The sequence below is a fragment of the Curtobacterium sp. PhB78 genome (assembly GCF_003751685.1).
In the GTDB taxonomy this organism is placed as follows: Bacteria; Actinomycetota; Actinomycetes; order Actinomycetales; family Microbacteriaceae; genus Curtobacterium.
In genome coordinates, this window is record NZ_RKIA01000002.1 from 571,266 (window position 1) to 628,201 (window position 56,936).

The 56,936-nt window shown below is 71.1% G+C and carries 50 protein-coding genes, 5 tRNA genes and 2 pseudogenes (2 of these 57 cut by a window edge); 33 read left to right on the plus strand and 24 right to left on the minus strand.

The window, feature by feature from the left end; genetic code table 11:
• The 4 genes in view from EDF53_RS06430 to csrA are tightly spaced (at most 4 nt apart) and all read left to right on the plus strand, a layout consistent with a single transcriptional unit that may run on beyond the window.
• Positions 1-771 carry the 3' portion of a flagellar biosynthesis protein FlhB gene (locus EDF53_RS06430; RefSeq protein ID WP_123292761.1) on the plus strand. It extends 423 nt beyond the left edge of the window, so 771 of the gene's 1,194 nt are visible here — the last part of the coding sequence; the start codon falls outside the window, past its left edge; the stop codon is at positions 769-771.
• On the plus strand, positions 768-2,822 hold the full coding sequence (locus EDF53_RS06435) for a flagellar biosynthesis protein FlhA (protein ID WP_123292762.1): 2,055 nt from the start codon (positions 768-770) through the stop codon (positions 2,820-2,822). Before EDF53_RS06430 ends, EDF53_RS06435 begins: the two co-directional genes overlap by 4 nt.
• Positions 2,797-3,729 carry a hypothetical protein gene (locus tag EDF53_RS06440; protein WP_123292763.1) on the plus strand — a complete coding sequence of 311 codons (933 nt, stop codon included), beginning with the start codon at positions 2,797-2,799 and terminating at the stop codon, positions 3,727-3,729. Before EDF53_RS06435 ends, EDF53_RS06440 begins: the two co-directional genes overlap by 26 nt.
• Before the next feature lie 4 nt (positions 3,730-3,733).
• Positions 3,734-4,009, plus strand: a complete 276-nt coding sequence (gene csrA / locus EDF53_RS06445; RefSeq protein WP_123292764.1) for a carbon storage regulator CsrA — start codon at positions 3,734-3,736, stop codon at positions 4,007-4,009.
• Between the two features lie 22 nt (positions 4,010-4,031).
• Here the strand turns inward: csrA and EDF53_RS06450 are convergent, their stop codons facing one another.
• Positions 4,032-6,167, minus strand: a complete 2,136-nt coding sequence (locus EDF53_RS06450) for an acyl-CoA dehydrogenase (RefSeq protein ID WP_123292765.1) — start codon at positions 6,165-6,167, stop codon at positions 4,032-4,034.
• Between the two features lie 215 nt (positions 6,168-6,382).
• Between EDF53_RS06450 and EDF53_RS06455 the strand changes: the two genes are divergently transcribed.
• A complete protein-coding gene (locus EDF53_RS06455; protein WP_123292872.1) occupies positions 6,383-7,846 on the plus strand; it encodes a peptide MFS transporter in 1,464 nt (487 codons plus the stop codon).
• A 181-nt stretch (positions 7,847-8,027) separates the two neighbouring features.
• On the opposite strand, the gene EDF53_RS06460 is transcribed toward EDF53_RS06455, so the two are convergent.
• The 5 genes from EDF53_RS06460 to EDF53_RS06480 form a co-directional block, all read right to left on the minus strand.
• The gene (locus EDF53_RS06460; protein WP_123292766.1) at positions 8,028-8,327 is read right to left on the minus strand and encodes a hypothetical protein; all 300 of its coding nucleotides are present in this window, start codon (positions 8,325-8,327) and stop codon (positions 8,028-8,030) included.
• Between the two features lie 392 nt (positions 8,328-8,719).
• Positions 8,720-12,085, minus strand: a complete 3,366-nt coding sequence (locus EDF53_RS06465; RefSeq protein ID WP_123292767.1) for an ATP-binding protein — start codon at positions 12,083-12,085, stop codon at positions 8,720-8,722.
• On the minus strand, positions 12,082-12,870 hold the full coding sequence (locus tag EDF53_RS06470) for a DUF4194 domain-containing protein (protein WP_123292768.1): 789 nt from the start codon (positions 12,868-12,870) through the stop codon (positions 12,082-12,084). Before EDF53_RS06470 ends, EDF53_RS06465 begins: the two co-directional genes overlap by 4 nt.
• Complete coding sequence (locus EDF53_RS06475; protein WP_123292769.1) at positions 12,867-14,396, minus strand: DUF3375 family protein; 1,530 nt, start codon at positions 14,394-14,396, stop codon at positions 12,867-12,869. The genes EDF53_RS06470 and EDF53_RS06475 overlap by 4 nt, the downstream gene beginning before the upstream one ends.
• Positions 14,397-14,497: 101 nt before the next feature.
• Positions 14,498-14,570, minus strand: a tRNA-Val gene (locus EDF53_RS06480).
• A gap of 215 nt (positions 14,571-14,785) precedes the next feature.
• Here EDF53_RS06480 and EDF53_RS06485 point away from each other — a divergent pair.
• The 3 genes from EDF53_RS06485 (at position 14,786) to EDF53_RS06495 (ending at position 15,133) form a co-directional block, all read left to right on the plus strand.
• Positions 14,786-14,857, plus strand: a tRNA-Gly gene (locus EDF53_RS06485).
• A gap of 82 nt (positions 14,858-14,939) precedes the next feature.
• Positions 14,940-15,013, plus strand: a tRNA-Cys gene (locus EDF53_RS06490).
• 48 nt (positions 15,014-15,061) lie between these two features.
• A tRNA-Val gene (locus tag EDF53_RS06495) sits at positions 15,062-15,133 on the plus strand.
• 861 nt (positions 15,134-15,994) lie between these two features.
• Here EDF53_RS06495 and EDF53_RS06505 read toward each other — a convergent pair.
• Entirely contained in the window at positions 15,995-16,657 is a 663-nt protein-coding gene (locus EDF53_RS06505) for a hypothetical protein (RefSeq protein WP_123292771.1), read from the minus strand.
• A gap of 101 nt (positions 16,658-16,758) precedes the next feature.
• Here EDF53_RS06505 and EDF53_RS06510 point away from each other — a divergent pair, with 101 nt between their 5' ends.
• On the plus strand, positions 16,759-16,974 hold the full coding sequence (locus EDF53_RS06510) for a hypothetical protein (protein WP_123292772.1): 216 nt from the start codon (positions 16,759-16,761) through the stop codon (positions 16,972-16,974).
• Positions 16,975-17,065: 91 nt separating this feature from the next.
• Positions 17,066-17,881 (plus strand): hypothetical protein, encoded by an 816-nt coding sequence (locus tag EDF53_RS06515; protein ID WP_148058289.1) that lies wholly within the window; start codon positions 17,066-17,068, stop codon positions 17,879-17,881.
• Between the two features lie 111 nt (positions 17,882-17,992).
• On the opposite strand, the gene EDF53_RS06520 is transcribed toward EDF53_RS06515, so the two are convergent.
• Positions 17,993-18,592, minus strand: coding sequence for a nucleotidyltransferase domain-containing protein (locus EDF53_RS06520; RefSeq protein WP_148058290.1), 600 nt, complete (start codon positions 18,590-18,592; stop codon positions 17,993-17,995).
• Between the two features lie 139 nt (positions 18,593-18,731).
• Here EDF53_RS06520 and EDF53_RS06525 point away from each other — a divergent pair, with 139 nt between their 5' ends.
• A complete protein-coding gene (locus EDF53_RS06525; RefSeq protein ID WP_260215227.1) occupies positions 18,732-19,517 on the plus strand; it encodes an esterase family protein in 786 nt (261 codons plus the stop codon).
• Between the two features lie 149 nt (positions 19,518-19,666).
• The gene (locus EDF53_RS06530) at positions 19,667-20,125 is read left to right on the plus strand and encodes a hypothetical protein (RefSeq protein ID WP_148058291.1); all 459 of its coding nucleotides are present in this window, start codon (positions 19,667-19,669) and stop codon (positions 20,123-20,125) included.
• Positions 20,126-20,263: 138 nt separating this feature from the next.
• Here EDF53_RS06530 and EDF53_RS06535 read toward each other — a convergent pair whose 3' ends face one another.
• On the minus strand, positions 20,264-21,319 hold the full coding sequence (locus EDF53_RS06535) for an HD domain-containing protein (RefSeq protein WP_185020966.1): 1,056 nt from the start codon (positions 21,317-21,319) through the stop codon (positions 20,264-20,266).
• A gap of 124 nt (positions 21,320-21,443) precedes the next feature.
• Between EDF53_RS06535 and EDF53_RS06540 the strand changes: the two genes are divergently transcribed.
• Positions 21,444-22,253, plus strand: coding sequence for a hypothetical protein (locus tag EDF53_RS06540; protein WP_185020967.1), 810 nt, complete (start codon positions 21,444-21,446; stop codon positions 22,251-22,253).
• Positions 22,254-22,305: 52 nt separating this feature from the next.
• Here the strand turns inward: EDF53_RS06540 and EDF53_RS06545 are convergent, their stop codons facing one another.
• The 3 genes from EDF53_RS06545 to EDF53_RS19630 form a co-directional block, all read right to left on the minus strand.
• The gene (locus EDF53_RS06545; RefSeq protein ID WP_123292779.1) at positions 22,306-22,488 is read right to left on the minus strand and encodes a hypothetical protein; all 183 of its coding nucleotides are present in this window, start codon (positions 22,486-22,488) and stop codon (positions 22,306-22,308) included.
• Positions 22,489-22,618: 130 nt separating this feature from the next.
• Positions 22,619-24,400 (minus strand): choice-of-anchor D domain-containing protein, encoded by a 1,782-nt coding sequence (locus EDF53_RS06550; RefSeq protein ID WP_123292780.1) that lies wholly within the window; start codon positions 24,398-24,400, stop codon positions 22,619-22,621.
• Positions 24,401-25,272: 872 nt separating this feature from the next.
• Positions 25,273-25,536, minus strand: coding sequence for a recombinase family protein (locus tag EDF53_RS19630; RefSeq protein ID WP_260215228.1), 264 nt, complete (start codon positions 25,534-25,536; stop codon positions 25,273-25,275).
• A 29-nt stretch (positions 25,537-25,565) separates the two neighbouring features.
• Between EDF53_RS19630 and EDF53_RS19275 the strand changes: the two genes are divergently transcribed.
• The gene (locus EDF53_RS19275; RefSeq protein ID WP_185020969.1) at positions 25,566-26,036 is read left to right on the plus strand and encodes a hypothetical protein; all 471 of its coding nucleotides are present in this window, start codon (positions 25,566-25,568) and stop codon (positions 26,034-26,036) included.
• A 147-nt stretch (positions 26,037-26,183) separates the two neighbouring features.
• Positions 26,184-26,945, plus strand: a complete 762-nt coding sequence (locus tag EDF53_RS06570; RefSeq protein ID WP_123292873.1) for an SDR family NAD(P)-dependent oxidoreductase — start codon at positions 26,184-26,186, stop codon at positions 26,943-26,945.
• On the opposite strand, the gene EDF53_RS06575 is transcribed toward EDF53_RS06570, so the two are convergent.
• Positions 26,930-28,381: an MFS transporter gene (locus EDF53_RS06575; protein ID WP_260215229.1), complete on the minus strand. Its 1,452-nt coding sequence runs from the start codon at positions 28,379-28,381 to the stop codon at positions 26,930-26,932. The two genes, EDF53_RS06570 and EDF53_RS06575, sit on opposite strands and share 16 nt — an antisense overlap.
• Positions 28,382-28,645: 264 nt before the next feature.
• Between EDF53_RS06575 and EDF53_RS06580 the strand changes: the two genes are divergently transcribed.
• The 3 genes from EDF53_RS06580 to EDF53_RS06590 all read left to right on the plus strand — a co-directional run bounded on the left by EDF53_RS06580 (position 28,646) and on the right by EDF53_RS06590 (position 33,077).
• The gene (locus EDF53_RS06580; protein ID WP_123292782.1) at positions 28,646-29,518 is read left to right on the plus strand and encodes an oxidoreductase; all 873 of its coding nucleotides are present in this window, start codon (positions 28,646-28,648) and stop codon (positions 29,516-29,518) included.
• Between the two features lie 71 nt (positions 29,519-29,589).
• Positions 29,590-31,701, plus strand: a complete 2,112-nt coding sequence (locus EDF53_RS06585; protein ID WP_123292783.1) for a GMC oxidoreductase — start codon at positions 29,590-29,592, stop codon at positions 31,699-31,701.
• Positions 31,698-33,077 (plus strand): hypothetical protein, encoded by a 1,380-nt coding sequence (locus EDF53_RS06590; RefSeq protein ID WP_148058294.1) that lies wholly within the window; start codon positions 31,698-31,700, stop codon positions 33,075-33,077. Before EDF53_RS06585 ends, EDF53_RS06590 begins: the two co-directional genes overlap by 4 nt.
• Before the next feature lie 36 nt (positions 33,078-33,113).
• Here the strand turns inward: EDF53_RS06590 and EDF53_RS06595 are convergent, their stop codons facing one another.
• Positions 33,114-33,320 carry a hypothetical protein gene (locus EDF53_RS06595; protein ID WP_111084081.1) on the minus strand — a complete coding sequence of 69 codons (207 nt, stop codon included), beginning with the start codon at positions 33,318-33,320 and terminating at the stop codon, positions 33,114-33,116.
• 179 nt (positions 33,321-33,499) lie between these two features.
• On the opposite strand from EDF53_RS06595, the gene EDF53_RS06600 reads away from it, so the two are divergent.
• A tRNA-Gly gene (locus EDF53_RS06600) sits at positions 33,500-33,571 on the plus strand.
• A gap of 274 nt (positions 33,572-33,845) precedes the next feature.
• Here EDF53_RS06600 and EDF53_RS06605 read toward each other — a convergent pair.
• The 3 genes from EDF53_RS06605 to EDF53_RS06615 are packed head-to-tail and all read right to left on the minus strand — an operon-like array spanning position 33,846 to position 35,508.
• Positions 33,846-34,115 carry a DUF6510 family protein gene (locus tag EDF53_RS06605; RefSeq protein ID WP_123292785.1) on the minus strand — a complete coding sequence of 90 codons (270 nt, stop codon included), beginning with the start codon at positions 34,113-34,115 and terminating at the stop codon, positions 33,846-33,848.
• Complete coding sequence (locus EDF53_RS06610; protein ID WP_123292786.1) at positions 34,115-34,918, minus strand: ferredoxin reductase; 804 nt, start codon at positions 34,916-34,918, stop codon at positions 34,115-34,117. Before EDF53_RS06610 ends, EDF53_RS06605 begins: the two co-directional genes overlap by 1 nt.
• Positions 34,915-35,508, minus strand: a complete 594-nt coding sequence (locus EDF53_RS06615; RefSeq protein ID WP_123292787.1) for a molybdopterin-dependent oxidoreductase — start codon at positions 35,506-35,508, stop codon at positions 34,915-34,917. The genes EDF53_RS06610 and EDF53_RS06615 overlap by 4 nt, the downstream gene beginning before the upstream one ends.
• Before the next feature lie 155 nt (positions 35,509-35,663).
• Between EDF53_RS06615 and EDF53_RS06620 the strand changes: the two genes are divergently transcribed.
• The 8 genes from EDF53_RS06620 (at position 35,664) to EDF53_RS06655 (ending at position 44,902) form a co-directional block, all read left to right on the plus strand.
• Complete coding sequence (locus tag EDF53_RS06620) at positions 35,664-37,265, plus strand: ABC transporter substrate-binding protein (RefSeq protein ID WP_123292788.1); 1,602 nt, start codon at positions 35,664-35,666, stop codon at positions 37,263-37,265.
• Entirely contained in the window at positions 37,262-38,290 is a 1,029-nt protein-coding gene (locus tag EDF53_RS06625; RefSeq protein WP_123292789.1) for an ABC transporter permease, read from the plus strand. The genes EDF53_RS06620 and EDF53_RS06625 overlap by 4 nt, the downstream gene beginning before the upstream one ends.
• Positions 38,287-39,171 (plus strand): ABC transporter permease, encoded by an 885-nt coding sequence (locus EDF53_RS06630; protein ID WP_123292790.1) that lies wholly within the window; start codon positions 38,287-38,289, stop codon positions 39,169-39,171. The genes EDF53_RS06625 and EDF53_RS06630 overlap by 4 nt, the downstream gene beginning before the upstream one ends.
• Positions 39,168-41,009 carry an ABC transporter ATP-binding protein gene (locus tag EDF53_RS06635; protein WP_123292791.1) on the plus strand — a complete coding sequence of 614 codons (1,842 nt, stop codon included), beginning with the start codon at positions 39,168-39,170 and terminating at the stop codon, positions 41,007-41,009. Before EDF53_RS06630 ends, EDF53_RS06635 begins: the two co-directional genes overlap by 4 nt.
• Positions 41,006-43,075, plus strand: a complete 2,070-nt coding sequence (locus tag EDF53_RS06640; RefSeq protein WP_123292792.1) for a CocE/NonD family hydrolase — start codon at positions 41,006-41,008, stop codon at positions 43,073-43,075. The genes EDF53_RS06635 and EDF53_RS06640 overlap by 4 nt, the downstream gene beginning before the upstream one ends.
• Positions 43,072-43,788: a TetR/AcrR family transcriptional regulator gene (locus EDF53_RS06645; RefSeq protein ID WP_260215230.1), complete on the plus strand. Its 717-nt coding sequence runs from the start codon at positions 43,072-43,074 to the stop codon at positions 43,786-43,788. The genes EDF53_RS06640 and EDF53_RS06645 overlap by 4 nt, the downstream gene beginning before the upstream one ends.
• A 29-nt stretch (positions 43,789-43,817) precedes the next feature.
• Positions 43,818-44,231, plus strand: a complete 414-nt coding sequence (locus EDF53_RS06650; RefSeq protein ID WP_123292793.1) for an SIP domain-containing protein — start codon at positions 43,818-43,820, stop codon at positions 44,229-44,231.
• 170 nt (positions 44,232-44,401) lie between these two features.
• A complete protein-coding gene (locus EDF53_RS06655; RefSeq protein WP_111084072.1) occupies positions 44,402-44,902 on the plus strand; it encodes a Dps family protein in 501 nt (166 codons plus the stop codon).
• A gap of 424 nt (positions 44,903-45,326) precedes the next feature.
• Here EDF53_RS06655 and EDF53_RS06660 read toward each other — a convergent pair whose 3' ends face one another.
• The 4 genes and pseudogenes from EDF53_RS06660 to EDF53_RS06675 all read right to left on the minus strand — a co-directional run.
• Positions 45,327-45,989, minus strand: a complete 663-nt coding sequence (locus EDF53_RS06660; RefSeq protein WP_123292794.1) for a response regulator transcription factor — start codon at positions 45,987-45,989, stop codon at positions 45,327-45,329.
• Complete coding sequence (locus EDF53_RS06665) at positions 45,986-47,203, minus strand: sensor histidine kinase (protein WP_123292795.1); 1,218 nt, start codon at positions 47,201-47,203, stop codon at positions 45,986-45,988. The genes EDF53_RS06660 and EDF53_RS06665 overlap by 4 nt, the downstream gene beginning before the upstream one ends.
• Complete coding sequence (locus tag EDF53_RS06670; RefSeq protein ID WP_123292796.1) at positions 47,200-47,973, minus strand: DedA family protein; 774 nt, start codon at positions 47,971-47,973, stop codon at positions 47,200-47,202. Before EDF53_RS06670 ends, EDF53_RS06665 begins: the two co-directional genes overlap by 4 nt.
• Before the next feature lie 189 nt (positions 47,974-48,162).
• A pseudogene (locus tag EDF53_RS06675) lies at positions 48,163-48,450 on the minus strand (D-glycero-beta-D-manno-heptose 1-phosphate adenylyltransferase); the annotation flags it as partial.
• Between EDF53_RS06675 and EDF53_RS06680 the strand changes: the two are divergent.
• The 3 genes and pseudogenes from EDF53_RS06680 to EDF53_RS06690 form a co-directional block, all read left to right on the plus strand.
• A pseudogene (locus tag EDF53_RS06680) lies at positions 48,450-48,647 on the plus strand (glycosyltransferase family 9 protein); the annotation flags it as partial. The pseudogenes EDF53_RS06675 and EDF53_RS06680 sit on opposite strands and share 1 nt — an antisense overlap.
• A 50-nt stretch (positions 48,648-48,697) precedes the next feature.
• On the plus strand, positions 48,698-49,054 hold the full coding sequence (locus tag EDF53_RS06685; RefSeq protein ID WP_111084060.1) for a PRC-barrel domain-containing protein: 357 nt from the start codon (positions 48,698-48,700) through the stop codon (positions 49,052-49,054).
• Between the two features lie 152 nt (positions 49,055-49,206).
• Positions 49,207-50,133: an SGNH/GDSL hydrolase family protein gene (locus EDF53_RS06690; RefSeq protein ID WP_185020970.1), complete on the plus strand. Its 927-nt coding sequence runs from the start codon at positions 49,207-49,209 to the stop codon at positions 50,131-50,133.
• On the opposite strand, the gene EDF53_RS06695 is transcribed toward EDF53_RS06690, so the two are convergent.
• The gene (locus tag EDF53_RS06695; protein WP_123292798.1) at positions 50,081-50,977 is read right to left on the minus strand and encodes a universal stress protein; all 897 of its coding nucleotides are present in this window, start codon (positions 50,975-50,977) and stop codon (positions 50,081-50,083) included. The genes EDF53_RS06690 and EDF53_RS06695 overlap by 53 nt on opposite strands.
• Positions 50,978-51,162: 185 nt before the next feature.
• Here EDF53_RS06695 and EDF53_RS06700 point away from each other — a divergent pair, with 185 nt between their 5' ends.
• Both EDF53_RS06700 and EDF53_RS06705 read left to right on the plus strand, forming a co-directional pair.
• Positions 51,163-51,645, plus strand: coding sequence for an NUDIX domain-containing protein (locus EDF53_RS06700; RefSeq protein ID WP_123292799.1), 483 nt, complete (start codon positions 51,163-51,165; stop codon positions 51,643-51,645).
• Positions 51,646-51,762: 117 nt separating this feature from the next.
• A complete protein-coding gene (locus EDF53_RS06705) occupies positions 51,763-53,892 on the plus strand; it encodes a collagen binding domain-containing protein (protein ID WP_123292800.1) in 2,130 nt (709 codons plus the stop codon).
• A 439-nt stretch (positions 53,893-54,331) separates the two neighbouring features.
• On the opposite strand, the gene EDF53_RS06710 is transcribed toward EDF53_RS06705, so the two are convergent.
• Both EDF53_RS06710 and EDF53_RS06715 read right to left on the minus strand, forming a co-directional pair.
• Positions 54,332-55,693, minus strand: a complete 1,362-nt coding sequence (locus tag EDF53_RS06710) for an MFS transporter (protein WP_111084056.1) — start codon at positions 55,691-55,693, stop codon at positions 54,332-54,334.
• 212 nt (positions 55,694-55,905) lie between these two features.
• Entirely contained in the window at positions 55,906-56,838 is a 933-nt protein-coding gene (locus EDF53_RS06715) for a hypothetical protein (protein WP_148058296.1), read from the minus strand.
• A 95-nt stretch (positions 56,839-56,933) separates the two neighbouring features.
• Between EDF53_RS06715 and EDF53_RS06720 the strand changes: the two genes are divergently transcribed.
• On the plus strand, positions 56,934-56,936 hold the beginning of the coding sequence (locus EDF53_RS06720) for a hypothetical protein (RefSeq protein ID WP_123292802.1). The gene runs 213 nt beyond the window's last position; the window shows 3 of its 216 coding nt (coding positions 1-3); it begins with the start codon at positions 56,934-56,936; the stop codon falls past the right edge of the window.

Sequence of the window (56,936 nt, forward strand, 5' to 3'; positions counted from 1 at the left end):
AAGGCGCTGCTGAAGACCACCGTCGTCGGCCTCGTGCTCTGGTTCGCCGTGCAGGGCCTGATGCCCGTGCTCATGACCAGCGGCTCGCTGCCGTTGTCCGCCGTGCTCGAGGCCGCAGCGGACGGCGCGGGCACCCTGCTCCGCGCCGCGATCGCCGCCGGGCTCGTCCTCGCCGCGATCGACGTGCTCGTGGTCATCCGCCGCAACCGCAAGCGCACCATGATGACCAAGCGCGAGGTCAAGGACGAGCAGAAGAAGAGCGACGGCGACCCGCTCGTCAAGGGTCAGCGCCGCTCCCGCCAGCTCGCGATGAGCCGCAACCGGATGATCCAGGCGGTCGGCACCGCTGACGTCGTCATGACGAACCCGACCCACTACGCCGTCGCGCTCAAGTACGAGCCGGGCAAGGCCGCACCGCGGGTGGTCGCGAAGGGCGCCGGGCCCGTCGCCGACGTCATCCGTGCCCGGGCGGAGGAGGACCGTGTGCCGATCGTGCGCGACGTCCCGCTCACCCGAGCGCTGCACGCCGCGTGCGAGCTCGGGCACGAGATCCCCGTCGACCTGTACACGCCGGTCGCCCGGGTGCTGTCGTTCGTGATGGCCCTGAAGGCCCGCGGTGCAGCGGCCGGCACCCACGCACCACCGAGGCCGACCACGCCCGACGAGGTGGCGAGCGTCATCGACCCGGCCACGTTGACCGGTGACCTCCGCCCCCGCAAGCTCCGCGCACCGCGCATCGCCGAGACCCCGACCGAAGGACTCCCCGCATGAACCGCAAGGACCTGCCGAAGCTCGTCGTCCCGGTGTTCATCGTCGGCATCATCCTGCTGCTGATCCTGCCGGTGCCGTCGTTCCTGCTCGACTTCCTGATCATCATCAACATCCTGCTGGCGTTGGTGATCCTGCTCACGACGCTGTTCGTGAAGAAGCCGCTCGACTTCTCGGTGTTCCCGTCGCTGCTGCTCGTCGCGACGCTGTTCCGCCTCGGCCTGAACGTGGCGTCGACCCGGCTCGTGCTCGGCGAGGGCTTCGCCGGCGACGTCATCCAGGCGTTCGGCCACGTCGCCGTGTCCGGATCGATCATCATCGGCGCGGTGATCTTCCTGATCCTCATCGTCATCCAGTTCGTCGTCGTGACGAAGGGTGCCGAGCGCGTCGCCGAGGTCGGAGCACGGTTCACCCTCGACGCCATGCCCGGCAAGCAGATGGCGATCGACGCCGACCTGAACGCGGGGCTCATCACCGACCAGCAGGCGAAGGACCGCCGCGCCGCGGTCTCCGCCGAGGCCGACTTCTACGGCGCGATGGACGGCGCCTCGAAGTTCGTCAAGGGCGACGCGATCGCCGGCATCCTGATCATCATCATCAACCTGATCGGCGGTATCGCGATCGGCATGCTGCAGAACGGGCTCTCCGCCACCGACGCCCTGTCGAAGTACGGCATCCTGACGATCGGCGACGGCCTCGTCACGCAGATCCCGGCCCTGCTCATGGCGGTCTCCACCGGCATGATCGTCACGCGCTCGGGCGCGGAGTCCGAGATGGGTGCGTCGGCCGCCACCCAGCTCTCGCAGTCGCGCAACGCCCTGATGATCGCCGGCGTCGCCGCGATCGCGATGGGGTTCATCCCCGGCATGCCGATCCTGCCCTTCCTGCTCGTCGGTGCGACCCTGCTGTTCACCGCGTGGCGCATCGGCCGGAACGCCGCGAACGCCGAGTCGGCCGCCGCCGAGCAGCAGGCCCTCGAAGCCGCCGCTCCCTCCGGCGACACCCCCGAGGACCTCATCGAGCAGATGCGCGTGCACGCCCTCGAGATCCTGCTGGCGCCCGACCTGGTCGACATGGTGTCCGGCGCCTCCGACGACCTGCTCGGCCGGGTCCGTGCCCTCCGTCGCAAGATCGCGGTCGACATGGGCATCGTCGTGCCGCCGGTCCGCACCCGCGACAGCATCGACCTGCCGCCGTCGACCTACGCCATCCGGATCGCCGGCGTCGAGGCCGGCCGCGGCACCGCCCCGGCGCGCAGCGTCCTGGCGCTCGGCGACCACCTCGACGGGCTGCCGGGCACCTCGACGGTCGAGCCGGTGTTCGGCCTGACCGGCAAGTGGGTGCCCGCCGAACTCCGGCACGCCGCCGAGATGACCGGCGCCACCGTGATCGACCGGGTGTCCGTGCTCGTCACGCACCTGCAGGCCGTCATCGGTGACAACGCCGCTCGCCTGCTCACCCGCGAGGACGTCAAGGTCCTGACCGAGGGCGTCAAGCAGGTCAACCCCGCCGCGGTCGAGGAACTCGTGCCGGGCATGCTCTCGATGGCCGAACTCCAGCGCGTGCTGCAGGGCCTGCTCGCCGAACGCGTGCCGATCAACGACCTCGGGCGGATCTGCGAGGCGCTGACCCTGCGCGCCAAGGCCTCCACCGACCCCGAGGGGCTGGTCGAGGCCGCCCGCGCCGCACTCGGCCCCGCCCTCGCCGCCCGGTACACCGACCAGGGCACCCTGCGGGTCATCATGATCGACCCGCTGCTCGAGCAGTCGATGCTCGAGGGGCTGCGGCCATCCGAACAGGGCAGCCAGATCGTCCTCGACGCCCACCGCATCGAGCAGGTCCTGGGCTCCGTCCGCGATGCCGTGCGCAGCATCGAGGACCAGGGCCTGTCCGCCGTCCTGGTCTGCGCCCCGCAGCTCCGCCCGGCCGTGCACCGCATGGTCGCCGCCCAGTCGAACGGGCTCCCGGTGCTGTCGTACCAGGAGGCCACCGCCGCGGGCTCCACCATCGAGACCGTGGGAGTGGTCCGTGCCGCCGACCCGATTGCAGCGTAACGGCGCAACGCTCGACGAGGTCCGCGACGCCGTCCGGACCGAGTTCGGCGCGGGCGCGAGGATCGTCGCCGCCGAGCGGGTCACCACGCCGGGCATCGGCGGGCTGTTCCGCAAGGCCCACGTCGAGGCCACCGTCGAGGTGCCGGAACCGGGGGAGACCCCGACGGCACGCGTCGTGATCGCCGACTCACCCGTCCAGCGGATCGGCATCGCGGCGCTGCTCGCCGACGCCGACGCGGCCGAGGCCCGCATCGCACGCGGTGACGGCACCCAGGCCACGCGTGCCGACGCGTTCGCGTCGGTGCTCGACGGCTTCGTGGCGGACGGGATCACGGGGAGCGCCCCGCGCCCGACGCGCGCCCTGCCCGGAGCGGACGGACCTGCGGACGTCGACCCGCGCCTCCAGGCCGTCACCGACACCCTGCCAGGAGGCCCGGCCACCGCCCCCGACGTCGCGCCCGGCCGGCGCGCGGCCCGGCCCACCGCGCCTGCCGCGCGGTCTGCTGTCCCGGCAGTGCGGTCGGCTGACGGTGACCTGGTCCTGTTGGTCGGCCGGGCGAACGACGTCGACGCCGCGGCCGGGCTGTTCGCCGTCCGGCACGCGCTGCGGCCGACGGACGCCGCCGACCGGCGGTCGGCGATCCTCGCCCGCGCCGACGGCGTGCGCGACGGCCACGCGGTGCTCGCCGTCGCCGCGTGGGACGACCGCGCGACCGGCGAAGGGATCGAGGCCGACCAGGTCTGGGTGGTCGTCGACGTCGGACGGAAGCCCGAGGACACTGCGGCCATGGTGTCCGCGGTGGCCGCACGGCTGCCGGTGGCCGGTGTCGTCGCGATCGGCGCGGGGGAGACCGCCACGCCGGAGTCCGTCGACCTGCTGGGGGTCCCCGTCCTGTCGCTAGGCTGAGCGGGTGCTGGTACTCACGCGGAAGGTCGGCGAGCGGATCCTCGTCGGTGACGACATCGTCATCACGGTCCTCGACGCCCGGGGTGACGGCGTCCGGATCGGCATCGACGCACCACGCGGGGTGAAGATCCAGCGTGAAGAGGTCGTGCGGGCGGTCGCCGAGGCGAACGCCGAGGCCGCTGCGGCTGCCGGCGCGACCGGTGCCTCCGGCGACGACGCCGAGGCGCGGCTGCGCGCCGCGCTCGGCGGGTCCGCCCAGCCGACGGACCCGACCGAGTAGTCGCTGGCGCCGGAGCTCGTCGCTAGCGCCTGGGCTTCTTCTCCTGTTCAGGGAGTCGTCCGGCTGCCGCCTCGGCGGCGAACCACGCACGGGCCTCGTCCTGGCGCGCCTGCTCCTCGCCGAGAGCGATCGGCGCCCGCACGTGGCCGGGCTCGTAGCCGAAGGTCTCGATGAGCTGCGGGACCACCGGACGGAGCCGCGCCACGAGCCGGTCGATCGACGCCGACACCGCACGGGCACGCTGCGCGCTCAGACGCCCGTGCACCAGGTACCAGTCGAGGTGCTGCTCGAGCAGCCCGAGCGCGAACAGGTCGCGCAGCCACACGAGCACCCGGCGGGTGTCGCCCTCGGGGACCGCGTCGAGCCCCTCGGTGAAGGCGTCCCACTGCATGAGTTCCGCGTGGGCGCGCGCGGCCTCGATCAGCTCGTGCTGCGACCGGTTCAGGAGCACGGCCTGGCGGGCGCGGTCCTTGCCGGCGGTGTTCAGCCGGAGCCCGATCTCGGTGACCATGGTGTCCACGCGGCCGGCGAGCAGCGCGCGCTGCGTGGCGGGGTCGTGCAGGTCCGTGACGCTCGCGGCGAGCGACCCGCGGTCGGCGACGGTCTGGCCCAGGCGGCGGAGGCCCGAGGCGTCCGCGAGCTTCGCGCCCACCTGCGACGCGACGAACTTGGCGGTCGACGCGGCGTCGCGCGGCGCGCGCTTCCGGAAGTCGGTGAGCAGCCGCTTGCCGACGAGCTGCAGCAGGACGGTGTTGTCGCCCTCGAACGTCACGTAGACGTCGAGGTCGGCGCGCAGGCTCGTCAGGCGGTTCTCGGCGAGGAAGCCCGCGCCGCCGCAGGCCTCACGGCACTCCTGCAGGGTGTCGAGGGCGGACCACGTCGACAGCGACTTGAACGCGGCGGCCTGGGTCTCCAGGTCCTCGCGGCGCTCCGGGGTGTCGGCTCGCCCGCTGAACACGTCGTCGAAGGTGCGGAGCAGCTGCTCGTGCGCGAACGACTGCGCGAACACCGTCGCCAGACGGGGGATGAGTCGGCGCTGGTGCCGGCCGTAGTCGAGCAGGACGCCCTCGACACCGCCCGCCGTCGGGAACTGCCGGCGCTGCATCGCGTACGTCAGGGCGATCTGCAGCCCGATCTTCTGGGCGACGACCGCGGCACCGTCGAGCGACACGCGGCCCTGTACCAGGGTGCCGAGCATCGTGAAGAAGCGGCGTCCGGGCGAGTCGATCGGCGAGCTGTAGGTGCCGTCCTCGGCGACGTCGCCGTAGCGGTTCAGCAGGTTCGTGCGGGGGACGCGGACGTGGTCGAAGTGCAGCCGGCCGTTGTCGATGCCGTTCAGGCCACCCTTGACACCGTCGTCCTCGCCGCCGACGCCCGGCAGGAACGCGCCGTCGTCGTCACGGAGCGGCACGTAGAACGCGTGCACGCCGTGGTCGACGCCCTGGGTGACGAGCTTCGCGAAGACGACGGCCGCCTTGCCGTGCAGGGCCGCGTTGCCGATGTAGTCCTTCCACGCCCCGCGAAACGGCGTGTGCACGACGAACTCCTGCGTGGCGGGGTCGTAGGTCGCCGACGTGGCGATGTTCTGCACGTCCGAACCGTGGCCGGTCTCGGTCATGGCGAAGCAGCCGGGAACGTCGAACCCTATGATGCCGGGCAGGAACTCCTCGTGGTTCCGTGCGGTCCCGAGGTGGTGCACCGCGGAGCCGAACAGGCCCCACTGCACGCCGGCCTTGATCTGCAACGACGGGTCGGCGGTGGTGATCTCCTCGAACGCCGCCAGGTTGCCGCCGTGGTTGTCCTGACCGCCGAGCTCGGGCGGGTACGGGCGCTGGATGGCTCCGGCGTCGACCAGGATCTGCAGCTGCTCGAACGCGCGGGCACGGTGCTCGATGGTGCCGAGTCCCTCGGTCTTGTGCAGTGCGGGGTCGAGCACGAGGCGGCGGGAGATCCGGCGGTCCTCGGCCCAGCGGCCGAGCAGGAGGGTCTCGACCATGTCGACGTCGATGCGGATGTCGGTGGGCTTGCCCGCGTTGTCGCTCGTGTGCTTGCTCGTGTTCTTGCCCGAGTTCTCGCTGGCGTTCGTGCCCGGGTTCACGCCGGCGTCGTGCTTCGCCGTGGGCGTGCCGGTGTGCTGCGCGGATGCGGTGTCGACCATGGTCGGAGTCCTCCTGAACTGCGGTGTCCGGTGTTGCGCTCCCCACGCTAGACACCGCCGCCGGGAGCCGGCGGAACGCCGTGCAGGCCGCACAACGCTGCCCGGCACGGACCGACCACGATGGTGGGAACCCTCCAACTGCACGCGTCGATCGATTTGATGAGCACCCATCAACGATTGTGCGCGCCACCGGCGCGCGGGGCAGACTGGCCGACATGTCAGGCTCCACCACGGGACACGATCCCAAGCCCAAACGCACCTTCTTCGGACAGCCGTTCGAGCTGTCGACGCCCTTCGCGGTGGAGCTCTGGGAGCGCTTCTCGTTCTACGGCATGCAGGGCATCGTCCTGATCTACATGTACTACACGGTCACGCAGGGCGGCCTGGGGATCGACAAGGGCATCGCGACCGGGATCATGGGCGCGTACGGCGGCGCCGTGTACCTGTTCACGATCATCGGCGCGTGGATCGCCGACCGGCTGCTCGGTGCCGACCGCACACTGTTCGGCAGCGCGATCGTCGTCATGCTCGGCCACATCGCCCTGGCGCTCATCCCCGGGGTGGCCGGCGTGGGCGTCGGGCTCGTGCTCATCGCGCTCGGGTCCGGCGGACTCAAGGCAACCGCCACGACGATCGTCGGTGGGCTCTACAGCCGCGACGACCCCCGCCGTGACGCCGGGTTCTCGCTGTACTACCTCGGCGTCAACCTCGGTGCGTTCTTCGGGCCGCTCCTGACCGGCCTGCTGCAGAGCTCGCTCGGCTTCCACTACGGCTTCGGGCTCGCCGCCGTCGGCATGGCAGCCGGCCTGGTCCAGTACGCCATCCGTCGGAAGAACCTGCCCGATACGGTCCGCCACGTCACGAACCCCGTCGACCGCCGACGCCTGCCGCTGATCGGCGTCGGGGTCGTCGTCGCCCTGGTCGTGATCGCGGTCGCCGTCCTGACCGGGCTGCTGAACGTCGGCAACCTGCCCACCGTGGTCGTCGCGATCGTGATCCTCGCCACGATCGGGTACTTCGTCGTCATCCTGACGAGCGGCATCACGGCGCAGGAGCGCTCGCGGGTGTTCGCGTTCATCCCGCTCTTCATCGGCAGCGCCGTGTTCTGGTCGCTCTACCAGCAGCAGTTCACCGTCGTCACGGTCTACTCCGACGAGCGACTGAACCGCTCGCTGTTCGGGTGGGAGATGCCGGTCTCGTGGGTGCAGTCGATCAACCCGGTCTTCATCATCGTGCTGTCCGGGGTCTTCGCGGCGCTCTGGACCAAGCTCGGCGACCGACAGCCGTCCACCCCGACGAAGTTCGGCCTGGGCACCGGCATCATGGGCGTCGCGTTCCTGCTGTTCCTGCCCTTCGTCGGCTCGGGCCAGAACGGCACGCCGCTGCTCGCCCTGGTCGGCATCCTGCTCGTCTTCACGCTCGCCGAGCTGCTGCTGTCACCCGTCGGGCAGTCCGTCGCCACGAAGCTCGCGCCGCCGAAGTTCCAGACGCAGATGGTCGCGCTGTTCTTCCTGTCCGTGTCGCTCGGCACCGCCGTCACCGGGGTGCTGTCGCAGTACTACGACCCGGCGAACGAGGCGCCGTACTTCGCCGTGCTCGGTCTCGTCGCCGTCGCGGTCGGCGTGGTCCTGCTCGTCCTGGCCAAGCCGGTCCTGAAGCTCATGCGCGGTATCCGCTGATCCGTCGCGGCATCCGCTAACCTGAGGGAAGCCACACGGCCGAAGCAACCAAGGAGTCACCCCATGCTCGAACTCATCGCCGGCATCATCATCGGCATCGGCGTCCTCGGTGGTGTGGGCTGCTGCATGGCGGTCGCCGCCATGATGAAGAGCGGCTCCGAAGAGTACTGAGCCCGCTGGGCTACTCGCCGCTGCCGGTCGTGATCGGCACCAACTGACGACTCAGGACGGTCGCGCGCTCGAAGGGGCCGCGGCCGTCCTTCGTGTACACGGGCTCCTCGAACGCGACGGTCCACGACAGCGGTTCGCCGACGCCGGGGTAGCCGACGATCTGGTTGCCGCCAGGAGCCACGATCACACCGATCGGCTCGTCGGCCCACCGCTCACCGCCCTCCGCGGAGTCGATGACCTGCACGAGCGCACCGATGCCGAGGCCGGGGGCGTCGTCGGGGCGGGGCTTGGGGGAGCGGCGTCCGAACACGCCATCACCGTAGCGTGCTCGCCGATCAACCCGCTCCGTCCCGCGCGCTGGTCAGCTCGCTCCGTCCCGCGCGCTGGTCAGCTCGCTCCGTCCCGCGCGCTGGTCAGCCCGTTCCACCCAGCACGCCGAGGTTCCACGACCTGCCGCGTGCGTGCCGCCGAGGTTCCACGGATGCCCGAGTGAGCGCCCGAGGTTCCGAGATCTCGGAACCTGACGAGCTCGGACGCGTCGGGACATGACGGGGACGGCGGGGACGGCGGGGCGACGCCGAGGTTCCACGACATGCCGCGTGCGTGCCGCAGAGGTTCCACAGATGCCCGCGGGGGCGCCCGAAGTTCCGAGATTTTGGAACCTCGGGGCGCCACGCCCGCCCAGGCCCGCCCCCGCCTGGGTCAGGCGTCGGCGGGGACCCGGGCGATCTCGGTGATGGACGAGTGACCGGTCTCGGGGTGCTTGCGCATCGAGAGCAGCCGCTCCATCGAGGGCTCGAGCGCCGTGACCTTGTCGAGCGGCGCACTCACCACCAGCTGGAACCCGAGCCGCAGCCACGCGGTGACCGCACGACCGGCGAACTCCGAGTCCGCCTTGATGAACGCCTCGTCGAGGAACACCGGGGCGAACCGGGGGCGTGGACGGGTCTCGTCGCCGAGCTGGTAGCGGAGCGCCGCACCGACGATGAACGCCACGAGCTCCTGCGTCTCACCACCGGACTTGTCACCGAGCGACGAGTACACACCGAGGTCGTTGCCCGACGTGTCGTAGCGGACCGCCGTGATCTCCATGTGCCGCCGGACGTCGAGCACGGCGTCGCGCTGCGTGGTGCGGCCACGCGCGGCGTCGGGGTCGGGGCGGATGACGGCCATGAAGCGCCGGAGCCGGCGGAACCGGGTCTCGAGCACGTCGTCGGTCAGCTCGGCGTCGACCGAGGCGGACAGGGCGCGGAGCTCGCGGCGGAACGCGGTGACGTCCTCGCGGGTGACCCGCCGGATCTGGATCTTCAGGCGGTCGCGGTTGGCGCCGAACGGCAGGTCCCGCAGGATCTCGTTGACGGGTTCGAGGCGCTCCTCGATCTCGACGACGGCCCGGTCGAAGGCGCCGGCGAGCGGCACGAGGTCCTCGCCGCTCCACTGCGACAGCCGCCGACGCCACTCGGTGCGACGTGCGTGCAGGCCGGTCGCGACGATCTGGTCGAGGATGGCGTGGTAGTCCGGGTACGACGCGACGCCGGTGCCGAGGTTCGGGTCCGGCCAGGCGTCCTGGTAGCGCTGGAACGTGAGGGTCAACGACGTCGAGGCCGCTGCGGCACCGTCGAGTGCCTGCGACAGCCGCTCCTCGAGGCGTCGTCGGAGCCGTCGGGTGGCGTCGTCGAAACTGTCCACACCGTCCGGCGCCCCGACCTCGGCGAACGTCTCGGCGAGGAGTCGCGACTGCTCGTCGTCGGGCAACGACTCGGGGGTGTCGTCGAAACGCGACAGGATCTCGGCGGCGGCGTCCTGGCCGTCGACGAGCACGGCGTGCCGCTCCTCGAGGCGCTGCACGGAGAGCCGCGCGGCGGAGCGGCGGTCGGCCGTCTCGTCGAGCGACTTCCGCAGGCGGGCGACCGAGGCGCGCAGGGTCCTGAGGCCGTCGTCGGCGGCGAGCAGCGCCTGCCGTTCCTCGTCGAGGCGTGCCAGCGAGGTCTCGACGCCCTGGACGTCGATGGCGTCCCAGGTCACGTCGACGACGTGCTGGTGCGCGGCGCGGAGGACGTCGAGCGCGGTGAGGTCCTGCGCGACGTCGGTGCGACGGGCCTCGAGCGTGGCGAGGTCCTGCGCGATCGAGGCGAGTTCCTGCTCGACGGCGGCGACACGGGCCTCGTTCGTGAAGCCGATGACGTTCGCCTGGCGGCGGTCACCGTGCGCACCACGCCGGCCGTCGCGGAGCTGGCCGGACTCGGTCACGCGCCGGCCACCGCCACCGAGCTCCGAGGCGTCGGTGACGCAACGGGCGTCGGTGCGGTCCGACTCGATCCGCTCGCGCACCCAGGTGCTGAACGGCGAGTGCTTGATCGCGAGCTTGCCGGAGACCATCGCGGGATCGCCGTCGAGGTCCAGGTGCGGTCCGGTCGGCACGCCCTCGAACTGCACGCGGACGGGCAGGCGGAGTGCGTCGATCGCCTCACTGAACGCACCGAGGCGGTCCTGGTCGACCAGCAGGGTGCGGGCGACGGGGGCCAGTACGGACTCGATGGCCGTGCGCCAGCGCTCTTCGCCGGGCTGCACGTCGAGCAGTTCGGCGACGAACGGCAGGTCGGCGGGGTCGATGCCGGCGGCCCGGGCCATCGCGAGCCGGGCCTCGTGCATCGGCAGGGGCATCGCGCCCTGACGGTGCTCGAGCGACTGCCGCTCCTGCCGCAGCGAGCGCTCCCGGTCGAGCAGCGGGTACTCCTCGCGCGTCAAGGCGTCGCGGCGGTCGTCCAACGACGAGCGCGAAGCAGCGTAGGAACCGAGGAACTCGTGCGAGCTGCGCTGCGCGGCAGTGAAGTCGGCCTCGGTCGCGACGGACGTGCCGAGCACCGCTGTGCGCTCGTCGAACGTCGCCCGGGTCCGCACCACCGCGTCGCGCTCACGGGTGAGTCGCTCGATGCGGTCCTCGAGCTGGGCGAGCGCGTTGCCGCCCTGGTCGCGCAGCCGCGCTTCGGCGTCGCGCAGCTCGATCTCCACGGCGGCGTGCCGGGCCTCGGCGGCGGCGACCTCGGCGCGGGACGCCGTGCGCTCCCGGCCGTTGCGGTCCACCTCGGCGTCGAGCAGTTCCCGCTTCCGCGAAGCCGTCCAGTGCGCGAACGGGGAGACCTCGGCGCCGGTGGCGATGCCGTCCAGGGCCTCGGCCGCGGCCTTCGACCGTTCGATCTCGTCGTGCAGGTCGGTGATGGGGGAGAGGATGCGGACCTTGCGCTCCTCGGTGTCCATCGCCTCGTACGCCTCGTCGAGCGCGGAGAAGTGCGCGAGGGCGCGGTCGGCGGCCTCGTAGGTGCCCGGGGTCTCGAGCACGAGCGACTTGTACAGCGCGTCGACCGTCGGCAGGTGCTGCCCGGCCTGGATGCGCGCGAGCAGGCGCATCGCCCGGTTCCCGCCGCCGGAGTCGCCGATGCCGAGCCGGGTCTGCAGCGTGTACGCAAGCTCCTGGTAGGTGTCGCGGATCACCAGCCCCGGTACACGACCGGTCAGCTCGAGGTGGTGGAAGCGGGTCGGCACGAACTCCTCGAGCCGACGCAGGTCGAAGGTGTCGTCGACCGTCGCCATGGTCATCTGGATGTCGCCGACGCCGCGCGCACGCTTCGGCACGATGTACGCCCGCAGCACCGTGAAGCGCCGCTCGTCGTCGTTCCGGAACGTGACCGCGGCCGCGCCCCAGGTGGTCTGGTCGTCGCCGCGCAGGTTGACGTCGCGCAGGGCACCGGACTCGGGATCGCGGCGGGTGTCGACCTTGCCCCGCAGGTACGTGAGCAGGTTGCGCTGGTCGGCGCTCCGCGCGCGCCCGGTGGTGGCATCGTTCGAGGCGCCGTTGAACGGCACGTCGGACGGCATCATCACGGCCAGGTACGCGTCCATCAGCGTGGACTTGCCGGTGCCGGACGCGCCGGAGATGAGCGTCGCGGTGCCGGACAGCTCGACCTGCCGGTGGCCGTGGAACCCGCCCCAGTTGACGACCTGCATCGACTCGGCGCGCCACTGCGCGACCGTGTCGAACAGCGCGGGGATCTGGAAGGTGTCGGTCATGCTTCCGTCTCGCCGTCGTCGTCGGTGTCGGTCTCGGTTTCGCCGTCTGCCGGGAGGCCCGTGGCAGCTCCGTCGGTCGGCTCGCCGCCCTGGTCGGCCGGGTCCTCCTGCGCGGTGGTGGTCCGCAGCCACGTGTCCAGTTCCAGCAAGCGCTCCAGGGGGAGCAACACCTCGACGACGCTCGCCACCCGGAAGCGGTCCGGGTCCGAGGTGCGGATGAGGATGCGCGCCGTGACGAGGCGTTCGACGGCCTTCGCCACCCGGCCCTCGTCGCGCGTGCGGTCGGTCGCGGTCGCCGGTCGGAAGCCGGCGACGTGCCCGAGGATCTCCGCGCGGTCGACGACCACCTGGTCCGGACCCGGTCGGGCATCGGCGCGCAGGCGCATCCGCAGGTAGACGAGGACGATCGTCTCCTCCCGGGTGTACGGCAGGTCGCGCAGCAACGTGGGGAACGTGCGGCGCTGGCTCTCCGAACGGGCCTGGCGCTTCCATGCGACCTCGCGGTCACGGTCGACGTGGAGTTCGAGGAACAGGTCGTTCAGACGCGACCGCAGCTGGTACTCGGCGTCGAGGACGGCACGCCACTCGTCGGGGTGCGTGCGGGAGCTGACGTACGAGTGCCGGAGCAGCGCCACCAGCGCGCGTCGCTGGTGCTCGTCGAGCCGGCCCTCGTCGCCCTCGAAGAGGGCGAAGCTGGACTCGTCGCGTTCGTCGTCCTGCGCGACCGTTGCGGGGTCGTCGTACGGGACGGTCTCGTCGACCGGTGCCGGCGTCGTGTCGCTCACCGTGCCTCCTGTGCGTTGTCGTCGTGGGGATCGCCGACCGGCGCGTGCTCGGCAGCGAGCGCAGCGGTGGGCATGTGGAAGGTGACCGGGCTGCCGTCCGGACGCACTGTCCGGTGCTCCGCGACGTGCGCGGCGGACTCGAAGTCGTCGCGTCCGGTGAGCAGGTGGGCGAGCCCGAACAGCTCGACCGGTCGACGCTGTTCGGGCGGCAGCCCGTGGAAGGCGTCGACGCTCGAGTCGGCCTCGGCGAACCGGAGCGCGGCACGCAGCTCGGTCAGGAGCGGGCCGCCGTGCTTGCGGAGCATCTCGACGTCGAGGTCCTCGAAGACGTCGTCGTCGGGTTCCTCGATGGGTGGCGGCACCGACTCGGCGTCGGGGTCGTAGAAGCGCTCGCGCAGGGTGCCGACCTCGGCCGACGCCGGCAACAGCGGGAGCGGGATGCGGTCGCGCGCACCGCCCTGGTCCATCAGCGTCGCCAGGCCGCGGTTGATCGACCGGATGACGGCGTCGAGCTCACGGTCGCGGACCACGTCGTGGGCGACGATCTGGTCTCGCAGTGTCGCGGTGAGCTGACGCCGCTGGGCGAGGACGTCCTCGATGCCCTGGCGCAGGATCGTCACGGTGTTGCGGAACGCCCGACGCTCACCGGCTCCGAGGCCGTCGGCGAAGGAGTGGGACAGGATCGTCGCGATGTCGTCACGCAGGCGGAGCAGCAGGGCGTCGTCGCGCAGGAGCTCGAAGGCGCCCTCGAACGCGCGGCCCTCGGGCGTCGCCTGCATCAGGTTGTCGGTGCGCGCGAGGTAGTCGTCGAGGATCTCACCGATCGGGCGGACCTCTTGTCGGAAGTCCTCGACGATCGAGCGGTGCATCGTCGCGACGGCCTCTTCGACGCGCTTGAAGTCGCTCGGGAGCTGCCGGATCAGGTCGGAGATGTTCGTGTACCCGTCGCGCATCCGGTCGTCCTCGACGGTGACGACGTCGTCGCCGTGCTCCAGGCGCTCACGCTCGGCCCGCAGTTCGGCGATCTGGGCGTCGATGCGGCGGATCTGCACGTCGGGGTCCGGCTCTGCGCGGGCAGCCCAGCGGTGCACGGCGTCGACGATCATCGCGAGGCGGCTCTCGCTGATCAGTGCGCGGTCGGCCGACAGGGCGTCGACGAGGCTCAGGGCCTCGAGCGCGTGACTCGTCAGGGAGTACTGCTCGTCGCCGTCGGGGGAGTTGGAGCGGACCAGCCACTGTGCCGCCACCCATTCACGGCAGAGGGCACGGCCGTTCGGTCGGGGGTCCTGCTCGCTCTGCTCGTGCTGTTCGCTCGCGGGCACACGTGCACCCGATGCCTGCAGGCGGGCGACGTGCTCCTCGACCTGCAGGTGCATGCGGTCGGCGGGGACGTACTGGACGTCGCGGTCGAACACCGTGCGGAACACGGCGAGGACCGTCGCGCTCGTCGGGCGGGACATGAGGCGCAGGGTCGGACGGTCGAGGACCGCTCGGACCCGGGCGAACTCGAGGTCGACGTCGGTCATGCGCCCCTTCGTCCGATCGTGCTGGTGGCTGTTCTGGCTGCTGACTGTCTCAACAGATGCGAAGAGCCCGACGCTTGTGCGCCGGGCTCTTGCAGGGTGGGTGGGCGATACCAGACTCGAACTGATGACCTCTTCGGTGTGAACGAAGCGCGCTACCAACTGCGCCAATCGCCCCCTGCACTGTTCGTGCGAGTCGATAGTAGCCGAAGTCCGGCGGTGCATCGAACACGGCGCGCGCCCCGGGTGTGGCGTGCCGCTGACGAGGGGGCTCAGACCGGCCGGATCCGCATGAACTCGGGGGACACGCCCGGTGAACGGGATGGATTTTGGTGGATGACCCTGGGTTCGTATAGAGTTTACGTCGTCGCCGCGACAGCGGAAAGACAAATGCGGATGTGGCGCAGTGGTAGCGCATCACCTTGCCAAGGTGAGGGTCGCGAGTTCGAATCTCGTCATCCGCTCGAGTGTGGGGCTTCTCGAAGTCCCACGACTCACCAGAGGGTATCCCACCGTTCGGGTACTCACGGAGACGTGAACCTCGATGGTGGGGTGGCCGAGAGGCTAGGCAGCGGCCTGCAAAGCCGTCCACGCGGGTTCGAATCCCGTCCCCACCTCCAGCAACACCCTCCAGATCCTGTACGGACCCCGGTTCAGACAGGGAATCTGGGCGATTGGCGCAGCGGTAGCGCGCTTCCCTGACACGGAAGAGGTCACTGGTTCGATCCCAGTATCGCCCACCCGAGAAAGCCCCCGGCAGGACCATCAGGTCCGGCCGGGGGTTTTCGTGTTCCTGCGGCCACGTCCTCTGGTTCACACAGGACACTCGGCACGGATCTGGCACGTTCTGCTGTCCCACCGCATCGGAACCGCGCTGTCCCTCCGCGCGTCGCTCTCGCCCGATAGCCTCCTCCGCGTAAGCATCTCCGACTTCGACGTCGAGCCCAGAACCGGGTCGCGCTCCGGGGCGGTCTTGCTCGGAATCGCGAGCGCAATCGCCGGAGTTCTCGCGATCATCGGGTGGCCGTTGCCTGTCATCTCGTCGACACATGGCCGAGGTCAGCATGCTTGGGCACGGACCATCCGTGGAGTCCAAGACTGGTTCGCACACGACGGCTGGCGGATGTCCGGAGCGTCGTGGATCTACGGCGCTTTCGCGGTCGTCGCCGCGGCCTCCGTGGTCGTTCTGCTTCATCCTGCTTGGAGCGGCCGCCGCGCCTTGCTCATCGTCGTCGTACCGGCCGGAGCGCTACTCGTAGCGGGCCCTGCACTGCAATGGGCTCTCGGACTGCCCTGGTCAAACTACGGAAGCGAGTCGACCGGCGACACGACCATTGGCATCATCGCGACGGTTGTGTGCGGCGCCGTGCTCATGGGCTTCCGTCGGGCAACGAGGCGTAGGGCCCGCCGTGACAGAGATCAGGGGACGCGAGCTCACTGACCTGGTGCGCCAGCGGACGGCCTCCCGAGGGGCCGCGGTACCGCCTGGCCACCATGCGCCGTCGGCGCGAAGACCACAACGGTCGCAAGAAGGGACCCAGGGCTGACGTCGCTGTACTCGTCGCAGGACCTGCAGTATGCATGTCCCGATGACCGATCGGCTACCGGACGGTGTGAAGGACTTCGACGCTCATCGAGTGCTCTGTTGCCCGATATCGCGCGAGCGCGACCGTGGCTTCCGTGATGTCGCCGAACCCAGTGCGCCTGTGCCGCTGCACGTATTCGGCCGCCCAGGGTTCGGGGACTGCTTCCCGGTGGACGCTGATGGAGATGTGTGCGGTGTCTCGCACGAACGCCATCGGCGGCGCGACGCCGTCGTGTAGGTCCGCCGCTGCCTGACGCATCTGTCGCCGGATCGGAAGCAGCGTCTCGTCGTCGAAGCCCTGAACGAAGACGCCGGAAGGCGAGCCACCGAGCCCAACCAGCCGAACGTTGACGTCCAGCAGATCGCGGGCACGCTCGACCGCATCGACGTAGTGCTCGATTGTCGTCCGCGCGACCTTGTCGCGGTATGGCTCCAAGCTCGTGACCGTCAGGTGCAGGTCGGCGGCGTTGTAGATGTGGTGCGTGCCGGCGTAGAGGCTGCCAATTCCAGCGGCGGCCGCGCTCACGGCGTCTGCGACGTGCACCGGGGGAAGCAGTACGAGGCTGAGACCCCAGCGTGCGTCGCCGTCGACAGGCGCGTGGTCCACGCGGAGGGTGCCCCTGTTGAAGGACCGGTGCGCTTCCTTCCAGAGCGAGTCGTACTTCACGCCGGTTGCCATCTCGTCACGCTATCGGCCCGTCGCCTCGAGAAGGAGCAGCGCGGACAGCCGATCGCTCAACGGGACGCCTGAGGGGTGGTCTCACGGGTAGCTTCGGCATCATGACGAAGCGCGAGCGGCTTGGCCGACGGCTGCCGCTGTGGACGCTGGTCCTCGTGGGTGTCGTTCTTCTCGGTGTCGCTGCGCTGCTGTTGTTCCTCGTCGACTCGATGTTGGTCTTCCTGGCGATCTCGCCACTCACCATCGCCGGGCTCTACACGCTCGCCTACGCCGGCGGAGAGTGGCGACGACGAAGCGACAAGCAGCGCGGCCGATAGCCGATCGGCCATCGGACGGATGGCGCAGACGGGGAAACCTTCGAGCACACGCTTCGTCGGGTGCCCTGGAGCAACGTCGTATGGTCGGGTGATGCCTGGCTTCGAAGACGACGTGGTTGCAACTCGGGCCGCCGGGACGTTCGATGATCACGCGGCTCCGGAGTCGGTATGCCTCGTTGCGACCTGTCACGACCCGCTCGGAGGATTCGCCGCAGGTATCGAGGCCGCCGGACCCGCCCTCGCGGAGGTGTTCGGTGCTGTGGCAGTGAACGCCACCGCTGAAACTCATCCGGCGACGATCGCGGCACTGCGTGCGCTGGCTGTGCCGTTGCTCCTCGACGAACACGCCGCCGGCACGATCGGCATCGGAACGGCGAGGAAGAACGCGCTGGACCTCGGGTTGCAAAGCGACTGCGGATCGCTGTTCCACTCGGACCTGGACCACATCCTGCGATGGGTGAGCGGTGCTCGACGGGAAGTGGAGCGCACGCTCGCTCGACGCGACGTCGACTTCCTCGTCGTCGGACGCTCCACGGTGGCGATGGAGGCTGCCCCGGATAGGCTTCGTCGAACTGAAGAGATCGTGAACCACGTGTACGGGCTTGCAAACGGCCTCGCGAATCGGTGGGACTTGATGATCGCCCTGCGCTTGATGACCCGCGCCACCGCACAGTTGATCGTCGACCAGAGTCACGACACCTCGATCACGAACGATGTGACCTGGCCGATGCTGGTCCGTACACGTGGGTCGAGCGTCGGCTACGTCGAAGGCGACGGAATCCGGTTCCTGGCTCGAGATGACTTCGGCGCCATCGACCGTCGCGACGAGGATCCTCGGGAATGGCGAGCTCGCATGGTCACGGCGACCGCCCACGTCGCAGCGATCGTCGACTTCGATCTCGGTTGAAGCATCGAGAGCACGGCTGCTCCCGCCTGTTCTCCCCGCCATCTGGAGTTCAGCCAGCCGACAGATCAGACTTTGCGGGTTCTTTCGGATCGACGGTCGGCTATCGAGACGTCAACGGAACGCGTTCGCCCATGCTGATCCAGGGTGCGCCCGTGTGATCGCCTCGTGGAGCCACTGACGTGCCTCGTCGCCCAGCAACGGTGTCACTGCTGCTCGGTCCGATTCGTCTTTCGCGGACGGGTCGGCGGATTTCCAGAGCAGTTGCACCTCGGGCGCGACGACCCGTAATCCCTCGACGTCGAGGACGGCCGCGGACCACTGGCGCTGGACCGTCGGCACGCGGCGGTAGAGCCACCTGTCGCTGTCGCCGGCCTCTCGGTTGATCTGCAAGCACCAGAGTCCCGATCGTTTGTCGAGACACCAGATGTTGTCCAGCGGTTCCGTGTCGACGGCTTCGTCGATCGGCGCGAGCTGCCCTGACTGCGCGGCGAAGAGCTGCATCCAACCGGGCAGTGCCGCGGCGAGGGCGGGGAAGTCCTCATCGACGATGCTCACGTCGATGTCGCCATGCGCGCGTGATGTGTACCCGAGGAGGGCATCGAGGCCGAACCCACCGGAGAGCCACGCTGGGCTACCAGCGATGACGTCTCGCACGCGCGCCACAGACAATGGTGCCCATCGGTCCACGGACGGGTCGTAGCGGCGGCGCATGCCGCCACCATAGGTGCCCGGGCGATCGCTCTGCGGGATGAAGCGATCCCGGTCGCATCCGAGCGTGTCGACGCCGCAACCATTCGCTGCTCTTCCTCTGTCTCAGGACAACGTCTCGTACGAGTACGGACCTGACTCTGTGACACGCGTCGGCGTTGAGCCAGGCTCGACCGAACAGTTCGAGCTCGAAGAGAGCCAGCGTTTCCCGGGCACCACGCGAAGTGTGTGGGTGCACCGCCCAGCAGGGCATCGGGCCGACGAGCCGAGCGCGGTCATGTTCTTCAACGACGGCTGGTGGTACCTCGATCCCGACGGCGACGTCCGCGGTGGGATCGTCCTCGACAACCTCGCTGCCAAGCGTGACTTGCCACAGATGATCGGCGTCTTTGTGGACCCAGGCGTGCTCGATGTCAACGGAACGCCGACGAAGCACCGCAACGCCGAGTACGACGCGTTCAACGACGCCTACGCCAGCTTCCTCCTCGACGAGGTGCTCCCCATCGTGCGAGAGCGCTTCGTTGTCTCGGACGATCCGATGATGCGTGGTATCTGCGGTGGCAGTAGCGGCGGGAACGCTGCCGTCACCGCGGCGTGGAGTCGACCCGAGGGCCTGGGTCGAGCGATCGCCTTCAATCCGAGCTTCGCGCAGATGCCCGGTGGCAACCCGTACCCGGCCGTTTTTGCTACCGAACCGCGCAGGCAGACACGTCTGTTCCTCCACGCCGCTCACCGCGATTTGCACTGGAACGAGCCTGAGTGGAATTGGTTCGCCGAGAGCCTGGACACCGCGGCTGCGCTCGGGCGCGCGGGCTACGACTTTCGCCTCGTTGTCGGCGACGGCGGCCATTTACCCAACCACGGCGGAGTACTCCTCCCCGACGCTCTCCGCTGGCTCTGGCAAGCTCACCCCGCGTCCGTCCGATAGCCGATCAGCTATCGAGCCTGGGGACAGAATGGCCGATACGCTCCGACCATGAGCTTCAGAACGCCTTGGTCTGTGCGACGGTGAGAATCGAGTCATTCGACGTTGAACCGGTCGACCATCGCAGGTTGTTTAGTTGGTTGGTCGGTCTGGTGGCTGCTGCCACTGGCGTTCTTGCGATCATCGGGTGGCCACTGCCGGCGGCGCCGGGAAGATACGTGTCGTCCGATGCATGGGCACGCACGACCGCCCTGATCGAAGCGTGGTGGACACACGACGGTTGGCGAATGTCAGGGGCGTCATGGCTTTGGGGCGGGGTCGCGATAGGCGCGACAACTGGCGCGATTGCGATTTGGGACGGGAAGGAACGGACTTGGCGCAAGACGTGGTTGCTGACCGTGCTACCGGGCGGAGTCATCGCAGCGCTGGGCCCGTTGGTCCAGGTGGTGCTGGGGATTCGGTGGTCGAATTACTCACAGAACCACGACGCCCGCTCCACGATTTTCGTGTACGTGATCGGACTGGCGGTGGCGGTGGGCCTTCCATTCCTCCAGGGGTGGGTGATGCGAGGCCGCGAGCAGACCGACGGCGGCGACGCGTTTCGACGTTGACTCACCCTAATCGCCGGTCCAAGACGAGTCGCCAACCCGAGTCGTGGTTGTCGGATGACCGCCGTGATTCGACTCGTCGTCCTCCAACTTTCGCCGGTGTGAGTCCGGTAGCCGATCCGTTGCCGGTCGCGGTCGGGCCTACGCGACGGGGGCCTGACCCTTGGTTCTCTGAACGCTCACCCGCATCGGAAGGTCCTGCTGCAAGGCGTCGACGCGGGGATCGAAAGTAGGTTGACCGTCACTCATGGGGAGATCGAGGTAGCTCCGCCGAATCACGTGCGAGAAGGGCGCGCCGTGACTGTTGTCCCGGTGACGACGGAGGTACCAATGCTGAGGATGACGTCGCAACGACGCTGCGTCGACACGGGTCTCATCGGCGGAGAGCAGAAGTGACCACAGTTCGTCGTCAGTCATGCTGGCCAGGACCGTCGGTTCGAGGGCTCCCGTGCCGAGGAGACGACTTACCAAGCCACGCACGACGGCGACGGGGACGAGGTTTGCTGCGCTTCTCTGCGCGTGGGCTTCGCCGATCGCGAGGTCCGTGAGTTCCACCGCATCGACCGGATCAGCATCAACGGCCCCGTCGCGCAAACGCAGCCGTCGCAGCAGCTCATGTGGTGCGGACCGCGTGCGCCCGTGCGCCTGCCCGCTGCGCAAGAAGGAGTCGAGGTGGTCCAGCTTCAGTCCACCGTGCACTGCCGTGAGCGCCGAGGGGAGGCTCCCGTCATCGAGTGCGATGATCGTTTCAGCATCGCTATCGAGTGTCACTTCTGCGGCGAAGATCGCAGTGATCCGCTGTCGGGTGAGGCGGTGGTGGTCGAGACCCGCGAGGCCCTCGAGTGTGTGACTGAACGGCAGATGGCCGACATCGTGCAACAACGCTGCGATCCGCGAAGGGTGATCCTCGGACGCGAAGTGGGCCACGAGGGCAAGCACGCCGAGCGAGTGCTCGAGGCGAGAGTAGGTCTGAACCGTTGTGATCGAGGCGGCTCCCGCATGCGCGATGAAGGCCAGACGCCGCACCGGCCAGGTGCGGAGGAGACGCTGCTCCGTTTCTGTCAGGCTCACTTCGATCCGCCACAGCGGGTCAAAGAACACCCCGTCGTTCCCCAACGTGTCGATCGCGTCCCCGTGCACAATGGCCTCTCTGCCGTCCCCCTCGACGGTATCGGAACGAACAGCGATTTCCAGCAAGCTCACCCAGTCTGGGCCCGATCCGCTCCGGCTACGCACACGTGACGGGTTGCGTCCGATAGACGAACGTCGGCTGGGACTGCTTCGCGCGAGATACCGGCGTCTGCGGTGCCATGCTGACGGGGTGATTCCGCTGACCGAAGCCGCGCGTGGTGAGTGGATTGTCGAGCGCGCTGGCCGATGGGCGACTGTCGGCGGTGTCGCTGGCGAGGGCTTCGAGGCGTACGCGAGGCTGCTGCACCCGGTAGATGCGCGCCGTTCCGATCCGAGCACGGTCGACGAGTGGGGTAACCCCGTCGATGTTGAGCACACGCGTTGGCGGTGGGCTGAAGTCGCGCGTCGCAACGGCCGGGTGATGCATCCCCTGGTGCAGTGGTGGCGCATCACTGACGAAGAGCAGACCAGGGACTGGTCGGATGGGTGGAGGGTCGGTCAGTCCGACGATGGGTGGTTCGACCCGGAGGACCTCGCGGTGCTGACCACGCACCTGCGGGCCGCGACACGGACCCCGGACGACCTGGTCATCGGAGCGTGGGAAGGCACCGGCAATCCGCCCTGGGCAGAGGAGGGTCGGAACGCGCTCACGCGCGCTCGCATGCAGATGCACTGGCCAGGTCGGGACATGTGGTTGTTCAGCTCGAGCCTGGGCGAGCTTGCGGACCCGACGTGGGCGCAGCGCTCCGTGCCTGGATGGGAATGCAGCCGCTGGGGCCAGGAGGGCCCCTACACGTCGCTGATCTGGCCCGAGGATCACGCCTGGGCGGTCGCGTCGGAGGAAGACTGGGACTCGACGATCGTCGCCGGCTCACGCGCACTCGTCGACAGCATCCTCGCGGACGACCGCTTCGAGGCCTTCGAGGTGCACGAAGATGACGACTTGAGCTGGGACGGCGATCTCCTCAATCCCCGCCGACAGCCGAAACCAGGGCCCTGAGACGACCAGACACCGGTGAAGGATCTGTCCGCGGGCGCACTGACACCAAGGGTCAGCCGATATCGTTCGCGATCGTCGCGAGGTGGTCCCGGATCTTCCGCAGACTCTCGTCGATCGTCTTCATCCGACCCTTGACCGACGTGGAGCTCACGCCGTACGTCGTCAGGGTCACCGTCTCGATGGTGAGGTCGAAGGAGTCACGGATTCGTGACCAGCCGAGCCCCTTGTGTGACACGTCGACCCGGACCTCGTCCGGAGTCGGTTCCCCGTTCGTCAGTTCGGCGCCCGAACCGGCCCGACCGGCCCACCAGGTGTTCGACAGAAACTGCCCCGGATTGAGGACCGGGATCGCCCGCGCGCCGCAGTTATCCCACGGTGACGGGGACGGAGTACGACGCTGTCCCCTTCCCGGCGGCGTTCACCGGGGTGACGTAGACCATGTCGTTCCCCGCGGGCAGTCCGGTCAGTGTCAGCGGGCTGGACGTTCCGGTGACGGTGTGGCGGTAGTCGGAGAGAATGTAGCTAGTGATGGGCAGCCCGCCGTTGCTGGTTGGGGGTGTGAACGTGACGGTCACGGAACCGCTCCCAGCTGTCACGTTGGTGATGGTCGGCCGGCCGGGGGCTGTGACGGTCACCGGCGGAGTGCCGAACCGGGCGAAGGCAGGCTTGCTGACGTTTCCGGTGGTGTCCACCGCAAACAGCGCCACCGTGTACTGCTGACCGGACGGAACGGCCGGCACTGTCGCTGAGGTGCCGGACACGGTGAGCGGTGTTCCGCTCTGCAAGGTCGCGCCGGCACCGCTGCCTTGCACGAGCCGTGCCACGACGGACTTCGCGTCCTTCGAAGTGGACGCCTTCCAGGTGACCTTCCGCGGCGAGGTCGCCGTCACCGTAACTGCGGTCGGCGCTGCCGGTGCGGTCACGTCGGCGCGTGCCTGCCACTGCAGCGCACCGGTCTGCGCGTTCTTGTCGACGCAGTACTGGGTGAACGACAGGTTCACAGCGTCGGGGAGCCCGGTGACCGGGTCGAGGGTGAACTGCTTCACGGTTTCCGTGCCGGTGGTGTCGCAGCCCATGGAACGCACCGTGGTGAGCAGGGAGTACCCGTTCCCCTGCCCGTGGATGTAGGTCTTTCGCGTGCCGACGGGGATAGGGCCGTCGCCGGGCCCCTCGAGAAAGACTCTGAGAACGCTTCCACTGCCGTCGAGGTTGTCGGCGTTGAACGTCCAGCCTCCGAAACCCGCTCCGACCGTCATCGCCGAGTTCGCGCCGGTGACCTTCGTTGTCTTCCCGTTGTTGACGATGTCCTTCCCGGATGAGGAGATACCCGTCGTGCCGAGGAACGCGGACCCGGTCAGCGGCACCGACCTGGTCGCCGTGCCGACCTTCATGCTCAAGGCCGCGTTCACGGGTCCAGCAGCTTTCGGCGCGAAGCCGACCTTGAACGTGCAGGTGGCGCCGGCGGCGAGGGTTGCCTTGCAGGTGCTGTTGCTGGCGGAGAACGACGTCGCGTTCACCCCGGTGACGGTCGGAGCTCCGAGTGTGACCGCGGCGGTCCCCGTGTTGTGGAGCGTCTCGACCTGCGTCGTCTTCGGCAGGCCGATGAACGTCTTCGCGAAGACGAAGTTCCGAGCGCCGAAGACGACGGAACCGGCTGGGTCCTCCCCGAACCGGAACTCTCCGATCCCGGGTACGACCGCGTCAAAGCGGGTGATAGCCCCGTTGGTGGGGTCGGATGCGAGGTCGAGGATGTTGAAGTCGCCGTAGATGTACTCGCCGTTGACGGTCAACGTTGGCACTTTCGCGAGGTCGGACTGCTGCGTCCCGACGAGGCGGTAGCTGCCGGTCGTCAACGGCTTCCCGCTCGGCGGCGTCAGGATGAACGACGCGCTGCTGGTGCTCGAGACCGTCATCCGCGCGTCGATGCCGCGGGTGGTGTCCGCGATGAGCCGTCGCACGTTCGCGCCATCGGCGAACTGTGGCAGGCCACGCTCCGAGTAGTACGGGGAGAGGATTTGCAGAACCCCGCCGGTAGGTGGAGGTGTCGGTGTCGCTGCGGATACTGCTTCGAGCCCGACGAATCCGAGCGCGCTGGCGGTGAGGAGCGTGGCAGCTGTCATCGCTGCCGCGCGTGTGAAGCGCTGCATGTGTCGTCCGTTCTGGTCCCCGCGTCAGTCCCACCCCGGGACGACGCCGCTGACGCTACTCGCGACGTACCGCTCTGGAACGATCGGTGCGGGAACCCGCAACGCGGCGCCGGTGACCAGGCATCATTACCGTCCAGCCCACATCTCAGAGCGGCATCAACCGGTCCGCGTATCGAAGTGACCCAACCATCCGGTTCGTACACGACGGCCGAGCCTGGTGCGCCACCGGCGAAATGATCCAACCGCCAGCGGGCCCCTGTCCTACGAATACCGGCCCGCGAGAGGCATCACCTAACGGCCCACTCCCAACGACCGCAGCCGCGAGGTCTTCTCAGCCATCGTGGTCTTCCGTGCGCCGTTCACCCGTTTCGCGAGGAAGATGGTGTCGACCCTGTACGGCGCGTTAGGGCGACGCATTGCCAAACGATTCGCTTCTGAACTCATCGCCACCATCGGGTGCTTCTTCATCGCGTTCAGCGTTGGCGACCTCGTGTGCCTCGCGCTCGGGTCTCCGATGGCCCCCGTGTGATCACCGCGGGTTCAACGCATTGCTCAGGCTGGGGGCGTTTGTTGCGCTCACCGCGTTACGGAGCCAAGGACGCGTCGCGGTCTTGAGAAGGGGTACGGCCGAGACCATCCCAGTCCGCCAACCGATCCGCTATAGAGACGTGATCACGACACGGAGCGGTGCGAGAGCGACGACACCGAACGACGCTGCTCACAGGTAGTGCCGTGTACCTGCCCCGCAAAAATGCCCGCTGACGGGCGCCAAACGCTACAACGTCTTGCGCTCACCTTCGAGGTGCTCAGCGGTTGGCGTCACGGGACAGAGGGCGGTGGAGGTCGCGAGCATCCGATAGAGGGTGGCGCCGTCAATGCCAAGCCCCCGGGGAGGGGGGCTCCTCGGCGATCTGGTCATCGGTTCTCTTGCGGTTGCGGCCCGTGTGCTTTCCGGCAGCTTTGGCGATGCGAATGTCTTCGCGTTTCCGTTCGCGGATGAGGGTGCGTCCGAACTCCGCGAAGGCACCGAGGAGGTTCAGCATGAGCCGGTCGATCCCAGAGGGGGCTTTCGTCGTTCCGGATCGGTGGACGCTGTCAGGATCGAGCGGGTTCGGGACATCTCTCAGGAGAAGCACCGATCCGATCGCTCGAAGGAGTCAGCACCATGCAGACCCACGTCCGTCCCCTCATCGCCGCTGCGGCGGCCGCCGCGCTCGTCGCCATCCTCACCGGCTGTGCCGCAGCGTCGCCCGCTGGCCCGGCGACCTCCACGCCTGACCGCGTCGGAGCCAGCACGTCGACGAGCCCGACGCCGACCGAGACGACTGCGCCCTCCCCGACCGCGACTGCACCGTCCCCGTCCCCGTCCCCGACCGCGTCCGCGACACCCACGGTCTCGGCGCTCGCCCAGCACATCCACGACGAGTGCAACAAGGGCGCCGACGACGCCGGGGTCGTCCTGGAGTTCACCGCGGAGCCGTCCGGGTACACCAGCGACGGCAAGTACCTGCTCGTGTACCCGATCAAGCAGTTCACGGACGGCCACACCGACCCGTGGGCGATCTACAACTGCACCCTCACCGACGACACGGTCGGCTCGACGTTCGTCGGCGGCGGCGTGACCGACACGCACTGAGCGACCAGAGTCGGTGGACGTGACCAGCGCGGGAGGCGCGGTGCGCGACGGACGCACGCCGCGCCTCCCGGCCGGGTCGTGTACGCAGGGCGGTACCTCGTCGACGCGGTGCACCGCGCCGACCCCGCTCAGGAAGGCGCCCGCACCATGACCTCACCCTTCGACCTCACCGGCCGGACCGCCCTCGTCACCGGCGGCAACCAGGGACTCGGCCGGGCGTTCGCCTTCGGCCTCGCCGAGGCCGGCGCCCGAGTCGCGATCGTCGGGCGCTCCGCGGAGCGCAACGCCCGGGTCGCCGCCGAGGCCGCGGATGCCGGCCACGACTTCGTCACCATCACGGCGGACATCACCGACGGCGCGCAGGTGACGCGCATGACCGTGGAGGCGATGACGGCCCTCGGTCGGATCGACGTGCTCGTCAACAACGCCGGCACCTGCCACCACCGGGACGCGTTCGACGTCCCCGACAGCGAGTGGGACGACGTGTTCGACCTGAACGTCCGCGCACTGTGGAAGACGTCGACGGCGGTCGGCGCGCACATGCGTGACGCCGGTTCGGGCTCGATCGTGAACATCGGCAGCATGTCTGGCCTCATCGTGAACCGGCCGCAGTGGCAGCCGGCGTACAACGCGTCGAAGGCCGCTGTGCACCACCTGACGAAGTCGCTCGCCGTCGAGTGGGCGCAGTACGGGATCCGCGTGAACGCCGTCGCGCCCGGGTACGTGAAGACCGAGATGGCCCCGGTGGACTCCCCGGAGTTCCGGCGGTACTGGATCGAGGACGCACCGCAGCAGCGGTTCGCCCTGCCCGAGGAGATCGCGCCGAGCGTCGTGTTCCTGGCGAGCGACGCGGCGTCGTTCATCACCGGATCCGTGCTCGTGGCGGACGGCGGCTACAGCGCCGTGTGAGCCGGTTCGGCCACCGGCGTGCCCGCGCGGGTCGTCGCGCGGGCCATGCCGACGGCGACGAGCACAGCGGCGACGACCGTCAGGACGACGCCCGCGACGGTGATCCCGCCCTCGAACGCGGCCAGGCGGTCCGCCGTCCACGACGTCGACGCGATGCTGCCCGGCACGAGCACCGCCAGCACCGTCCCGGTCGCCGCGATGCCCACCGCGGTCGCGAGCTCGCTCGAGGTGTCGACGAGCGCCGCCCCGACCGACGTCCGGTTCGACGGCAGGCCCTGGAGCACGTTGTTGCCCGCGACGACCCCGACGACCCGCATCCCCGCGGCGACGAGGACGAGTGCCGCGGCGACCCAGCCGTACCCGGCTCGGCCGCCGACGGTGAAGAGCACGAGTCCTGCGACGACGGCGCCGGCGCTCAGCCAGGCCGCGCGGCCGAGGCCCACCCGCTGCACGAACGGGCCGACGAAGCGTCCGGACGCCAGGAGCACCACCACCTGCGGCAGCGTCCCGATCGCGGCGAGCGCCGGCGACCACCCCCAGGCGAACTGCAGCTGCAGCGTCACCAGGTACGACAGGCCGGAGACGGCCAGTCCGGAGGCCGCCTTGTACGCCAGACCGCTCGCGACGAGCGGACGGGCGAGCAGGCGCAGGTCGAGCAGCGGCTGTGCCGCGGTGCGCTCCCGCCGCACGAAGGCCGCCACCGCCGCGACCGTCACGACGACGCCGGTCCACCCCGGCCAGGAGGCGCTGCCCGCCTCTGCGAAGAGGGTGGGCGTCCCGAGTGCACCGACCAGGGCCGTGGTCCCGAACAACGCGCCGGTCACGTCGATCCGGTCGGGGTGCAGGTCCTGCGGTCGGTCAGCCGGCACGCCGGCTCGGATGCCGACGAACGCGAGCGCCGCGATCGGCACGTTCACCAGGAGCAGGGCCTGCCACGGTGCCACCGCGAGGGCGAAGCCACCCGCCGTCGGACCGACCGCGAGCCCGACCAGGCCCGCGGTGGAGATGACCGTCAGCGCCCGGACCCGCAGGGCGTCGGTGTCGAAGAGCCGGAAGGCCAGGGCCATCGACCCGGGCGTCGTCATCGCCGCCGCGAGCCCCATGAGCGCGCGGACAGCGATGAGTTCGCCGGTCCTGGTGACGAGCGTGGTCGCCAGCGCGGAGAGCGCGAGCAGCACCAGACCGACGAGCATCACCCGGCGTCGGCCGAACCGGTCGGCGACCGCACCGAACAGGAGCATGAGGGCGCCGAAGACGACCGAGTAGGCGCCGGTGACCCACTGCAGGCCGGTCGTCGACGCGTGGAGTTCACGGCCGATGGTCGGCAGCGCGACGTTCAGCACCGAGTTGTCGAGCATCTCGAACAGGAAGACGGCGGACAGGCCGGCGAGGGCGATCCCGGCGTCACGGAGCCGGGCGGGGGAACGGGTGGACACGTGCACTCCTTCGATGAAGAAGTGGCGACTCGTCCGAGACCGCGTGTGGGTGCCTGGCCGCCGGAGCGACGAGGCGTTTTGCCCTCTGGCAGGAGCGTACGTCCAGTGGGGCGTCTGCTGCAAGCGGGCCGTCTGCTGCAAGCGGACCGTCCGCTGCAAGTGGGCCGGAACGCGCGTCGGTGTCGTGCGAGCCGCTGCCCACGCGAGCAGGCTGTCAGGAGTGCGCTGCGCCCTCGGCGTCGGCACGCCCTCGAAGGAGATCCGATGAGCACCACCACCCCTCGACTGCCGGGCGACACCTGGACCCTCGGCGACCGGCCGGTCGCACGCTTCGGCTACGGCGCGATGCAGCTCACCGGTCCCCGGGTCGTCGGGCCACCGAAGGACCACGACGAGGCCGTCTCCGTGCTCCGGGACGCCGTCGCGGGCGGCATCACGCACATCGACACCGCCGAGACGTACGGCCCCCGCATCGTCAACGAGCTGGTCCACGAGGCGCTGCACCCGTACGCCGACGACCTCGTCATCGCGACGAAGGTCGGTGCGCGACGCGACGCCCGAGGCGGTTGGCCGACAGCTCGGGAACCCGACCAACTGCGCGCACAGGTCGACGACAACCTCGAGACGCTCGGCGTCGACGTGCTGGACCTCGTCAACCTGCGGCTGGGCGACGCGAACGGTCCGGTCGCGGGGCCGATCGCCCCGGCGTTCGAGACGCTGGTCGACCTGCAGCGACAGGGGGTCATCCGGCACCTCGGGGTGAGCAACGCGACGACGGACCAGGTGGCGGAAGCGCAGGGGATCGCACCGATCGTCTCGGTGCAGAACATGTACAACCTGGCCAATCGGCAGGACGACCCGCTCATCGACCGGCTCGCGGCCGAGGGGGTCGCCTACGTGCCGTTCTTCCCGCTCGGCGGCTTCGCCCCGCTGCAGTCCGAGGTGCTCTCGACCGTGGCGACACGGCTCGGGTCGACGCCGATGTCCGTCGCCCTGGCGTGGCTGCTCCGCCGGTCCCCGAACATCCTGCTGATCCCGGGCACGTCGTCGCGGGCGCACCTGCAGGAGAACATCGAGGGTGCCTCCGTCGTGCTGAGCGACGACGACCTGCTCGACCTCGAGGGCATCGGCGGCTGAGCACCCGGAGCCGGGCGAGTCCGTTACGGTGCTCGTGGGGCGGCACCGGCGCTGCTCGAGAGGCAGGACCGATGACGGACCACGCGGGCACCGCGGCGCAGGAGTTCCTCCGCACGCACGACGAACGGCTCCGTTCCCTGGTCGACCAGGTGGTGCCGGCGGACGAGTACCCGTCGGCGTCCGAGGCCGGCGCGCTCGACTTCCTGGCCGGGGTGCTGGTCGACCGGCCGGACTGGCTGGACCGTCTCCGTGGCGTCGTGGAGTACGCGGACGACCACGAGGGCGTCGACGAGCTCCGCGACGGCGACGATCCCGACTGGACCTGGTTCGCCGAGCTCGTGGCCGCGGGCTACTACGCCGACGCGGGGAACGGCGGGAACGCGGGGGAGCGGTCATGGGAGATGGTGGGGTGGCAGCCCGGTCCGCCGGACGGCTGGAGCGTGCCGGTACCGGTACCGACCGCAGCGCCCACGGTCGTGCACCCGTCGCAGCTGGCCGACCGGTACGACGCGGTCGTCGTCGGGTCGGGCGCCGGCGGGGGTGTCGCGGCGTGCGGGCTCGCCGAGTCCGGTCGGCGCGTGCTCGTGGTCGAGGCCGGTGGGTGGCCCGGCACCGCGGAACTCAGCCGTGACCACATCCGGAACCCGCGGTCGAGCTGGGGCGTCGCACCGCGGTCGGGGCCGTCCGACGTCGGCAACCCGCGGACGGTGGCGGACGGTCGCGAGCTCCTGGTGCTCCGTCCCTCGTCGCCGGGGTGGCACAACAACGCCGTCACGGCCGGGGGCGGCACGCGGGTCTACGGTGCCCAGGCCTGGCGGTTCGGGCCGCGGGACTTCGCGATGGCGTCGACGTACGGCGTGCCGGACGGCAGCGCCCTGGCCGACTGGCCGTTCGGGTACGACGAGCTCGAGCCCTGGTACGAGCGCGCCGAGTGGGAGATCGGGGTCAGCGGCGGTGACGTCGACGGTCCGTGGTCCGGGGAACGCTCGCGCGCGCGACCGATGCCACCGCTGCCGTCCGGGGCGGCGCGGGACCGGCTCGCCGGCGCCGCGGACGCGCTGGGCATCTCGACGGTGCACGTCCCGCTCCTGATCAACTCGACGCCGTACCTGGGCCGCCGCGCGTGTGAGCAGTGCGGCATGTGCGTCGGCTTCGCGTGCCCGGTCGACGCCAAGAACGGCAGCCAGAACACCATGCTGACCCGCGCGTTCGCCACCGGGAACGCGTCGATCGTGCTCGAGTCGCGGGTCGCCCGACTGCGCACGGACCATGCCGGCCGTGTCGTCGGCGTCACGATCGTCGGCACCGCGGACGGCAGCGACTGGCGGGCCGAGGTCGACGCCGCCGAGGTCGTCGTGGCGGCCGGGGCGGTGGAGTCGGCACGGCTCCTGCTGAACAGCCGGAGCGACCAGGAGCCCGACGGCATCGGCAACGGTGCGGACCAGGTCGGCCGGCACCTGCAGGGCCACGTCTACGGCGGCGCGATGGGCGTCTTCGACGACGTGGTGGACGACGGGCTCGGACCGGGACCGTCGATCGCCACCACCGACTACCGGCACGGCGTGCCCGGGCAGATCGGTGGCGGGATCCTGGCGAACGAGTTCATCGCGACGCCGTCGAACACGTACCAGTACCTCGTCGGCACGGGGCTCGCGCCGCGCTCCGGGCTCGACGGCAAGCACGCGATGCGGGACCTGGCGCGGCGCAGCATGCGGATCATGGGGCCGATCCAGGAGGTCACCACGGCCGACGCACGCGTCCGGGTCGACCCCGCGGTGACGGACCGGTACGGCATCCCGGTGGCGTCGTTCAGCGGTGGGGTCCACCCGGAGGACGTCCGTGCTCGCGACCACACCAGCGCCCGGAGCGGCGACTGGTTGCGCGCGGCCGGCGCCACGCGCGTGGCGGAGCTGCACGGTCCGGTCCGGGGCACGAGCGGTGGCCAGCACCAGGCCGGCACGCTCCGGATGGGGACGGACCCCGCGACGTCGGTCGTCGACCCGTTCGGCCGGGTGTGGGGACACGACAACCTGCGCGTGACCGACGGCTCGGTGCACGTGACGAACGGCGGGGTCAACCCGGTGCTCACCATCCTGGCGACCGCGATGCGGAGCGTCGACGCGATGGTCGCGCAGCACGGTGACCGCGTGCCCGGTCCGCCACCGATACGGTGGCGTCCGTGACCGACGACCCTGAAGCCGCCATCGCCCAGCACGTCCACGACGCGTGGGACGGTTCCCTGCGGCTCGTGCACATCACGATCTCGGACGAGGACGGCGACGCCTACCCCGGCCAGGACGTCGACCGGTGGGTGATCGACGTCCGGGTGCCCATCACCGACGACGAGGCCGAAGCGGTGTCGGTCGCCGAGGTCGCCGCGTACACGAGCCGATCGCCCGAGTCGGTCGAGGCACTGGTGCTCGGGTACCAGGTGTCCGACGTCGACGGTGACTTCGCCGCGGCGATCGTCGTGCCGGACGCCACGGGCGAGACCTTCCTGTCGCTGCAGACGCACGCCGCCGAGATGCTCGGCAAGCCGGACCTGCTCGCGCTGGACCGCCTCACCGTGCGCCCGGCGTACCGCGGGCTGCCCGGGCTCGTCCCCGCCGTGGTCGACGCCGTGCGTCGTGGCCCCGCCGGTCGTTCGGCGTCGTGGGTGCTCGCGGACCCCTCGGTCTGGAACGTGCCGTTCGAGGACCAGGACCGTGCCGCCGGCGAGTTCGTCCAGTGGGCGGACACCCACGTGTTCGCGTCGATGAACGCGGACCACGAGGACCTCGAGCGGTTGGCCGCCGTGCCCCCGACCGGCGGCATCGTCATGGGGTCCCGCTCGGACGAGGTGCACCTCGGCGACGCGCTCGACGAGGCGTTGGCGCGTCCGGCGATCGCGGTGGCGTTCGCCCTGCCGCCGAAGCTCCCGGCGAGCATCTGGGCCGCGGCCCCCGAGGACGTCCACGGCGTGCACCCCGACGAGGCCACCGGGTCCATCACCGTCGAGACGCACGACGAGCAGCTCGAGGTCGTCGGATCGCCCGGCACGGCACCGCAGCTGGTCGGGACCTCGGCTTCGGCCGACGCCGCGACGCAGGACTGGCTCCGGGCGGTGCACCAGCGCTGGTGGCAGTACGAGCCCGGACTGCACGACCGGATCCACGAGGTCGTCGACGAGTACCTGACGTCGGGGGAGATCGAGTCCGTCACCGACGAACGCGCCCCGCACCTGCACGCGCCGGACCTGCCCGTGTTCCGCACCGAGTGGCCCGGGATCGGCGAGGTGCACCTGGAGCCCCTCGGCGAGGACACCGAACCGGTCGTGTACGACGCCGTGCTCGAGGTCGGCGATGCCCACGACCACATCGGGGTCGTCGTCGTGCACGAGTCCGGGCACGTCCGCGCGTCCCTCCACGACGAGTGGAACCCCGGGCTGGTCGACGTGGGCGGTGCGCTCACGCACCTGGTCAGCCTCGGTGCGGGGGAGTTCTTCGCGGACGCCCTGCACGACGAGCTGTCGGCCGGCGCCGAGCACGCGATCCTGACGGGCGACGTCCGCGGGCACTGACCGCAGTCGAGCGCCCGGCCCGTCGCCGAGCGCGGCTCAGACCGGGCGGTAGATCGCGATCGGGGGCGCCTGGTCGTCACCGTCGTCGTGCGCGTCGCCGGTGGCGAGCCAGGTCCGCCCCTCGTGCTCGATCGTGGTCGGCAGGTCGCCGTGCACCAGGATGCGGATGGCGGGGGTGTCACCGTCGATCAGGTCGACGCCGTGGGCCTCGGTCCCGCCCGGGTTGTCGTGCACGTAGCTCATGCTCCGATCGAACTCCTCGGTGCCTGATGACCGTGCCTGATGACCGCGCCTGACGACCGCGACGGGCCGCGACGGGCCGCGCCTCGCGACACCGGACACGCCCGGATCTGCCGCAGAACACGTCTGTGGGCCCGCGATCGGGTACAGTCGACTCCGCACGGCCCACACGGCGTGCGAACGCGGATGTGGCGCAGTGGTAGCGCATCACCTTGCCAAGGTGAGGGTCGCGAGTTCGAATCTCGTCATCCGCTCGGACGGAACAGGACCCCCGGGGTTGCTCACAGAGCAGCACCGGGGGTTCTGTCGTTCCCGGGCGCCGTGAGCGGGCACATCCGGGGGCGCAGGCTTCGGGTACCCGCGCCCGCCGGACGCAGAGGCCGCACTGCCCCGAGTGGAGACGCCGGGTGGGTGGCCCAGCGATGTCCCGAAGAGTGATCCGGAGCATCGTCGCGGTCGGATTGGACCCCAGTTCGGGGCATGCGGAAAGCCGCAAGAACTCCGCACGAGATGCGTTCGGTGATTGCGCTAGCCGCGATCCTCGGGTAGTGGGATCAGCGTGGCACGGGTGCCGGGGAGGCTGATCCAGCGCGCGGATCCGGCCTCGACCACCGTGACGAGCACGGTGTCACACGTCCGGCACCGGGCGACGGAGCCCATCGCCGAGCAGTACACGGCGGTGCGTGCGACCGTTCCGCGGGACCCGCACCCCGCGCAGCAGAGCACCGTCACGGTCGGCTCCGGACCGAGCACCTCGGACAGGACCCCTGCGAGGGCGTTGCCGTCGACGACGATCATCAGCTGCCCCCGAACCGTTCGGCACGGACGTCGGCGGTGTCGTGCCCGAGGTCGGCGAGCCAGCGGAGCACCTGCTCGACGAAGGGCGTCGAGCCGCACACGTAGACGAGCGCCCTGGCGTCGGGTGGGAAGACCGCGGCGGCGAGCGCATCGCGGGTCAGCCGTCCCGCGAGCACGGCGGACCCGGGTGGAGCGATCCGGCTGTACACGGTGGTCACCTCGAGCGGAGCGTCGGAAGCGACGGCCCGGTCGAGTTCGGCGCGGAAGAAGACGTCGTCCGGGGTCCGGACGGCGACGAGCAACCGGAACGGTGCGGGGTCCCCGGCCTCGGCGTGCGCGGTGACCATGGCGACGAGCGGCACGATCCCCGAGCCGCCGGCGATCAGCTGCACCGGACGGTCGGACGCGCCGGGACGCCACACGAACCAGCCGCCGAGCGGCCCGTGCACCTCGAGCGCGTCGCCGACCTCGACCGCGTCGACCAGGAACGGGGACACCTCGCCACCCTCGACTCGGTCGACGGCGAGGACGACGTCGGTCCGGTCACCCGCCGAGGCGATCGAGTACGAGCGGGATGCCTGGTAGCCGTCCTCGGCCGTGAGTCGCAGGTCCAGGTGCTGGCCCGGGTCGTTCCCCGGCCAGGTCGGGACGTCCAGGACGACCCGACGGGCGTTCGGGGTCTCGCGCTCCACCGAGGCGACCGTCGCGGGGTGCCAGGCCGGCCGCCTGCGGGGCGCGGGCCGACCGGCGGGCGCGATCCGGGCCTCCAGGTCGGTGGACACGTCGGTGTCGGGAACCGTCACCAGTACCGCTCTTCCTTCCACGGGTCGCCGTGCAGGTTGTAGCCCGCGTTCTCCCAGAAGCCCGGTTCGTCGTCCGCCTGCATGACGATCCCGCTCACCCACTTCGCGCTCTTCCAGAAGTACAGGTGCGGGACCAGCAGGCGCGCCGGACCGCCGTGTTCGGGCTCGAGCGGTTCACCGTCGGCCTCGAACGCGATCCACGCCTTGCCGTCCAGCAGCTCGTCGAGCGGCACGTTCGTCGTGTACCCGCCGGTGCTGTGCACCATGCAGTAGTCGAGCGACGTCTCGACGTCCTCGAACAGGCGGTCGACGGGGACGCCGCGCCAGGGCACGTCGAGCTTGGTCCAGTGGGTGACGCAGTGGATGTCGACGGTGACGTCCTCGACGCCGAGCGCGTGCACCTCGTCCCACGTCCAGGTGTGCAGACCGTTCTCGGTGCGGATCGAGAAGCTCCACGACGCCGGATCGAGCTCGGGCGTGGCACCGGCCGACAGGACCGGCCAGTCGCGCACCAGGGTCTGGCCGGGCGGGATGCGGGTGTCGTCGCGGTCGGCCCGACGGCCACCGAACCCCCTGGTGAACGTCGCCATGATCCTCCTCGGACGGGATGGTCCGATCATGCTCCGTGCCGACGGCGGCCGTGTAACGAGTTCGTAAACACTCCGGAGGACGAGGAGCAGGAGTTGGGGGATCGCCGGGTTCCCTCTATCGTTCACCGGAACGATTACAGGAGGGGCCACCCCGAATGCAGCCCATCGTCCCCGAACCCCGGAACGCCCGCGGCCCGAGCCGCCGAGCGCTCCTCACCGGCGCCGCCGGTCTGGCCGGCCTCGGCCTGCTCACCCTGACGGGGTGCAGCTCCGGCGCGAACGCCGGCACGCCCACCATCCCCGAGGCGGCGGCCACCGGCGTCGCCCGACGCGGCGGTCGCCTGCGCATCGCGCGCCCGGCCGCCTCGGCCGCCGAGACCCTCGACTCCGCCAGCTCCCTGTCGGCGTACGAGTACCTCGGCGCGCTCTACAACCGGCTCGTCAAGCTCGATGAACAGGGCACCACCGTGCCCGACCTCGCCGAGGAGTGGTCCGCGAACGCCGACGGCACCGAGTGGACGTTCTCGCTCCGCCGCGGCGTCACCTTCCACGACGGCAGCCGCTTCACCGCGGACGACGCCATCGCGAGCATCCGGCACATCCTCGACGAGAAGACCGGCAGCCCGCAGGCCGGGGTCCTCGGCGAGGTGATGGACGCCGACTCGATGCGTGCGACCGACCCGTTCACGCTGCGGTTCTCGCTGACCAAGCCGAACGCCGAGTTCCCGTCGCTGCTCACCGCGTACCAGTGCTACATCGTGCCGGCGGCCGCGATCGCCGACATCGGCCGCACCGGGATCGGGACGGGCCCGTTCCGGCTCTCCGCGTTCACCCCCGCCGGTGCCGGCAGTGTCGAGGCGTTCGACGACCACTTCGCCGGGCGTCCCGCGCTGGACGGCATCGACTTCTACTCGATCCAGGACACCACCGCCCGGGTGAACGCGCTGCTCGCCGGCCAGATCGACCTGATCTCGCAGACGAACCTGGACTTCGCGACCGCTCGGGTGGTGTCCGCGTCCGACCGCGCCACCGTCGCCCGGTCGAAGAACGCCCAGTGGTACACGATCCCGATGCTCGCCACGAGCGACGAGTTCAGCGACCCGCGGGTCCGCCAGGCGATGAAGCTCGCCTACGACCCGCAGCAGATCGTCGACACCGCCCTGCAGGGCACCGGCTCGCCCGGGTGGGACAACCCCGTCCCGCCGCAGCTCGCCGCGTTCGTCGACGACCACCGCGAGTACGACCCGGACAAGGCGAAGGCACTGCTCAAGCAGGCCGGTCACGAGGGGTTCCGGACCTCGATCTACACGTCGAGCTACGAGTCGGTCTTCACGCCGATGGCGGTCGCCTACCGCGACGCCGTCGCCGACGCGGGCATCCGCCTGACGGTCCGCAACGCGAGCTCGGACTCGTACTACACGCAGATCTGGATGCAGAAGCCGCTCATGGTGAGCTACTGGTTCACCGGCCGGCCGATCGACCAGCTGCTCAACCAGATCTTCCGCACGGGCTCGTCCTACAACGAGAGCGCGTGGTCGAACGAGACCTTCGACGGGCTGCTCGACGACGCCCGCGCCGAGATGGACGACGCCAAGCGGCTGACGCTCTACCAGGACGCCCAGCGGCTCGTGGTCGAGGACGGGGCCGACATGACCCCGATGTTCGGCGACCGGCTCGTGGGGTTGTCCCGCGACGTCGTGAACTACTCGGAGTACGGCTTCGAGTTCGACTACCTCCGGATCGGACTGCGCCGATGACGACCAAGAACACCCCGTCGGACGTCCTCGTCCCCGTCCTCCGCCGGATCGGCATCGCCGTGCTCACGGTCGTGCTCGCCTCGCTCTTCGTGTTCCTGGCCGTGCAGGCACTGCCCGGCGACGTCGCGCAGCAGCTCCTCGGCCAGAACGCCACCCCGGACGCCGTCAAGCAGCTGCGCGAGACCCTCGGCCTCGACCAGAACGTGTGGCTCCGCTACCTGCAGTGGCTCGGTGGCGCGGTGCACGGCGACTTCGGCACCTCGCTCGTCAGCGGCGAGGCCGTCGCGCCGACGCTGTTCACCGCCTTCCGGAACAGCATGCTCATCGCCGTGCCCGCCATGCTCGTCGGCGTCACGGTCTCCCTGACGCTCGGCGTCCTCGCCGGGGTCCGTCGGGGTCGCCCGTCCGACAAGGTGATCTCGATCGTCAGCCTCGTCGTGATGAGCGTGCCCGAGTTCATGGTCGCGACCGTGCTCGTGCTGCTCTTCGCGATCGGCCTGCCGATCTTCCCCGCCGTCGTGCTGCGGGGGAGCGACGCCACGGTCGGCGAACTCCTGCCGACGATCTGGCTGCCGATCATCGTGCTCACCCTGGCGATGGCCGCCTACATCGTGCGCACCGCCCGCTCCTCGACCATCGACGTGATGGCGTCCGAGTTCGTCACCACGGCGGAGCTCAAGGGCCTGACGATGCGCCGCGTGGTCTGGAAGCACGCGGTGCCGAGCGCGCTGCTGCCGACGCTCAACGTCGTCGCGCTCAACGTCGCCTGGCTGCTCGGCGGTGTCGTCGTCGTCGAGAACGTCTTCAACTACCCGGGCATGGGCAAGCTCATGCTCGAGTCGGTCTTCAACCGCGACCTGCCGACGATCGAGGCGATCGCGCTCCTGAGCGCCGTCATCTACGTCGTCTGCAACCTCGCCGCCGACCTCGTGGCGCTCGTCCTCGACCCGAAGCTGCGGACCCGCCAGCGGCGACCGCGCACGCGCACCCGCACGACGCGCAGCACCAGGAAGGCCGCCGCATGACCGCCACCGCCACCCGCCGCCCCGGACGCGCCGTCCTCGCCGGGGCCCTCGCGCCCCTGCGCGGCTCGACGGCGCTGAGCATCGGCCTCGGCCTCATCGCCCTGCACGTCGTGCTCGCCCTGCTCGCACCGGTCATCGCCGGGTACGACCCGGTGGCCACGAACGCCGGCGACGTCCTCGCCGGTCCGACCTGGACGCACTGGCTCGGTACCGACCAGTACGGCCGTGACGTGCTGTCGCGGACGCTCAACGGCGGCCGGTACGCCCTGCTCGTGACGTTCCTGGCCACCACGATCGCGGTCGCGGTCGGCACGGTGCTCGGCTGCATCACGGCGTACGCCGACAACTGGTTCGACGAGGCCGTCATGCGCGTCGTCGACGCCCTGCTCAGCGTGCCGTCGATCCTCGCCCTGCTGGTCGTGGTCACCGTCTTCGACGCCGGGCTCTGGGTGATCGTCCTCGCCGTCACCGTCGTCTACGCGCCCGCCGTGACCCGCGTCGTCCGTGGTGCCGCCCGCACCGTCATCACGCAGGACTACGTGACGGCCGCCCGGGCCCGGGGTGAACGTGCGCTGTCGATCGTGTTCCGCGAGATCCTGCCGAACGTCCTCGACGTGGTGCTCGTCGAGTACGCCATGCGGGCCTCGTGGATCGTGCTGCTCGTCGCGTCGCTGTCCTTCCTCGGCTTCGGCGCCAACCCACCGACGCCGGACTGGGGGCTGATGGTGCAGGAGAACCGCACCGCGCTGACCGTGGTGCCGCTCGGCACGCTCGCACCGATCGTCGCCCTGGCGACCCTGGTGATCGGGCTCAACCTCGCCGCCGACGGCCTGAGCAAGTCGCTCGGCGTCGACCGCGCAACGAAGGGAGTGAGCGCATGACGCACACCGACACCGCACCGGCCGCACCGGCGACCGCGACGGACCCCATCGTCCGCGTCGACGACCTCGCGATCTCCTACGCGGCCGGCAAGCGCCTGGTCCCCGTGGTGCGCGGCGTCTCCTTCGCGATCCCCGCCGGGCGCACCCTCGGCCTCGTCGGGGAGTCCGGCAGCGGCAAGTCCACCGTCGCCCGGACCCTGCTCGCGCACCTCCGGGCGGGCTCGACCATCGTCGGCGGCTCGGTCCGCGTCGGCGGCGACGACGTCTTCGCGCTGTCACCGTCCGGCCGCCGCGAGCTCCGCGGCGGCGTTGCCTCCGTCGTCGCGCAGAACGCCGGCCAGGCGCTCACCCCGTCGATGCGCGTCGGCGAGCAGATCCGCGAGGCCCTGCGCGCCCACCGCGAACCCGACGGCCCCGAGCGCGTCGCCGAGCTGGTCCGGCTGGTCCGGCTGCCAGACCCCGACGCGATCGTCCGCCGCTACCCGCACCAGCTCTCCGGTGGGCAGCAGCAGCGCATCGCGATCGCGATGGCCGTCGCCGCACGCCCGCGGGTGCTCGTGCTCGACGAGCCCACGACGGCGCTCGACGTCGTCACCCAGGCCGCCGTCCTCGACCTGATCGCTGACCTCGGCCGGCAGCTCGGCATGGCCGTCCTGCTCGTCAGCCACGACCTCGGGGTCGTGTCGGCGATGGCGGACGAGATCGCCGTCATGCGCGACGGCGAGATCGTCGAGCACGCCGCCACGGCGGCGCTCTTCGCCGCCCCGCAGCACGAGTACACGCGTGCCCTGCTGGCCGCGGTGCCGGACGGGCGACGGCCTGGGCCCACGTCGCCGGTTCCGGATCGACGCGCCAGCGGCGAGACGGCCGTGCCGATGGGGGGAGGGACGGATCGCGTGCCCGAGACGGCGACCGTCTCGTCGACGGTCGCCTCCACGGCCGGCCGAACCGTTCCTCCCGAACCGCTCGTCCGTCCCGTGGTGACCGCCGAGGACCTGGTGATCCGCTACGGACGCGGCCTGCCGGCCGCCGTCGACGGCGTCTCCTTCACGATCGCACCGCGTGAGACGCTCGCGGTCGTGGGGGAGTCCGGAAGTGGCAAGTCGACGCTCGCGACCGCCCTCGCCGGCCTGGTGCCGGCCGAGTCGGGCACGTTCTCGTTCGACGACGGGACCGTGAGCGGCGACCTGCGCGAGCCGATCGCCGGACGGTCCCCGGACCTTCGTCGTGCGGTGCAGCTCGTGTTCCAGAACGCCGACACGTCGCTCAACCCGCGGCGCACCGTGGGCGCGGCGATCGGGCGACCGCTCAAGCTGTTCACGGGCACGTCCTCGCGGCAGCGCGTCGGCGAGCTGCTCACCCAGGTCGGCCTCGGCCCGGAGTTCGCCGAGCGGCTGCCGGCGCAGCTCTCCGGTGGGCAGCGGCAGCGCGTCGGCATCGCCCGGGCCCTCGCCGCCGAGCCGCGCCTGGTCATCGCCGACGAGATCACCACCGCGCTCGACGTGCAGGTGCAGGCCGGGATCCTCGCGCTCCTCGCCGACCTGCAGCGCTCGCGCGGGCTCAGTTGCCTGTTCATCAGCCACGACCTGGCCGTCGTCCGGGGCGTGGCCGACCGGGTCGCCGTGATGACCGGCGGCCGGATCGTCGAGATCGGACCGACCGAGCGGGTCTTCACCGGCCCGAACCACCCGTACACGTCGACGCTGCTGGCCGCGACGCTCGAGCCGGGCAGCACCGAGCTGCCCGACGTCGGCGACGGGGTACCGCGCTGGCGGCACACCGAGGGCTGGACGGACCACGGCGACGGCCACCTGACCCGGAACTGGGAGGACGCATGAGCCGCGATCGCTCGGTGTACGCCGACGCTTCGACCCTCACCGCCATCGGCGCGCCGGACTCGCTGCCGGACGGCGTGACCGTCCGCGACGAGTGGATCCCGATGCCCGACGGCGTCCGACTGCACACCCGGATCTGGTCGCCGGCGTCGCCCGACGGTCCGGTGCCGGTGCTGCTCGAGTACCTGCCGTACCGACTCGACGACTGGACCGCGCCGCGCGACTCCGAACGGCACCCCTGGTACGCCCAGCACGGGTACGCCTCGGTCCGGGTCGACATCCGGGGCAGCGGCTCGTCGGACGGGTTCTTCGACGACGAGTACAGCGAGCAGGAGCTCCGCGACGGTGAGGCCGTGATCGCCTGGCTCGCCGAGCAGGAGTGGTCGACGGGTGCCGTCGGCATGTTCGGCATCTCGTGGGGCGGGTTCAACGCCCTGCAGCTGGCGGCGCGTGCGCCCGCTGCCCTCAAGGCCATCGTCACGGTGTGTTCGACCGACGACCGGTACGACAACGACGTGCACTACGTCGGCGGAGCGGTGCTCGGCATCGACATGGCGGCGTGGGGCGCGACGATGTTCGCGTTCAACTCGCGGCCGCCCCGGCCCGAGGTCGTCGGCACGGACTGGGTCGACCGGTGGCGCGAGCGGCTGGAGTCGAACCGCCCGATGACGCCGGTGTGGCTCGCGCACCAGGAACGCGACGACTACTGGCGGCACGGCAGCGCCGCCGAGGACTACGGCAACATCGGTGCAGCGGTCCTCGCCGTCGGCGGCTGGGCGGACCCGTACCGCGACGCCGTGCTCCGACTGGTGTCGAACGTGCAGTCCCCGGTCAAGGGCATCGTCGGGCCGTGGTCGCACCAGTACCCGGACCGCGGTCTCGCACCCGGACCGTCGATCGGGTTCCTGCAGGAGACGCTGCGTTGGTGGGACCGCTGGCTCCGCGGGATCGACACCGGCGTGGAGGAGGACCCCGCACTCCGCGCCTGGATCAACGAGGGCGAAGCCCCGGCGACGTACTACGCCTCGCGACGGGGCCGGTGGGTCGGCGCCGAGGCGTGGCCCTCGGCGGCGACGCACCGGCGTGCGCTGCCGCTCGCGACGCTCCGCGGCGGCGAGGACGGGCCGGTCGTCGTCCGGTCGCCGCAGCACACCGGCGCCGACGCCGGACGGTTCTTCCCGTTCGGCAACGCGACCGACCTGCCACCCGACCAGCGTGCCGAGGACGGCCGCTCCGTCTGCTTCGACCTGCCCGTCGGCCGGGCGTTCGACCTGCTCGGCAACGCGCTCGTCACCCTGTCGGTCACGAGCGACCAGCCCCGCGCCACCCTGACGGTGCGGTTGTGCGACGTCGCGCCGGACGGCTCGTCGACCCTCGTGACGCGCGGGGTGCTCAACGCGGCGAAGCGGGACGGCATGGACCGGAACGACCCGCTGGTCCCCGGTGAGCCGGCGTCGCTGCCGGTGCAGCTCGTCGCGACCGGTCACCGGTTCGCCGCCGGGCACCGCCTGCGGATCGCGGTGTCGTCGTCCTACTGGCCCTGGGTCTGGCCGCACGGCACCGAGGCCACCGTCACGATCGACCCGACGGCGTCCGAGGTGTGCCTGCCCGTCTGGACGCGCGACACCGACGACGACGTGCGCTTCGACGAGCCCGAGCGGTCGACGCCGCTCGCGATCGAGCGCGTTGCACCGACCGAGCAGCTGCCCCAGCGCACCGTCACGCACGACGTCGAGACGGGGGAGTGGACCCTCGACGTCGACCCCGGGTACGGCGGTGGACGGGTCTACCCCGACGGGCTCGTCTTCAGCGAGGACGCCCGCGAGACGTACCGCATCCGGTCGGACGACCCGAACTCGGCCGTGGCATCGTCGCGCTGGGCGATCGGCCTGGAGAAGCCGGACTGGTCGGCACGGCTCGAGACGTCCTCCGAGGTCACCGCCGACGCCGAGGCCTTCCACGTCGTGAACACCGTGCGGGCCTGGGCCCGTGACGGCGGCCCCGACGCCCCCGAGGTGCTGGTCACCGAGCAGACCTTCGCCGACGACGTCCCGAGGACCTCGGCGTGACCGGCGCGGCGGGTGCTGCACCGGGGGCGGCGGCGGGTGCTGCACCGGGCGCGGCAGCGGGTGCGGCGCCGCGCGTCCGGCAGCGTCCCGCGGTCCGGCGCGCGATGATCGTCGCGGCCGCCCGTGCCGTCATCGTCCGCAACGGCGTCGGCGCGACGGGGCTGCGGGACATCGCCGCCGAGGCCGGAGTGTCCGTCGGCACCGTGACGTACCACTTCGGCAGCGTGGCGGAGATCCTCAACGAGGTCGTCGTGCTCGAGACGGAGCGCTTCTACGGTGCGATCGTCATCGCCGTCGACGCCGAGTCCGACCCCGTCGAGGCGCTGCGGATGCTCGTGGCGCCCCTGTTCGACGACACCGAACAGGTCCGGCAGCACTGGCGGATCTGGTCCGACTACTGGACCGCGGTCGCCCGCCGGCCCGAAGTGGCCGCCGAGTACGCCGAACGGATCCGCGTCTGGGAGGCCTGTCTGGTCCGGGTGATCCGCCGCGGTGCCGACGCCGGCACGTTCCCGGGCGGCGCCGGACCGATCTCGCCGGACACCGTGGCCCTGAAGCTCGCGGCCTACAGCGACGGTGTCGCGACGCAGATCGCCCAGGGCGTCCCGGGGCTCACGAACACCGTCGCGCTGTCGTGGATGTGGACCTTCCTGGCACACGAACTCGGTGTGCCGGCTGTGGAGATCGCCGGAACCGGCCAGCAGCCCTTGTGATGAGGTAAGGCTTGCCTTACCGTTGCAGCATGGCACGGACCCGGCGACAGCCCAGCGAACGCATCCTCATCGCCGGCGGCGTCGAGGACCTGCCGGAGATCCGCCGTCAGCTCGAAGACCTGCCGGAGAACGCGTACGGACAGGTCTTCGTCGAGGTCGCCCTCGACGAGCAGATCCGCATCCTGCCCGCGCCGCCCCGCGTGACCGTGACGTGGCTGGTCCGCAGCGCCCGCACCTCGGCGGTGTCGCCACTCGTCTTCGCCGACCACGGCGAGGCCCTCGCGCACGCCCTGACCGGCTGGGCGGCCGAGTGGTGCGTCGCCGACTGCGAGCCGCGCACGAGCGTCTGGATCGGGTGCACCGACAGCCCCTGGGTCGAGCGCGCACGTTCCGCCGTCCAGATCGAGCTGAGCGACGCTGGCTTCGACACGCTCGTCGGCTGACCGCTGCCGGCTGACCGCTGCCGGCTGACCGCTGCTGCCCGCCGGTAAGGGCAGCCTCCGCTTCCTTGCGGCATACAAGAGAAGCGGGCATGGTTGTGTCCATCGGCAGCACCGAACTGGTCAGGACAGGCCCAGCGATCCGGTGTAACCACGACGCAGGAGGTTCAGACATGACCACGACCACCACCAGCACCACGACCACCACGTCCCCGTTCTCGACGACGCCGGAGCTCGCCGCCGGAGTGGCACAGTTCCTCGCCCCCGTCGTGATCGACCTCGAGGCACTCGTCGTCAACGGCAAGCAGGCGCACTGGCACGTCCGCGGCCGCAACTTCGTCGGTGTGCACGAGCTCCTCGACGACATCGTCGAGCACGCCCAGGCCTACGCCGACACCGCCGCGGAGCGCATCGTCGCCCTCGGCCTGCCGGTCGACTCGCGCATCGCGACCGTCGCCGCCAACACGACGCTGCCGCCGCTGTCGCAGGGCTTCCAGAACTCCGACGTCACCATCACCGAGGTCATCGCCCAGATCGACGCGGCCCTGCTGCAGGTCCGTCGCGCCGTCGAGGGTCTCGACGAGGTCGACCTCAACAGCCAGGACGTCGTCATCGAGATCGAGCGCGGTCTGACGAAGGACCGCTGGTTCCTGCAGGCGCACCTCGCCGCCTGAGTCGCGACCAACCCCTGACGGGAGGCCCGGTGCCAGCTGGCACCGGGCCTCCCGTCCGTCTGTGGTCGGGTCTGCCCACCGCGACCCGCTTCGACCCGGTGCGACACTCTCGATGTCGTTCGACAACGACCTTGTCGCCGCTCCGCGTGTGCAACCGTTGCGGGCGCGCAGTTGCGACGTACTCGATGTCGTACGACATCGGCGACGTCGCTGGTTGCGCGCGCAAGTACCCGCGCGTTACCTGTACCCGTGCCGGCCCTGCGACACCGACGAGATCGCGCGACACGCCGCTGGCGCGACGCCGAGGTTCCACGGACCGACGTTTCGGCGCGCGAGATGTGCAGATTTCGGAACCTCGGGGGACGTGAGCGGCGCGGCGGACGGGCGCGGCGCGGCGGGGGGACGTGAGCGGCGCGGCGGCGCGTCAGGCGGACGGGCGGACCAGACCGGCCTCGTACGCCAGCACCACGGCGTGCACCCGGTCGCGCAACTGCAACTTCGCCAGCACCCGCCCCACGTGGGTCTTGACGGTCTGCTCCGCGATGAACAGGTCGCCCGCGATCTCGCCGTTCGACCGCCCGCGCGCCATGAGCAGGAACACGTCGCGCTCCCGGTCGGTCAGGACGTCGAGCACCTCGGTACGCGGAGCGGCGGTGACCGGTCCGGCGACGAACGCCTCGACCAGGTGCCGGGTCACGCGCGGCGCGAGCAGCGCCTCGCCCGCGGCCACTGTACGCACCGCCGCGACGAGCTCGTCGGCGCTCGCGTCCTTCAGCAGGAACCCGCTCGCCCCCGCCCGCAGGGCGTCGAACACGTAGTCGTCGATGTCGAACGTCGTCAGCATGACCACGCGGACGGGTCGGTCCGTCGGCGCCGCCGTGATCCGTCGGGTCGCCTCGATCCCGTCGAGTTCCGGCATCCGGACGTCCATCAGGATCACGTCCGGCTGCAGCCGGATCGCCGCGACCACCGCCTCGGCACCGTTCGCGGCCTCGCCCACGACCTCGACGTCGTCCTGGGCCTGGAGGATCGCCCGCAGTCCCATGCGGAACATCTGCTGGTCGTCCACCACCATCACCCGCGTCATCGGCTTCCCCCGTCGGCCGCCGGTACGCGGACGGGCAGGGTCACCACGACCGTGAAGCCGCCGTCCGCCACGGGGCCGTGGTCGATCGTGCCCTCGAGCGCCGTCACCCGCTCGCGCATCCCGGCCAGGCCGAAGCCACCGTCGTCGGGTGGTGCGGCCGGCACGGTGCCAGCGGGTGGAGCGGTGTTGGCGACCTCCACCCGGAGACGCGAGCCGTGCCTCCTGACCGTCACGACGGTGGACGCGCCGGGCGCGTGCCGGGCGACGTTGCCGAGCGCCTCCTGCACGACCCGGTAGACGGTGAGCTGCGCGAGCCGGTCGACGTCGTCGGCGACGTCGACGTCGAGGTCGACGGGGATGCCGGCGGCGCGCGTGGCCTGCACGAGCGCGGGCAGGTCGGCGAGGTCCGGCTGCGGCGCGCGCTCGGCGGCGGTGTCCCCGCGCAGGGTACCGAGCAGCTGGCGCATCTCGCGCAGCGCGGTGCGGGAGGTCTCGGCGATCGCGGCGAACTCGGCGCGGGCCTCCTGCGGCAGGTCGGCCACCCGGTACGGGGCCGACTCCGCCTGCATGTGCACGACGGACATGCTGTGCGCGACGACGTCGTGCAGCTCGCGGGCGATCCGGGAGCGCTCCTCGACCGTGCGGCGCCTGGCCTGCTCGAGCTCGGCGTCGCGGCGGGCGGCGACGAGCTCCTGGCGGATGCTGCGGCGCTGCCCGATGACGACGGCGGCCGCGGCGACCAGGAGCGTGTCGCCGGCGGACACGACGAAGCTCGTCGCCCACACGGCGGGCTGGTCCCAGCGGCCCGGCGTCACGGCGACGAGCAGGAGGGGGAGCACGGCGGCGACGGCCCACACGATCGCGGTCAGCCGCCAGGTCGAGCGGACCCCGAGCACGACGAGCAGGACGCTCAGGCCGATGATGCCGGTGACCGGGATCGGCCACGGGCTCGTCTCGACCGGGGCGGTGAGCAGGCCGAGCGCGACGAGACCGACGAGGTGGGCGGCGGCTGCGGTTCGGGGGACGAACGGGGCGATGCCGATGCTGACCGCGAGCACCGCCGACACGAGCAGGGAGAGCGGGACGGGGACGGCGTAGTAGACCGAGGTCACCGGGGCGGCGACGCTGAACAGGGACACCACCGCGACCACGAGAGCGATCCGGGTCGCCAGCGGCAGCCAGGTCGGTCGCGGGCGGAGCAGGGCGGTGGTCACGGTCGGACGATCTCTCCGGTGGGGACGATGCGGGGTGTGGCGGACGGGGCGTGCGCGACGGGTGCTGTGCTCGCGGTGGGCACGTCGTTCGCGGGCACGTCGGTCGTGGGCACGCCGGTCGTGGGGACGCCGGTCGTGGGGACGATCGCGGCGGCCGCTCGGGCGGCACGGGTGTCGCGCCTGCGGCTGATGCTACCGATCACCCGGTCGACCGCGATGCCGAGGCCGCCCGCGACCACCATCGACACCAGGGCGGCGACGAGCGGCTCGTGCAGCACCTGCGACGCGGCCAGGGCGATCCCGACCGAGGTCGCGGACCACGCCGTCCCGGCGATCGCACTGATGGCGAGGAAGCGACGGTAGGGCAGCCGGGTCGCGCCGGCGGTCATGTTCACCGCGACCCGGCCGACGGGGATGTAGCGGCCGACCAGGATCAGGCTCGCGGACCGGCGCTGCATCTGCCGTTCGGCGAACGCGAAGGCCGCGGCGATCCGCGGTCGTCGGGACTGCGCCAGGCGGGCGAGTCCGATCCGGCGACCGATCCAGTACGCCACCGAGTCACCCGCGATCGCCCCCACCGCGGCGGCCACCAGGACCCCGGCCAGGACGGGCTGGCCGGACGTCGCGGCGATGGCGGCGACGGCTACGAGCGCGGACTCGCTCGGGACCGGCGGGAAGAAGCCGTCGACGAAGCACAGGGCGACGAGCACGACGTAGACGAGCGGACTCGCGGCCAACTCGACGACGAACGGGGTGATCTGGTCGAACACGGCGACGCTCCCTCCGCCGACGGACCTCGTCGACGGGTTCGACGCTACGGAGCGCCGGGAGCGCTGCCATCCCGCCGGGGTCTCGACGACCCCCTACTGCGGTATGACCTTTCCGTGCGTGGTCCCCTCGGGGTCGGGCGCGGCTGCGGTCGCGGTGGTCGCTGCGGCTGGCACCGCGGACCCGGCCGACGCTGCCGCGGCTTCGCGGATGCGCCGGACCACGGCCGTCGTGGAGTGCTCGGGGACGTAGTCGACCATGACCACCTCACCGCCGTACCCGCGCACGACCGCCGTCTCGCGGAGCATCTCGGGTGAGTAGTCACCGCCCTTGACGTAGACCTCGGGGCGCAGCCGTTCGATGAGCGGGATCGGGGTGTCGGTCGCGAACACCGTCACCAGGTCGACGCAGGCCAGGGCGGCGATCACCCCGGCGCGGTCCTCGGCAGGGTTGATCGGGCGTTCCGGGCCCTTCAGCCGGCCCGGCGCCGCCGGAGGCCTGGGGACCGCCCGCATCGGGTCCGCACATCGTGCTCACCGATGCCTCCGTCCGGCGCGGCGACGTCTTCGCCGAGGACCCCGACCCGGCGATCCTGGCGGTCGGCGCGGCCGACGTGCTCGCCGCGGTGGACCGGCTCGACGTGCTCGGGGTGACCGCACAGGCGACCGACCGGTAGCGTCGACCGAGAGCCACCCGGACCCACCGGGCACTCGGAAGGAGTCCTTCGTGTTCGAAGCCGCCAACATCCGTGACTGGATCGGCCTGCCGGTCGTCGACGAGGCCGAGGACAAGGTCGGGACGCTCGAGAGCATCTACTACGACACCGCCACGTCCGAGCCGGCGTTCGGTGCGCTCACGACCGGGATGGTCGGCTTCCAGAAGCTCGTGTTCGTCCCCCTCGTCGGGGCGACCGTCGCACCGAAGCACCTGCGCGTGACCTTCCCGAAGAAGCTCGTGAAGGACGCACCCTCCATCGCGACCGACGGTGAGCTCGACGCCGCGACCGAGCCCGAGCTGTTCCAGCACTACGGCCTCGAGTACCGCACGGGCAGCGGCGGCGAGCGTCGCCTCGGACGCCGCTGAGGCCGGGACTGCTCCGGATCGCCCGCCGACCACTGCGCACTGCCCTGGCGGTGGTCGGCGCCGTCTGTCTCTTGGCGGCGGGCCTCGGCGGGTCCGTCGGCGCGCCGCCGGCCTCGGCGGCGCCGATGTGGCCGGTGCCCGAGCCGTACCCCGTGACCGCCGACCCCACCGAGACCCTCGACGCGGTCCCGCCGGGCAGTGAGTACGTGGCGCTCGGCGACTCCTACTCGGCCGGGTACGGCCTGGGGGACCGCACCGGGCTGCCCACGAACGCCTGCGTGCAGTCGGCGCGCGACTACCCGCACCGGCTCGCGGCGCAGTTCGGGCTCGCCCTGACCGACGTCACGTGCGCCGGCGCCACGAGCGACGACGTCACCACGGGCCACCAGTTCAAGGGCGTCCCACCCCAGATCGAGTCGTTGTCCGACCGCACCCGACTGGTGACCCTGACGATCGGCGGCAACGACGCCGACCTGTTCGGCACGGCGGCCTCGTGCCTGGCGATCTCCGCGAACGGCCCGGTGTTCTCGGGCCGCGACGCCCCGTCGTGCGAGAGCACCCTGGTGCAGGACGGCGTCGACCAGCTCGCCGTGAAGATCCAGTCGCGCGTGGCACTCGGCATCGCCGACACCCTCGGCGCGGTGCAGCGGGCCGCCCCGAACGCCGTCGTCGTGTTCCTCGGGTACCCGGCGATCTTCCCGGACGCCGAGGACACCCCCGCGAAGGGCTGCTTCCGGTCCGCACTCGACCTCGGCACCCTGGCGGGCTCGTTCCCGTCGGACACCTACCCGTTCACGGACACCGACGTCGAGTACCTGCACGGTGTCCAGGACGAGCTCAACGAGGTCTCCCGGTCCGCTGCCGCCGCCGCCGGGGTGCGGTTCGTCGACGTCTTCGCGAGCACGCAGGACCACTCGCCGTGCGCCGCGTCCAAGCGCTACGTGGCCGGTGTGACCCTCACCGGTTCCGGTGACCTGCGGAAGATCGACCTGAAGGCGGGCGCCCTGCACCCGAACGAGCGTGGCGTCACGTACCTGACCGCGCGGATGGCCGCCGCGATCCGCGCCCTCGCCGGCTGATCCCACCGGCGGTCTCGGTCGCCGTGGCCGCTCGGCTGTCCGGGTGCGCCGCCGGCGGGACCACGCAGACCGGGGCTGCCGTCTCGCGGACGACGTCGTGCAGCAACGAGCCCGAGAGCGCGCGCACGTGCCCGCGACCGAGCACCACCAGCGACGCCCGGCGGGTGTGCGAGGCGATCGCGTGACCCGGGTGGCCCTCGACCAGCAGCGGACGGAGGCGGAGCGACGGGTACCGTGCGGCCAGCACGGACGTCACCCGCTGCAGCAGCTCGGCGTTGCTGGTGCGCCACCGGAGCGGGTCCTCGGCGAAGTCGGTCAGCCCCGTCCGCGTGAGCACGGGCATCTCCCACGCGCGCAGCAGTGTCAGCCGTCGGTTCCGCCGGACGGCCTCGTCGACGGCGATCGACACCGCACGTTCGTCGATCGGGTCCTCCACCGCGAGCACCACGTCACCGTCGATCGGGTGCGGACCCTCCGGCACGACCACGGTCGGGACGGCAGCACGCTCGGCGACCCGCGCCGGGTCACCGCCGGCCGTCGATCCGCGCCGGTGGCGGAAGCTCCCGATCACGAGCAGGTCACCGCCGTCCGACTCCTCGACCAGGGCTGCGGCGAACGGGCCCGCGTGCCGGTGCACCTCGACCGCCACACCGGGCAGAGCGGTCCGTGCGGCCTCGGCGAGCTGGTCGGCGACCGGCGTCCGACCCTCCAGCGCGTGGTCGGCGCCGATGATCCGCAGCCGCTCGACACCGGCACCGGCACGGGCCACGATCCACAGCAGGGCCTCGTCGTGGGGCATCGCCGCATCGGCGGCCAACGTCACCGTCGTCCATCGCTCGTCCATCCCGATCGGCCTCCTCCGTCGCAGGCTTCGGGGGCGTCACCTGGCGCTCCGTGCGCAACACGGTACTCCGGTTGGGGGCGGTGGAACCGGCCGTGCGCAGCGGTCGAACCGGCCGTGCGCGGCGGTGACCGCGGGCGGCGGACGTGGGCCGGGCCTCCTGACCGACGCCGCGTAGTCTCGCAGGCGTGGTGGTGAGCGCCGGACTGTTGCTGCACCGGACCGGTCCGGCCGGGCCGGAGGTCTTCGTCGTGCACATGGGCGGGCCGTTCTGGCGGAATCGGCCACGTGCCTGGTCGATCCCGAAGGGACTCGTCGAAGCCGGCGAGGACCCGCTCGAGACTGCCGTGCGTGAGTTCGGTGAGGAGATCGGGGTCCCCGCACCCGTGGCCGCCGACGACGTCGCGGACCTGGGCGAGTTCCGGCAGGCCTCGGGCAAGCGCGTCCGGGTGTTCGCCGCCCCGGCCCCGGCGTTCGAGGTCGCCGTCGTGCGGAGCAACACCGTCCGGCTCGAGCTGCCACGCGGTTCAGGACGGTTCGTCGACGTGCCGGAGGTCGACGACGCCCGGTGGGTGCCGGTCGCCGAGGCGCGGGAGCTGCTCGTCGCGGGCCAGGTCGCCGCGGTGGACGCGCTGCTCGTGCTGCACGCCGGGCCCGATCCGGCCGGGTGAGCGCATCGCCCGTTGCGGGTGAGTCACGATGTGGTGACGGTCCGGACAGCGTCACGGGGGCGTGGATAGCCTGCACGGACGTCGGGGCACGCCGACGTCATCACCAGGGGAGCACACATGCGGCGCTGGCGCGCGGTCACGGCGGGGCTCACCGCCCTCGCACTCGGAGCAGGACTCGCGATCGGCGGCGCGACGAGCGCCTCGGCGGAGCCCGCGGGCAACTGGGGCACGTTCACCCTGAGCGGGGCGTCGAAGGCGTACACGGGCACGATGACGTTGCCCGGGTTCCCCGCCACGACGTTCACCTCGAACTCGCGGCAGTCGACCGTGATCAGCGGTGCATCGACGTGGCAGTCGGCGGGGACGCCGGTCGGTGGGGTCTACGGCACGAGTCGTGCGCAGACGTACATGAACCAGCGGCCCCTCGCGGACAATGCGACGAACCCGTCGGTCACCACCTACACCTTCGCCGAGCCGACCCCGGGCGCACGCTCGTGGGCCTTCGTCCTCGGCGACATCGACGCCGACCAGGCGACCGTCACGGCGACCGACGCCAACGGCAATCCGGTCGCGGCGGCCGGACTCGGCTTCAACGGCCGCGACGGCGGCACCGTCGGCTACAACTCCTGCTCGGCAGCGGTCGCCGGCGGCTGGTCGTGCAGCGCGGACCCGGACGGCACTGTCGGCCAGGATGTCCCGACCTGGACCCCGAACACGGACGCCGCCGTCGGCGGCGGCACGCTCGTCGGCAACGCGTCGGCCTCGGACACCGCCCGCGCCTCGGCCTGGTTCAGCCCGACCGCCTCGCTGAAGACGCTCACCATCACGTACCAGCAGCGCAGCGGCTTCCCGGTCTACCAGACCTGGTTCGCATCCAAGACGGCGGAGATCAGCGGTGTCGCAACCCTCGACGGCACCGCGATCCCCGGAGCAACTGTCACGGCGACAGCTCCGCGCGGCGTCGTCTACACGACCACCACCAACGCGCAGGGACGCTACTCGTTCCCGGCGCTGCCGCAGATCAACGACTACGTCGTCCGCATCACGACGCCGACCGGTGCGGTCGACCCCGACGGCACCGACGACGGCGTTTCGGTGGTCCGCGAAGTAACGCTCAACTTGAACCAGAGTGGCAACGACCGCGACGACGTCGACTTCGCCTTCACCTCGCCAGCTGACACGACATCAATCGTCGGCACCGTCCAGGACGAAGCCGGCAACCCGGCCTCGAACGTTCCCGTCGTCGTCGATGTGCCGAACGGCGACCCGGTGACGACCACGACGAACAACGACGGCGTCTACGTGGTCTCCGACCTCCCCGCGGACACGCCAGTCGACGTCTCGGTCGTCGGTGGGGACGACGAACCCACAACGGTCACCACGGGAGACGCCGGTGAGCCGACGGTACTGCCGGACCCGATCGTTGCACCTGCCACGGTCATCGCGACGATTAGCGGACTCGTGACGCTCGACGATGCCCCGGTAGAGGCCGGCCAGGTCATCGAGCTCCTGGACGACACGGGCACCGTCATCGGTTCGACGACGACGGACGCGGACGGCCGCTACACCTTCGCGACCGTCGCCGGCACCTACACCGTCCGCACGACAGTGCCCGTGGCCGGGGCGACCGGTGCCACGGCGAACACCGATGTGACTGCAGTCGTCGGGAACACCGTTGATTCCGACCTGCCCTTCGAGTCGCCCGCCGAGCCGGCGGTCATCACGACCGACCAGCCGGGCACCGTGGTGGACACGAACGGCGACCCGGTCGCCGGCGTGGACGTCGTCGCGACGCCGACCGACCCGCAGGCAGGAGCGCCGGTGACCGTGGCCACGGACGCCGACGGTGCCTTCGACCTGACCGGACTCGAGCCGACGACCGAGTACACGATCACGGTCGACGTCGACGGCGCCACTCCGGTGACCGTCGTCACGCCCGAGGACGGCGCAGCGACCCCGCTCGCCTTCGTGGTCGAGGCCGCGGTGACCCCGGCTCCGTCGCCGTCGCCCAGTGCGCCGACGCCGAGCAACTCGCCGACCGCGGTTCCGACCGTGCCGGCTGCCGGAGGCTCGGGCAACGCGCCGGCCGCCGGTTCGGGCGACGTGGGCAACGGTGGGCCGCTGGCCTACACCGGTGCGGACCTGAAGCCCGGGCTCATCGCGGCCGGGGTGCTCGTGCTGCTCGGTGCGGCGCTGCTGACCTACCGCGCGGTGCGCAACCGTCGCCGGAGCCACCTGCAGGACTGATCGGTCACGACGAGGGGCGGGCCCGGCGCGATGCCGGCCCGCCCTTCGTCGTTGGTGCACGACCCGAGGCCCCGCCGTCGCCCGCGACACGCCGACGCCCCACCCCCGAGGTTCCGAAATCTGCCCATCTCGGCGTCCCGAACGGCAGTTCGTGGAACCTCAGCGCAACGCGAACGGCAGTTCGTGGAACCTCGACGCCGCGCGCATGGTATGTCGCCGCGGCCCCTCGGCACACGCCGCCACGCGCCGCCACGCGCCGCCACGACGACGCCACGCCCGGGCCTCGACGCCGAGGTACCACGACATGCCGCCGCTGCACCGCCGAGGTTCCACGGATCGCCGCCAGGACCGTCGAGATGCCGAGGTTTCGGAACCTCGGCGCAGCGCGAGGCCGAGGAGGACGAGGACGACGAGGACGACGCGCCGCCCGCGCGCCGCGCTACTGCGTGCGGTGCGTGCGGTGCGAGCCCGTGACCGTCGCGACCGAGCCCGTCAGGGTCTGGATCGCCCGACCGACGACGGGCACCGACGTGGTGACCACCGCGAGCGAGGACGTGATCGCCTCGATCGACGACGTCGACAGGTGCTCCTGCCCGACCGTGTGCACCGGGAAGCCCCGACGCGCCAGCACGACGACCCCGAGCGACCCGAGCAGCACGGCACCACCGGCGAACGGCAGGTACTGCAGCCCGACGATCCCGAGCGCCTGCCCACCGATGGCAGCACCGCCCGCGATGCCGATGTTCGACGCACCGTTGATGAGCGCGCCGGCGATGTCGGGGGAGACGCCTCCGGAACGGATCGCGGCCGCCATGAAGAGCGTGCCCGTCGTGCCGTTCGCGGCCATCCACACGCCGGCGACGACCATCGTGCCGACCAGGGAGCCGTGCACGAACGGCATCGCGGCGAACGCGACGGCCATCACCGCGACGGCGGCGATGAGGGTCTGCCGGGGTGCCCGGTCGACGAACATGCCCGCGAGCCAGAGGCCGATCACCCCGGTGCCGCCCAGGACGAGCAGCGCACCGCTCACCATCGAGGCGTCGAGTCCGGCGTCGATCGCGTACGGCCCGACGTAGGTGTAGACGACGTAGTGCCCGGCGAACAGAAGCAGGTCGGCGATCACGACGGACAGCAGCCCGGTGCGCGCCCAGGCCTTCGGGGACCCGATGTGCGGCGACGAGGCACCACTGACGGCGGGCAGGAACAGCAGCGCCACTGCGGCGAGCACGGCGGCGGCGACACCGATCGAGAACACGGCGGGGCGCCAGCCGATGTGCTGCGCGACCCAGGTGGCGACGGGCACGCCGAGCACGAAGCCGAGCGAGCTGCCCGAGTACACGAACGCGATGGCGCGACCGGCCAGGCGCGGCGGCACGATCCGGGTGGCGTACGCCGAGGCCACCGAGAAGAACAGCGCGTGCGCGATGCCACCGACGACCCGGCCGGCGCAGACGACGGCGAACGACGGTGCGAACGCGATCATGAGGTTCGACACCGTGTAGCCGACGAGCGTCGACACGAGCACGGCCTTGCGGGGGAGCTTCGCGGTGAACGCGGTGAGCGGGAGCGCCAGGAGTGCCACGGCCCCCGCGTACACGGTGACGACGATGCCCATGGTGGCCTCGGACACACCGAGGTCGGCGCTCATCGTGCCGAGCAGCCCGACGGGCATGAGCTCGGTGGTGATGGCGAAGAACGTCGCCAGCCCGAGGACGGCGATGCCGACGATGGACTGGGTGGTGACGGTGATCGGCCGCGTGTTCGTCGACACGGCCGAGGTGGTGGTGTTGGTGGACACGCTGCTGACCTCCTCCGGGGCACGGGCGAGCGCACGACGGTGCCGTTCGGGGGAACGACGATGACCGGGAGGTCTGCGGGGCGCGCTCGCTGTGGATGTGGGTGATGTGGGTACGACTCCACGGCGAGTGCGCTCATCCAGTGTTGCACGATGGACCGCAGCCCGCGAGGGGGTCAGCGGAGATTCTCGGAGCGCTCCAACAATCCGCGCCCTCAGTTCTCGTTCGTCACCCGACCCTGCACGCCGCCACCCCGGAGCGCGATCGTCAACGTCCCGCTCATCGACTGCGCCGACATCGACACCGAGCCGTGCAGTGCCGCCTCGCGCGGGAAGCACGCCGTCGACGACTCGATCCGGTTCGCCGTCGCCACCAGGCAGATCGTCGACCGGTCCGTGCCGACCCCGGCCCACACGGCCCACGGCGTGTCGAACGAGCCGCCGTCCAACGCACGGTTCGTGAACACGAGCCGCGTGGAGTGCAGGCTCACGGGTGCCTCCACCGGCCCCGGCAGCTGGTCGGCGTAGGTCTGCGGCACGTCGAGCAGCTGCTCGAGCGTGACCGTGCCCGCCGTCGGCGTGACGCTCGGTGCTGCCGCGACGTCGCCGCGCACGGGCCCGACGACGGTGCCGGCGGCGAACGCCACACCGACCGCCGCTGCCGCGCCGAGCGCGATCCAGACGCGTGGCCGCTCCGTCCAGAGCAACGTGCGCCACCTGGACCGTCGCGTCGGCCCGACCGGGAGGCTCGGCTCACCCCCGCCGCCGTCACCCGCGTCGTCGGGATGGTCGGGTTCTCGGGCTTCGGTCGCCGCCCACGGTCCGGCCGCCGTTCGCGGGGTCGGGTCCGGTTCCGCGACAGCCGCCGCGCGCCCCGCGGCCCCCCGTTCCGGCGACGGGTCGGGCAGTGGAGCCGACCGTTCCGGGGACGCGACCTGCCCGCTGGCCGGGGCCGTGCCTCCCGGCCGCTCGTCCAGCCCCGAGGCGGAAGCGGCACCTGCGCTCGCTCGCCGACCACCCGACCGCCGCCCGCTCGCCAGGTCCTGCAGCGCGATCCGGGCGCGCGCCGCGTCGGCGGGGCTCGATGCCGCTCCCCAGGCGACGGCCTCGAGCCGTGCCCGTTCCGCTGCCACGTCGTCGTGGGCCATGCGCACTCCCGATCTGCCGGTCGCGTGGACTCCCTTCATCGTGGCACTGCCGGGGCGGCGGCGCGCACCCAGAACGAGGGGAGTAGGCGTGACGCATG

What these genes read in the sequence shown, in the direction of transcription:
- EDF53_RS06465 (WP_123292767.1), bottom strand. Translation starts at nt 12,085, where the DNA reads ATGACCGACACCTTCCAGATCCCCGCGCTGTTCGACACGGTCGCGCAG.
- EDF53_RS06650 (WP_123292793.1), top strand. Translation starts at nt 43,818, where the DNA reads ATGGCACGGACCCGGCGACAGCCCAGCGAACGCATCCTCATCGCCGGC.
- EDF53_RS06640 (WP_123292792.1), top strand. Translation starts at nt 41,006, where the DNA reads ATGAGCCGCGATCGCTCGGTGTACGCCGACGCTTCGACCCTCACCGCC.
- EDF53_RS06515 (WP_148058289.1), top strand. Translation starts at nt 17,066, where the DNA reads ATGCCTGGCTTCGAAGACGACGTGGTTGCAACTCGGGCCGCCGGGACG.
- EDF53_RS06605 (WP_123292785.1), bottom strand. Translation starts at nt 34,115, where the DNA reads ATGATCGTCGTCGACGGCAACGCCCTCGCAGGGGTCCTGTCCGAGGTG.
- EDF53_RS06570 (WP_123292873.1), top strand. Translation starts at nt 26,184, where the DNA reads ATGACCTCACCCTTCGACCTCACCGGCCGGACCGCCCTCGTCACCGGC.
- EDF53_RS06455 (WP_123292872.1), top strand. Translation starts at nt 6,383, where the DNA reads ATGTCAGGCTCCACCACGGGACACGATCCCAAGCCCAAACGCACCTTC.
- EDF53_RS06595 (WP_111084081.1), bottom strand. Translation starts at nt 33,320, where the DNA reads ATGAGCTACGTGCACGACAACCCGGGCGGGACCGAGGCCCACGGCGTC.
- EDF53_RS06435 (WP_123292762.1), top strand. Translation starts at nt 768, where the DNA reads ATGAACCGCAAGGACCTGCCGAAGCTCGTCGTCCCGGTGTTCATCGTC.
- EDF53_RS06715 (WP_148058296.1), bottom strand. Translation starts at nt 56,838, where the DNA reads ATGGCCCACGACGACGTGGCAGCGGAACGGGCACGGCTCGAGGCCGTC.
- EDF53_RS06450 (WP_123292765.1), bottom strand. Translation starts at nt 6,167, where the DNA reads ATGGTCGACACCGCATCCGCGCAGCACACCGGCACGCCCACGGCGAAG.
- EDF53_RS06620 (WP_123292788.1), top strand. Translation starts at nt 35,664, where the DNA reads ATGCAGCCCATCGTCCCCGAACCCCGGAACGCCCGCGGCCCGAGCCGC.
- EDF53_RS06660 (WP_123292794.1), bottom strand. Translation starts at nt 45,989, where the DNA reads ATGACGCGGGTGATGGTGGTGGACGACCAGCAGATGTTCCGCATGGGA.
- EDF53_RS06695 (WP_123292798.1), bottom strand. Translation starts at nt 50,977, where the DNA reads ATGGACGAGCGATGGACGACGGTGACGTTGGCCGCCGATGCGGCGATG.
- EDF53_RS06705 (WP_123292800.1), top strand. Translation starts at nt 51,763, where the DNA reads ATGCGGCGCTGGCGCGCGGTCACGGCGGGGCTCACCGCCCTCGCACTC.
- EDF53_RS06550 (WP_123292780.1), bottom strand. Translation starts at nt 24,400, where the DNA reads ATGCAGCGCTTCACACGCGCGGCAGCGATGACAGCTGCCACGCTCCTC.
- EDF53_RS06615 (WP_123292787.1), bottom strand. Translation starts at nt 35,508, where the DNA reads ATGGCGACGTTCACCAGGGGGTTCGGTGGCCGTCGGGCCGACCGCGAC.
- EDF53_RS06655 (WP_111084072.1), top strand. Translation starts at nt 44,402, where the DNA reads ATGACCACGACCACCACCAGCACCACGACCACCACGTCCCCGTTCTCG.
- EDF53_RS06520 (WP_148058290.1), bottom strand. Translation starts at nt 18,592, where the DNA reads ATGCGCCGCCGCTACGACCCGTCCGTGGACCGATGGGCACCATTGTCT.
- EDF53_RS06510 (WP_123292772.1), top strand. Translation starts at nt 16,759, where the DNA reads ATGACGAAGCGCGAGCGGCTTGGCCGACGGCTGCCGCTGTGGACGCTG.
- EDF53_RS19275 (WP_185020969.1), top strand. Translation starts at nt 25,566, where the DNA reads ATGCAGACCCACGTCCGTCCCCTCATCGCCGCTGCGGCGGCCGCCGCG.
- EDF53_RS06630 (WP_123292790.1), top strand. Translation starts at nt 38,287, where the DNA reads ATGACCGCCACCGCCACCCGCCGCCCCGGACGCGCCGTCCTCGCCGGG.
- EDF53_RS06475 (WP_123292769.1), bottom strand. Translation starts at nt 14,396, where the DNA reads ATGACCGACGTCGACCTCGAGTTCGCCCGGGTCCGAGCGGTCCTCGAC.
- EDF53_RS06625 (WP_123292789.1), top strand. Translation starts at nt 37,262, where the DNA reads ATGACGACCAAGAACACCCCGTCGGACGTCCTCGTCCCCGTCCTCCGC.
- EDF53_RS06585 (WP_123292783.1), top strand. Translation starts at nt 29,590, where the DNA reads ATGACGGACCACGCGGGCACCGCGGCGCAGGAGTTCCTCCGCACGCAC.
- EDF53_RS06635 (WP_123292791.1), top strand. Translation starts at nt 39,168, where the DNA reads ATGACGCACACCGACACCGCACCGGCCGCACCGGCGACCGCGACGGAC.
- EDF53_RS06505 (WP_123292771.1), bottom strand. Translation starts at nt 16,657, where the DNA reads ATGGCAACCGGCGTGAAGTACGACTCGCTCTGGAAGGAAGCGCACCGG.
- EDF53_RS06580 (WP_123292782.1), top strand. Translation starts at nt 28,646, where the DNA reads ATGAGCACCACCACCCCTCGACTGCCGGGCGACACCTGGACCCTCGGC.